At 37.2% G+C, this 57,671-nt stretch carries 49 protein-coding genes and 1 tRNA gene (2 of these 50 running past the window's edge); 21 read left to right on the top strand and 29 right to left on the bottom strand.

Annotation, left to right across the window (positions count from 1 at the left end):
* Positions 1–69, top strand: partial view of an SDR family oxidoreductase gene (locus GFO_RS16580; RefSeq protein ID WP_011711354.1) — the final stretch only. Its footprint begins 585 nt before the window's first position; the window shows 69 of its 654 coding nt (coding positions 586–654); the start codon falls outside the window, past its left edge; the stop codon is at positions 67–69.
* Positions 70–279: 210 nt separating this feature from the next.
* Here the strand turns inward: GFO_RS16580 and GFO_RS16575 are convergent, their stop codons facing one another.
* The 12 genes from GFO_RS16575 to GFO_RS16520 form a co-directional block, all read right to left on the bottom strand.
* The gene (locus tag GFO_RS16575) at positions 280–681 is read right to left on the bottom strand and encodes a VOC family protein (RefSeq protein ID WP_011711353.1); all 402 of its coding nucleotides are present in this window, start codon (positions 679–681) and stop codon (positions 280–282) included.
* Positions 678–1,712, bottom strand: coding sequence for a hypothetical protein (locus tag GFO_RS16570; protein WP_011711352.1), 1,035 nt, complete (start codon positions 1,710–1,712; stop codon positions 678–680). The genes GFO_RS16575 and GFO_RS16570 overlap by 4 nt, the downstream gene beginning before the upstream one ends.
* A gap of 42 nt (positions 1,713–1,754) precedes the next feature.
* Positions 1,755–2,735, bottom strand: coding sequence for a 2-hydroxyacid dehydrogenase (locus GFO_RS16565; RefSeq protein WP_011711351.1), 981 nt, complete (start codon positions 2,733–2,735; stop codon positions 1,755–1,757).
* Between the two features lie 122 nt (positions 2,736–2,857).
* Positions 2,858–4,207 carry a magnesium transporter gene (mgtE, locus tag GFO_RS16560; protein ID WP_011711350.1) on the bottom strand — a complete coding sequence of 450 codons (1,350 nt, stop codon included), beginning with the start codon at positions 4,205–4,207 and terminating at the stop codon, positions 2,858–2,860.
* Entirely contained in the window at positions 4,188–5,033 is an 846-nt protein-coding gene (gene rsmA / locus GFO_RS16555) for a 16S rRNA (adenine(1518)-N(6)/adenine(1519)-N(6))-dimethyltransferase RsmA (RefSeq protein WP_011711349.1), read from the bottom strand. Before rsmA ends, mgtE begins: the two co-directional genes overlap by 20 nt.
* Before the next feature lie 147 nt (positions 5,034–5,180).
* Entirely contained in the window at positions 5,181–5,489 is a 309-nt protein-coding gene (locus GFO_RS16550; RefSeq protein WP_011711347.1) for a DUF4286 family protein, read from the bottom strand.
* A 23-nt stretch (positions 5,490–5,512) separates the two neighbouring features.
* On the bottom strand, positions 5,513–7,297 hold the full coding sequence (locus GFO_RS16545; protein WP_011711346.1) for a tetratricopeptide repeat protein: 1,785 nt from the start codon (positions 7,295–7,297) through the stop codon (positions 5,513–5,515).
* A gap of 46 nt (positions 7,298–7,343) precedes the next feature.
* Positions 7,344–8,615 carry a serine--tRNA ligase gene (serS, locus tag GFO_RS16540; protein WP_011711345.1) on the bottom strand — a complete coding sequence of 424 codons (1,272 nt, stop codon included), beginning with the start codon at positions 8,613–8,615 and terminating at the stop codon, positions 7,344–7,346.
* A 281-nt stretch (positions 8,616–8,896) separates the two neighbouring features.
* The gene (locus GFO_RS16535) at positions 8,897–10,216 is read right to left on the bottom strand and encodes an HTTM domain-containing protein (protein ID WP_011711344.1); all 1,320 of its coding nucleotides are present in this window, start codon (positions 10,214–10,216) and stop codon (positions 8,897–8,899) included.
* Positions 10,209–11,144, bottom strand: coding sequence for a bifunctional riboflavin kinase/FAD synthetase (locus tag GFO_RS16530; protein ID WP_011711343.1), 936 nt, complete (start codon positions 11,142–11,144; stop codon positions 10,209–10,211). The genes GFO_RS16535 and GFO_RS16530 overlap by 8 nt, the downstream gene beginning before the upstream one ends.
* 6 nt (positions 11,145–11,150) lie before the next feature.
* The gene (gene pth, locus GFO_RS16525; RefSeq protein WP_011711342.1) at positions 11,151–11,777 is read right to left on the bottom strand and encodes an aminoacyl-tRNA hydrolase; all 627 of its coding nucleotides are present in this window, start codon (positions 11,775–11,777) and stop codon (positions 11,151–11,153) included.
* A 148-nt stretch (positions 11,778–11,925) separates the two neighbouring features.
* A complete protein-coding gene (locus GFO_RS16520; RefSeq protein ID WP_011711341.1) occupies positions 11,926–12,588 on the bottom strand; it encodes a 50S ribosomal protein L25/general stress protein Ctc in 663 nt (220 codons plus the stop codon).
* 609 nt (positions 12,589–13,197) lie between these two features.
* Between GFO_RS16520 and GFO_RS16515 the strand changes: the two genes are divergently transcribed.
* On the top strand, positions 13,198–14,805 hold the full coding sequence (locus tag GFO_RS16515) for a Ppx/GppA phosphatase family protein (protein ID WP_011711338.1): 1,608 nt from the start codon (positions 13,198–13,200) through the stop codon (positions 14,803–14,805).
* 30 nt (positions 14,806–14,835) lie between these two features.
* Here the strand turns inward: GFO_RS16515 and GFO_RS16510 are convergent, their stop codons facing one another.
* Positions 14,836–15,771: a ribose-phosphate pyrophosphokinase gene (locus GFO_RS16510; RefSeq protein ID WP_011711337.1), complete on the bottom strand. Its 936-nt coding sequence runs from the start codon at positions 15,769–15,771 to the stop codon at positions 14,836–14,838.
* A gap of 315 nt (positions 15,772–16,086) precedes the next feature.
* Between GFO_RS16510 and GFO_RS16505 the strand changes: the two genes are divergently transcribed.
* The 5 genes from GFO_RS16505 to GFO_RS16485 all read left to right on the top strand — a co-directional run bounded on the left by GFO_RS16505 (position 16,087) and on the right by GFO_RS16485 (position 19,326).
* On the top strand, positions 16,087–16,770 hold the full coding sequence (locus tag GFO_RS16505; protein WP_011711336.1) for a class I SAM-dependent methyltransferase: 684 nt from the start codon (positions 16,087–16,089) through the stop codon (positions 16,768–16,770).
* A 344-nt stretch (positions 16,771–17,114) separates the two neighbouring features.
* Positions 17,115–17,567 carry a hypothetical protein gene (locus GFO_RS16500; protein ID WP_011711334.1) on the top strand — a complete coding sequence of 151 codons (453 nt, stop codon included), beginning with the start codon at positions 17,115–17,117 and terminating at the stop codon, positions 17,565–17,567.
* A 150-nt stretch (positions 17,568–17,717) separates the two neighbouring features.
* Positions 17,718–18,149: a cytochrome c oxidase assembly factor Coa1 family protein gene (locus GFO_RS16495; RefSeq protein ID WP_011711333.1), complete on the top strand. Its 432-nt coding sequence runs from the start codon at positions 17,718–17,720 to the stop codon at positions 18,147–18,149.
* A gap of 276 nt (positions 18,150–18,425) precedes the next feature.
* A complete protein-coding gene (locus GFO_RS16490) occupies positions 18,426–18,830 on the top strand; it encodes a hypothetical protein (protein WP_011711331.1) in 405 nt (134 codons plus the stop codon).
* Between the two features lie 73 nt (positions 18,831–18,903).
* Positions 18,904–19,326: an SRPBCC family protein gene (locus GFO_RS16485; protein WP_011711330.1), complete on the top strand. Its 423-nt coding sequence runs from the start codon at positions 18,904–18,906 to the stop codon at positions 19,324–19,326.
* 57 nt (positions 19,327–19,383) lie between these two features.
* Here GFO_RS16485 and GFO_RS16480 read toward each other — a convergent pair whose 3' ends face one another.
* A complete protein-coding gene (locus GFO_RS16480) occupies positions 19,384–20,052 on the bottom strand; it encodes an FAD-binding oxidoreductase (RefSeq protein WP_011711329.1) in 669 nt (222 codons plus the stop codon).
* 110 nt (positions 20,053–20,162) lie between these two features.
* Positions 20,163–21,173, bottom strand: a complete 1,011-nt coding sequence (locus GFO_RS16475; RefSeq protein ID WP_011711328.1) for an LLM class flavin-dependent oxidoreductase — start codon at positions 21,171–21,173, stop codon at positions 20,163–20,165.
* Between the two features lie 594 nt (positions 21,174–21,767).
* On the opposite strand from GFO_RS16475, the gene GFO_RS16470 reads away from it, so the two are divergent.
* Complete coding sequence (locus tag GFO_RS16470; protein ID WP_011711327.1) at positions 21,768–22,730, top strand: lipid A deacylase LpxR family protein; 963 nt, start codon at positions 21,768–21,770, stop codon at positions 22,728–22,730.
* Between the two features lie 111 nt (positions 22,731–22,841).
* Here the strand turns inward: GFO_RS16470 and GFO_RS16465 are convergent.
* Positions 22,842–22,923, bottom strand: a tRNA-Leu gene (locus GFO_RS16465).
* A gap of 145 nt (positions 22,924–23,068) precedes the next feature.
* Positions 23,069–23,872 carry a response regulator transcription factor gene (locus tag GFO_RS16460; protein WP_011711326.1) on the bottom strand — a complete coding sequence of 268 codons (804 nt, stop codon included), beginning with the start codon at positions 23,870–23,872 and terminating at the stop codon, positions 23,069–23,071.
* Between the two features lie 418 nt (positions 23,873–24,290).
* On the opposite strand from GFO_RS16460, the gene GFO_RS16455 reads away from it, so the two are divergent.
* The 4 genes from GFO_RS16455 (at position 24,291) to GFO_RS16440 (ending at position 27,307) form a co-directional block, all read left to right on the top strand.
* A complete protein-coding gene (locus tag GFO_RS16455; protein ID WP_041250421.1) occupies positions 24,291–24,878 on the top strand; it encodes a HupE/UreJ family protein in 588 nt (195 codons plus the stop codon).
* A 90-nt stretch (positions 24,879–24,968) separates the two neighbouring features.
* Positions 24,969–25,400, top strand: coding sequence for a deoxycytidylate deaminase (locus GFO_RS16450; RefSeq protein ID WP_011711324.1), 432 nt, complete (start codon positions 24,969–24,971; stop codon positions 25,398–25,400).
* Complete coding sequence (locus GFO_RS16445) at positions 25,397–26,989, top strand: S41 family peptidase (RefSeq protein WP_011711323.1); 1,593 nt, start codon at positions 25,397–25,399, stop codon at positions 26,987–26,989. The genes GFO_RS16450 and GFO_RS16445 overlap by 4 nt, the downstream gene beginning before the upstream one ends.
* A 15-nt stretch (positions 26,990–27,004) precedes the next feature.
* Entirely contained in the window at positions 27,005–27,307 is a 303-nt protein-coding gene (locus GFO_RS16440) for a hypothetical protein (protein ID WP_011711322.1), read from the top strand.
* Here the strand turns inward: GFO_RS16440 and GFO_RS16435 are convergent.
* Genes GFO_RS16435 through GFO_RS16425 form a run of 3 tightly spaced genes read right to left on the bottom strand, consistent with a single transcriptional unit; the run spans position 27,299 to position 28,682 of the window.
* On the bottom strand, positions 27,299–27,907 hold the full coding sequence (locus tag GFO_RS16435) for an FAD-dependent oxidoreductase (RefSeq protein WP_011711321.1): 609 nt from the start codon (positions 27,905–27,907) through the stop codon (positions 27,299–27,301). The genes GFO_RS16440 and GFO_RS16435 overlap by 9 nt on opposite strands.
* Positions 27,908–27,909: 2 nt before the next feature.
* Positions 27,910–28,104, bottom strand: a complete 195-nt coding sequence (locus tag GFO_RS16430; RefSeq protein WP_011711320.1) for a hypothetical protein — start codon at positions 28,102–28,104, stop codon at positions 27,910–27,912.
* A complete protein-coding gene (locus tag GFO_RS16425; protein ID WP_011711319.1) occupies positions 28,101–28,682 on the bottom strand; it encodes a MarC family protein in 582 nt (193 codons plus the stop codon). The genes GFO_RS16430 and GFO_RS16425 overlap by 4 nt, the downstream gene beginning before the upstream one ends.
* Before the next feature lie 135 nt (positions 28,683–28,817).
* Between GFO_RS16425 and GFO_RS16420 the strand changes: the two genes are divergently transcribed.
* The 7 genes from GFO_RS16420 to dgt all read left to right on the top strand — a co-directional run bounded on the left by GFO_RS16420 (position 28,818) and on the right by dgt (position 36,782).
* Positions 28,818–29,390, top strand: a complete 573-nt coding sequence (locus GFO_RS16420) for a DUF3109 family protein (RefSeq protein ID WP_011711318.1) — start codon at positions 28,818–28,820, stop codon at positions 29,388–29,390.
* 174 nt (positions 29,391–29,564) lie between these two features.
* Entirely contained in the window at positions 29,565–30,371 is an 807-nt protein-coding gene (locus GFO_RS16415) for a DUF4412 domain-containing protein (RefSeq protein ID WP_011711317.1), read from the top strand.
* A 370-nt stretch (positions 30,372–30,741) separates the two neighbouring features.
* A complete protein-coding gene (locus GFO_RS16410) occupies positions 30,742–31,719 on the top strand; it encodes a ribonucleotide-diphosphate reductase subunit beta (protein ID WP_011711316.1) in 978 nt (325 codons plus the stop codon).
* A gap of 155 nt (positions 31,720–31,874) precedes the next feature.
* Complete coding sequence (locus GFO_RS16405; protein ID WP_011711315.1) at positions 31,875–34,334, top strand: ribonucleoside-diphosphate reductase subunit alpha; 2,460 nt, start codon at positions 31,875–31,877, stop codon at positions 34,332–34,334.
* A gap of 165 nt (positions 34,335–34,499) precedes the next feature.
* Positions 34,500–34,745, top strand: coding sequence for a DUF6364 family protein (locus GFO_RS16400; protein ID WP_011711314.1), 246 nt, complete (start codon positions 34,500–34,502; stop codon positions 34,743–34,745).
* Positions 34,742–35,155 carry a type II toxin-antitoxin system VapC family toxin gene (locus tag GFO_RS16395; protein ID WP_011711313.1) on the top strand — a complete coding sequence of 138 codons (414 nt, stop codon included), beginning with the start codon at positions 34,742–34,744 and terminating at the stop codon, positions 35,153–35,155. The genes GFO_RS16400 and GFO_RS16395 overlap by 4 nt, the downstream gene beginning before the upstream one ends.
* Before the next feature lie 280 nt (positions 35,156–35,435).
* Positions 35,436–36,782, top strand: a complete 1,347-nt coding sequence (dgt, locus tag GFO_RS16390) for a dGTP triphosphohydrolase (RefSeq protein ID WP_011711312.1) — start codon at positions 35,436–35,438, stop codon at positions 36,780–36,782.
* A gap of 2 nt (positions 36,783–36,784) precedes the next feature.
* On the opposite strand, the gene GFO_RS16385 is transcribed toward dgt, so the two are convergent.
* Together GFO_RS16385 and dxs are read right to left on the bottom strand one after the other, a co-directional pair.
* Entirely contained in the window at positions 36,785–37,777 is a 993-nt protein-coding gene (locus tag GFO_RS16385; protein ID WP_011711311.1) for a DUF3078 domain-containing protein, read from the bottom strand.
* A gap of 38 nt (positions 37,778–37,815) precedes the next feature.
* A complete protein-coding gene (gene dxs, locus GFO_RS16380) occupies positions 37,816–39,594 on the bottom strand; it encodes a 1-deoxy-D-xylulose-5-phosphate synthase (RefSeq protein ID WP_011711310.1) in 1,779 nt (592 codons plus the stop codon).
* Positions 39,595–39,687: 93 nt separating this feature from the next.
* On the opposite strand from dxs, the gene GFO_RS16375 reads away from it, so the two are divergent.
* A complete protein-coding gene (locus GFO_RS16375; protein ID WP_011711309.1) occupies positions 39,688–40,137 on the top strand; it encodes a nucleoside deaminase in 450 nt (149 codons plus the stop codon).
* A gap of 119 nt (positions 40,138–40,256) precedes the next feature.
* Here GFO_RS16375 and GFO_RS16370 read toward each other — a convergent pair whose 3' ends face one another.
* From GFO_RS16370 to GFO_RS16340, 7 genes are all read right to left on the bottom strand, one after another.
* Positions 40,257–41,045, bottom strand: coding sequence for a glycoside hydrolase family 16 protein (locus tag GFO_RS16370; protein WP_011711308.1), 789 nt, complete (start codon positions 41,043–41,045; stop codon positions 40,257–40,259).
* Positions 41,045–43,318 (bottom strand): beta-glucosidase BglX, encoded by a 2,274-nt coding sequence (gene bglX / locus GFO_RS16365; protein ID WP_011711307.1) that lies wholly within the window; start codon positions 43,316–43,318, stop codon positions 41,045–41,047. The genes GFO_RS16370 and bglX overlap by 1 nt, the downstream gene beginning before the upstream one ends.
* A 60-nt stretch (positions 43,319–43,378) precedes the next feature.
* The gene (locus tag GFO_RS16360; RefSeq protein WP_041250174.1) at positions 43,379–45,034 is read right to left on the bottom strand and encodes a family 16 glycosylhydrolase; all 1,656 of its coding nucleotides are present in this window, start codon (positions 45,032–45,034) and stop codon (positions 43,379–43,381) included.
* Between the two features lie 12 nt (positions 45,035–45,046).
* Positions 45,047–47,761 carry a COG1470 family protein gene (locus tag GFO_RS17395; RefSeq protein WP_011711305.1) on the bottom strand — a complete coding sequence of 905 codons (2,715 nt, stop codon included), beginning with the start codon at positions 47,759–47,761 and terminating at the stop codon, positions 45,047–45,049.
* An 18-nt stretch (positions 47,762–47,779) separates the two neighbouring features.
* On the bottom strand, positions 47,780–49,261 hold the full coding sequence (locus GFO_RS16350; protein ID WP_011711304.1) for a RagB/SusD family nutrient uptake outer membrane protein: 1,482 nt from the start codon (positions 49,259–49,261) through the stop codon (positions 47,780–47,782).
* Between the two features lie 10 nt (positions 49,262–49,271).
* Positions 49,272–52,304 (bottom strand): SusC/RagA family TonB-linked outer membrane protein, encoded by a 3,033-nt coding sequence (locus GFO_RS16345; RefSeq protein WP_011711303.1) that lies wholly within the window; start codon positions 52,302–52,304, stop codon positions 49,272–49,274.
* Between the two features lie 240 nt (positions 52,305–52,544).
* A complete protein-coding gene (locus GFO_RS16340) occupies positions 52,545–55,331 on the bottom strand; it encodes a helix-turn-helix and ligand-binding sensor domain-containing protein (RefSeq protein ID WP_229664746.1) in 2,787 nt (928 codons plus the stop codon).
* Positions 55,332–55,548: 217 nt separating this feature from the next.
* Between GFO_RS16340 and GFO_RS16335 the strand changes: the two genes are divergently transcribed.
* Positions 55,549–57,671 carry the 5' portion of a hypothetical protein gene (locus GFO_RS16335; protein WP_011711301.1) on the top strand. It continues 1,489 nt past the right edge of the window, so 2,123 of the gene's 3,612 nt are visible here — the first part of the coding sequence; it begins with the start codon at positions 55,549–55,551; the stop codon falls past the right edge of the window.

The following is a 57,671-nucleotide window of genomic DNA, read 5'->3' as shown; positions in this document are numbered from 1 at the left end:
ACTTTTGAGGCTATTGAAGGAGAAGAATCTATCAAATCTGCGCTTATTGAATTGAGCCAGTTAGGATAGATACAATAATCAGTTATATCTAAAAACCTTGCAGATTTAAATATTTGCAAGGTTTTTTTGATTCTATTAGCTATCTAACCCTATAGGTTCTGTACTGAGATTTCAACTATAAAGGGATTTCTCCCGTTGGTCGAAATGACAAAAAAGTTAACGTCATGCTGAACTTGATTCAACTTCTAATGAGACCCTAAAACAAGTTCAGGGTGACGTCTAACTTTTCTCCTGATCTAGAAATACCTGATCGTTAGGCTCCCAAAGTTCGATCTTATTACCTTCAGGATCCATGATCCAGCCAAACTTGCCATAATCGTAAGTTTCCATTTCTCCAACGACTTCAACACCTTCTTCTTTTAAAACCTTCAGCAATTCTTCCAGGTTTTCTACCCTGAAGTTCATCATAAATTGCTTTTCTGAAGGTTTGTAATAATCGGTATCCTCACTCATAGGACTCCACTGAGTTGAGCAGTCATTTCCTTCTTTATCTTTCCACCAAAAAGTACAGCCATATTGATCTGTATTTAAACCAAGATGCTCGTTATACCATTTCTTTACATTGTCAGGATCTTTAGACTTGAAGAAAAATCCACCTAAACCTGTTACCCTATTTTTCATAACCGACCATGTTTTAATGATAAATTTCTGGACTCAACTAAGTTCTTAAAATCTTCCTTCTTATCTAGAAAAACCAGCAAAGTTTTAAAATTCTTCTTTATACCATATAGCCCAATAATCTGATACTCACTCTTCATATGAATAACCACGTTATGACTTTCTAAATCTCCCAGAATTGAAAGCTTTTTAGCATTCTTATCTTCAAAAAATTCTTTAGAAGATAGTTCTATTGATTCTATATCGGAGATTTTAAGGGTAGCTTCGCTCATTATTCCGTATTTCAGGTAGATCATGGTATCGCTCACTAGTATTGGTCGCTTGGATAAAGATCTAAGAAAACCGAAGATTTGAAGACCTGAGTAGAAACTTAAAGTTGTAACAATCCAGGCCGCGATTTCACTCCAGCGAACTAGAAGAATATGAAGGACAATGGTTTCTACAAGAATAAGGAATATTAGAACAGCCATTAAAGCGATGGTACCGTTTCCTTTATGAAGAGTAAATTGGTTGGAATTTAATTTTACTTTTTTCCATTGAAAAAAGCCATAATAGAAAACAGCAATTTCTGTAGCAAAGGGAGTTACAAGCTTCTTGGGTAAAATTTCAGAACAGGTATTTTTTAGCGCTGAGAAAAAATCGATAGAGTCATCCCGATTTAATCGATAGGTCATCAAAGCGCCTTTTACTTTCCAAAGTACATAACCTACAATAGTAATCTCAACCAAAGGTAAAATCCACTTTTTAAACAGATCAACATATTGCTGATTTTCTGCTGGAAGGAAAACAGAGCAAAGGACTAATCCCAGAATCATGAACGGAACCACTGTGGTTTTTGGAATCGAAGTCTTACGAATCAATAGAAAATATATTCCAGGTACCAGAATTAATAAGTCAAAAGTGATTCCTATGGATAATGCTTCCTGATTCTGCTGGAATAAAGGTGAAACTCTTAATAAGAGTAGCAACGAAATAATAGAAAGTGGAACTCCAAACAGTACTAAATTTCTTTGAAGACTATTTAATTTATCCATATTTCAATTTTTCACGTCCTTTATCCAATTATTACTTTCTAGCTATTTTTCTCCACCCTCACCGAAATCTGCAATTATTTTATCAGCAATTACAGTAGCCAAACCTTTATGTGATTCTTTGGTCCAACCAGCCACGTGAGGACTCAATAAGGTATGTGGCATAAACATTAATTCCCTTAAAGCTTCCGGAATTGGATCTGCGGCACTCATTGAAACATTCTTTTTATTTCCGAAGAGACTTTCAAAAGAAGCTTTCTCGTACTCCAGAACATCCAGTCCCGCGCCCAATACTTTTTCTTCTTTAAGTGCTTCCACAAGATCTGCTGTTACCACACTTTTACCTCTTGCCGTATTGATAAACCAGAAAGGTTTTTTAAAGCTACTGATAAATTCTTTATTGAACATATGTTCAGTTTCTTCGGTCAGTGGAACATGTAAACTTACCACATCGGCTTTTTCAAAGAATTCTTCATATCCAACCTGACGGGCGTTATCATCGGCAATACCTTCTTTAAGGTCATAAAATATCACGTCTACCTCAAAACCTCGTAGTTTTTTAGCAAAGGCTTTTCCCATATTTCCGTAGCCGATAAGACCAACCGTTTTACCGTCCAGTTCAACACCTCGATTCTCTTCACGCTGCCAAAGACCTTCACGAACCTCTTTATCAGCTTTATTAAGCTTATTAAACAATGATAAAAGCATTCCCAGGGAATGTTCTCCAACCGCATTTCTATTGCCTTCTGGCGCTGAGAATAGTTGAATTCCTCTTTCTTTCGCATATTCCACATCTATACTTTCCAGGCCTGCGCCCACTCTGGCAATAAATTTGAGATTTGGAGCAGCGTCTATAAATTCGCGATCAATTTTATAGCGGCTTCTAATTACAATCCCATCATATAAATGTTGATTTTGAAGGGTATCTGCTCTTGACTGTTCATATCCTTCAATATTGTGATGCCCTGCCTCTTCAAGCTTTCTCATCAGAGCTGGATGATTTGTATCGGCATGCAGAATAATCATATTCTTTTCTTTTTCAAATTAGTAATAAAATAGTATTCTCCGCACTTTCAGCTATCTAGCGAAATCGGAACTTACAAATTTAAAGAATGATTATTAACCCTCGAAAAAATAGAGAAGTATTCCTAAAATCCAAGAATGGTCTTGGCCAGAAAGAAGAAGATAAAGATTCCGAAAATATCGTTACTGGTAGTGATAAAAGGCCCTGTAGCAATTGCCGGATCTATTCCCTGCTTATCCAATATAATAGGTACAAACGTGCCAATAAGTGCGGCAATTATGATTACTGTTTGTAAAGCTAGCGCAATCGTAAAACTCATGATAGGAGGCTGACCTGCAAAAAAGCCAAAGATTATAACCAAAATTCCTAAAGCAATACCGTTTATAAGGGTCAAACCTATTTCTTTTAAAAGTCTATTGAAAAGACTCCCTTTAAGATTATCATTCGCCAAACCCTGCACGATAATCGCACTGGATTGCACCCCCACATTACCGGCCATCGCAGCGATTAGCGGTGTAAAGAAAAATAGCTCTACATAATTCGCCAGCGCTTCTTCAAAACCTTTCATCACATAAACGGCTCCAAGTCCGCCAAAAAGCCCTAAAATTAGCCATGGTAAACGTGCCCGGGTTAATCTCCAGATACTGGCATCGGCTTCTACATCTTCAGAAATACCCGCTGCCATTTGATAATCTTTTTCAGCTTCTTCTTTAATAAAATCAAGAATATCATCCACGGTAATTCTACCAACCAGGCGGTTCATTTCATCAACAACCGGAATAGCTTCCAGATCATATTTCTGCATGATTCTGGCTACCTCTTCCCCTTCAGTATGTACGTTCACAAAATCTACCTGAGGGATATAAATATCACCAATATTGGCGTCGCTGGAAGCCGTAAGCAGATCTTTAAGGGAAAGTCTTCCCTTCAATTTATTTTTATCGTCTACCACATAGATAGAATGAACACGGGTCACATTTTCAGCTTGTTTGCGCATTTCAGCCATACAACCTGTAACACTCCAGTTTTCGTTTACCCTCACAAGCTCTTTCGCCATCAAACCACCGGCAGAATCTTCGTCATACCGCAACAACTCCACGATATCATCGGCATGCTGCTCGTCGGCTATTTCAGAAATTACATCCTGTTGTAATTCAAGGGATAATTCAGAAATGATATCAGCCGCATCATCGGTATCCATCTCACTAAGCTCTGACGCGATCTCCCGGGCCGAAAGATTCTCTAGGATTCGTTCCCGAACCCCTTCTTCCAGCTCCATAAGGGCCTCTGCGGTCTTTTCACTGTCAAGAAGCTTTACCAGGTAAGTAGCTTCTTCAAGATTTAATTCGGTAAGAATTTCAGCAATATCGGCGTGGTGCACGTCTTCGAGGTGCAGCAGCAATTCCTCATTGTTTTGTTCTTCAATGAGGTACTGTATCTTATCTATTAATTCTTCAGTTACTTGAAATTGCATACGGCTCAATTTTTTGTGTCAGCTCAATAAACTGCTGGAAACCGAGTTGTTCCGGCCGAAGGCCAAAGATAGCATCTTCCCTTAAATTATCAGGAAGATTAAGACTTTTTAAACTATTCCGAAGGGTCTTTCTACGCTGGTTAAATGAAGTTTTAACTATCCTGAAAAATAATTTTTCATTACAATCAAGGCTAAAATTTTCTTTTCTGCGCAGTCTTAAAACACCGCTGTCCACTTTTGGCGGCGGATTAAATACTGAAGGCGGAACTGTAAAGAGATATTCAGCTTCATAAAAAGCCTGTGTAAGTACGCTTAAAATTCCGTAGGTTTTATTTCCCTCTTTTTCACAGATACGCTTGGCAACTTCTTTTTGAAACATTCCTGAAAATTCAGGAATCTGATCTCTCATTTGGAGTACTTTAAAGACGATCTGAGTAGAAATATTATAGGGAAAGTTACCTATTATCGCAAATTGCTCCTGCCCAAAAATCTGCCCGAGATCATGCTTTAAAAAATCTTTTTCATGAATTCTCCCTCGCAGATGCAAATAGTGACTCTCGAGATATTCCACACTTTCAGTATCTATTTCTATCACATGAACTTCAGCATCTTTCTCTAACAAATGTTTGGTAAGAACTCCGGTTCCCGGACCTATTTCCAACACCTTCTCATAGCCATTGTAACTCAAGGTATCTGCAATCTTAGCCGCAATATTCTCGTCGGTAAGAAAATGCTGTCCCAGATGTTTTTTTGCCCTTACTCCCTGATCCTCATTATTACGATGATTAGAGGAGGGCTTGTTAAAGGAAGGTTTATATTTTTTCATGATGTACTTTTAAATGAATGTGCAGAATACTTCAGAAGCAATTGGTTCTTATAGTGCTACCGAAAATGAATTTATTTTACTGATAAACGCCTTCGACTGCGCTCAGGCTGACCAGAAGCCATAAAAAACAGGCCGCTTTTTGAAGGTTTACTGTTCAGTAATCACTTCCAGTTCTGTTCTAAAAGCTACAAACTTACCATCGAAAGCTTTTGATTTTGAACGTAGTTCTTCAGCATTCTCTTCATAGTATTTTTCAAGCATCGCTTTACTTTCCGTAGTATATTGAACAGAATAAGTAATTCCCCCCATAGGTTCCTGCACCAAAACTTTTGTCATTAAAGCTTTCGTAAATTTCTTGGTAGCTAACATATCAGGAATATGTTCTTCTTGCATCCATTTCAGCCATTTATCATGTATGGTTTCCTGGACGTTAATGGTAACGTTGTATATAATCATTTCTGAAAATTTAAATTTTGGAATTACTCTATAGTATCCCCGCGAAGCATTCGGTATTTCTTACGGGCTTCTACAAAGTAAATACTATCGGCAAAGTTAAAGATAATTTGCTCGTAAAGCGATTTTGCCCTTTCAGGATCTTGAAGTTGATTTGCATACAATTCTGCAAGGAAATAATGTGCGTTATCTGCGAGGATATCATCATTAAAATTATGAATGATTATCTGATAATTTTTTTCCGCACTTTTAAAATCCTCCTCTTTTTCATACAATTTCGCCTGACTTAACAAGGCCTCGTCTTCAATCTTCTCTCCTTTGTGATTAATAAGAATAGAATCCAGCGCTTTAATAGCTTCACCATTCTTCTTCTGAAATGCCAGTAGATCTGCCTGTGCGAACTTTTTTAAAGCAGTTTGTGTAGAGTCTTCCAAAGAATTATCACTTATAAGCAAACTCAATTCCATCGCATCATTGGCTATCAATTGAGAGGTGGACGATTTAAGAATATCCAATTGTGTCTTTGCCCATTTAAAATCTCCTTTGTAATAACTGGTTTTTGCCACTTTAAATCTGGCATCCTGTGAGATCACATCATTTTTTACAAGATTCTGTATTTGTGAATAATAAATAAGTGCTTCATTAAATTTCTCCTGAACCACTAAAATATCTGCCATGGCCATTTTCACTTTTGCCAGGTCAAATTTACCGGGTGTGATTTCAGCCGAGCTTTTTAAAAGTGTTATCGCCTCTTCCTTTTTATCCAGGCTAAAAGCCATAAAATTAGCGTAATCTATCTGAATATCTAATGTTTCAGTATTATATCCATATTCATCTAAAAGTGATTTAAAATCACTTTCTACCTTAGTATAATCACCAGATTTAGTAGTTTCTAATTGAATCTTTAAAAGAAAGTGTCTTGCCTGCAGATGAAAGGTTCTGGAAGGTGATTCTTCAATAGCATAGCTAATAATTTCTTCAGCAGTTTCATATTCTTCAGCATCTTTGGATAGTATAGCAAGATTTAGAATCCCCTGTAAAGATTTTTCTCCTCTTTTAAAAATAGCACGCTCCTGGGCAAAGGCTTTATCAAAATCTTTCTGCTGAACAAATAACCAGCTCAACATTTCATTATAAAGCAATTGAGGATCTTCCTGAAGTCTTTTAAGCAGAAGTTTCCTGAAAATAATATTAGCTTCAGATTGGGGATCTTCAGAAATATAACGGTTAAATTCCCTGTTCGCGATCCCGTAAAACTTCATGTCATCCTCTATAAGATCCAGGTAATTACTGAACATCTCTTCAATTTTACCCTGCTCTCCATAGATACGTGCCAGCTGAAGATTGTAATTTCTATCAGTAGTCTTTTCCATCGCCCATTCGTAAGCTTTTGCAGCGTAATCTAAGAGATTATACTGTTCAAAACCCCTGGCAATAGAATAGGCGTAATTTGGCCTGGATTCTATAGCTTGTAATGCTTCATCATAAAATCGTGTAGCTTTTTCCTCTTCATTCTGAAGCTCATAATTGTGACCGAGTTCTATAAGAATGGAAGGGTTATTCGCAGAACGATTAAGACGTTCCAACAACATTTTTTCAGCTTCCTCAAAATTTTCCATTTGCTGGTTGGCCAAAACTACTCCATTAAAATAAACCGGATTGGCGGGATTTCCTTCGTAAAGTTTTTGGTAAACCTTCAGAGCCTTTTCGTATTCACCCTGATCAAAAAAGTTCTTTGCCAGCTGTTCACTTTGAGCATAAAGTCCACAACCGGCCAACAACCATATAGCCATAAAAACAAAACAGCGCATATGTAAATATAAACATTTGCGCTGTTTTAAAATGGTGATAAACAGATTAATCTATCATATCAAACCCACAGTAAGGCACCAATACTTCAGGTACTTTGATTCCATCTTGGGTTTGATAGTTCTCCAGGATCCCTGCCAGAACTCTTGGTAGTGCAAGCGCACTCCCGTTAAGTGTATGAACCAGTTCTTTTTGATTCTCTTTATTTTTATATCTTAATTTTAACCTGTTTGCCTGGAAATTCTCCACGTTTGAAACTGAACTTATCTCCAACCAGCGATCCTGTGCGGTAGAGAATACTTCAAAATCCATGGTCAACGCTGCAGTAAAACCAAGATCACCACCACAAAGCCTTAAAATTCTATAAGGCAATTTAAGTTCTTTAAGTAATCCTTTGATATGGTCTACCATACTATCTAACGCAGCATACGAATTCTCTGGGGTTTCCAGTCGTACGATCTCCACTTTATCAAACTGATGCAAACGATTCAATCCACGAACATGAGCACCGTAAGAACCCGCTTCTCTCCTGAAACAAGGCGTATAGCCGGTACATAGAATTGGAAAATCCTTTTCATTCATCAGCCTGTCCCGGAACATATTGGTCATAGGAACTTCAGAAGTTGGGATCAAATAGAGATCATCTTCAGTAACATGATACATCTGGCCTTCTTTATCTGGCAACTGTCCGGTTCCAAGACCGGAAGCTTCGTTTACCATTAGTGGCAACTGAAATTCAGTGTAACCAGCTTCTGTAGCTTTATCAAGAAACCATGTGATTAGAGCACGTTGGAGTCTTGCTCCTTTTCCTTTATAAACAGGAAATCCCGCTCCGGTGACTTTATTTCCCAGTTCAAAATCTATAATATCATACTTTTTCGCGAGCTCCCAGTGCGGAAGCGAACCTTCAACCAGCACAGGAATATCTCCTTCTTTATAGATCTCTTCGTTGTCATCTTCGGTCTTTCCAGCAGGAACAGAATCGTGTGGAATATTCGGGATCGTATAAAGTAAATTTTGAAGATCGTCTACCGTTGAAGTAAGCTTTTCTGAAAGTTCTTTCGATTCTTCCTTCAACTTTCCGGTTTTTTCCTTCAGTACATTCGCTTTTTGATGCTCTCCATTCTTAAACATCAATCCAATCTCCTTAGATATTTTATTAGAGGTAGCTAGTGTATCGTCAAGTTTTGCCTGAGTAGTTCTTCTGGTCTCGTCCAGCGTTAAAACCTGTTCAAAAATATCTTCAGCATCAAAATTCCTTTTTTTAAGGGCTTTGATATATTCTTCTTTATGTTCTGCAATATTTGAAACCTGTAACATGAGGCCGGGTTTTTTGGTACCGTTTATAATTTTTTCTAAGCAGCAAATGTAATAAAAGCAGACACTAGCATCCGAAAGTTTTTTTCAAATCTTGTAAAAATGATTTAAAAGTACCATTAGGAAGAACTAGGTATTTGCTTCTCCAGATAAAATCATTTTTGGATTAATGTCTGCACATATTTTTTCTCCCTATTTTGCCCTTCATTTCTATTGCTCGTCCAAAAGAAACGAAGCAAAGAAAAAGACGTCTTTTTCAAATTAGCGAAAAACGAATTAAAAAATTACTCCGAATCTGAAGGTAAAATCCAGTCGTGATGTCTAAAATGCTGCCACTTTTCTGCCGCTAGATCTACCTTTGGATCAATGAGTGGTTTATAGGGACCGCCATTTACACTTATTTTCCCTTCAGCATAAATTTCTACCTCTTTGCCTTTTTCAACATATTCTTCTTCTATGCGTTGCACGAATTGCCAGATCATGTCTGGTTTGGTAGAAATAGCCCGCAACTGCTTCCTGGAGAGGTAGTCTTTTTTATTTACAAATACCGTATCTATAGCTCCTTTCTCAACAACTTTAAAGGTAATCCTTCCGCTTTTACCCCGTAACATCATACGCCAGCTTAATCGATGACCTTCTTCTGTCCATAGCACATCATCTTTAAAGAACCAATGCCTTAGCGGCAAACATACCTGGATAATAAACCAGATGCTCATGGCTGCTATTAAAAGATTGCGGTAAGGCGGGATGATAATTTCTCCTTTATCATAATATTTCTTTCTGTTTCTAAGGAACCATTTGTTGATCTTTTCCGTAGGAAAGAAAAAGATGGAAAAAGCCAGGGACATATATGGGAAAATCCCAATATGGAAAATAAAACTATTAAATAAATGAAAGAATATAGCGGCAATAAATGCCGGCAGCCTCGTTCTTTTCCAGAATAATAGAGGAATTATCAAAAGGTCAAATAACAACCCGAAATAGGTGATTGCATACCGTACCCATCCTTGCTGAAGGATTTCTCCCACCAGCCAGTAATCGGCCTTCGACCTCATCAAAAGCGCGGGAAAACTACCGTCTAACCAGTCGGGATATAATTTCGCCACTGAAGCATAGGTGAAAACGATCCAAAGCTGTAATACGATCACGACCCAAACCCAGCGGGGCATTGAAATTTTGCTTATTTCAGGCTTTATCTTAGCATCCAGTGAAAACCAACGATTCGCCGGTAAAAAACTCATGATAATACATAACAACATTAGCAGGTAATAATGATTGTTATAGGAAGATTTTTGCATCAGGTAAACTGCGGCCCACATAATTCCATAACAAACAATACTTAGGCGATATTTGAAACCCAGCATCACAAAAATGCCGAAAACGCCCATTATTCCATAATACCAAAGCATGCCGTTGCCGGGAAGGGGTTGCAGGAATTCAAAACCTATAAAATTGAAAGTGAAATCTGGCTCGATAAGCGTTCTTCTTATCCAGCCGGTGAAGATGGCTCCAAATGCCTCTATAGCGATCAACAAACCAAAAAGCGCACGGAATACTACCAGTGCAGAATTATCGACTTGTTTAAAAAGCCACCGGTTAAGCATGGTTATCTTTTAAATATTGTTTTGAAAATGCCTGATCCTGTTTCATCGCGACTTTAAGATCGTTTACGGAAGTAAATTTCTTCTCATCACGTATTCTAACCAGTAGTTCGATTTCTAACTGTTTACCGTAAAGGTCTTTATCTAAATCAAAAAAGTAAGATTCTATGGTCTTTTCTTTTCCACCCACCGTAGGATTGGTACCGATATTCATCATCCCATTTACAGCCTTTCCGTCTATAATGGTGCTTACCACATACACGCCATTTTTGGGGATGAGTTTATAATCTTCAGCAACTTCCAAATTAGCTGTGGGAAAACCAAGATCTTTTCCTATACCGCGGCCTCTAACAATAGTCCCTTTCAGTGTAAAAGGATGTTGCAGGTACATATTAGCCCTTTCAACACGACCATCCAAAAGTGCATTTCTAATCTTTGTAGAACTTACCGCTACCTGCTCTACGTCCTGTTGCGAAATCTCTTCCACTTCAAAGCCGAAATCTTTTCCAAACTGCTTCAGATCATTAATATCTGCAGTACGATTACGTCCAAAACGATGATCATAGCCAATAATGATCTTTTTTGCTTTCAGTTTATTTACAAGAATGTCCCGAACAAATTCAAGCGCAGTAAGCCTGGAGAATTGATGGGTAAAAGGATGAATAACCAAATGATCTATTCCGGTTTCACGCAATAAATTCTTGCGCTCCTCAATGGTATTGATAAGCTGAATGCCACTTTCTTTTTGCAATACCATTCTTGGATGCGGAAAAAAAGTAAGCACCACCGAATCCAGATTGTTCGCATTTGCAGAATTTACAAGGCGTTCTATAATCTTTCTATGTCCTGCATGAACTCCATCAAAAGTACCAATGGTAACTACCGTCTGGCGCTCGCTTATGAATGAGTTTGCTCCTTTATGCTCTTTCAAATTCTGTTATTTTCCATTAAATGTATTCATAGTATTGGAAACTCCTGCGGTTCCGAAAGATTGTATCAACTCTGCCGATGTTTTTAATCGCTCGGACATTTTACTTTCTTCATCATCACCCCATTCCCCCAACACATAATCTACCTGGCTCCCTTTGGAGAATTCATCACTTATTCCAAACCTAAAACGATTGTATTTGGTGGTATTTAATTGTGACTGTATATCTTTCAATCCGTTATGCCCGCCATCACTTCCCTTAGTCTTTAACCTTAAAGTTCCAAAGTTAAGATTCAAATCATCGGTTACTACCAAAAGATTTTCCAGGTTGATCTTTTCTTTCTGCATCCAGTAATTCACGGCTTTTCCGCTTAAATTCATATAGGTACTGGGCTTTAGCAGAACAAAGGTTCTTCCCTTAAATTTAAAGGTTGCGACATCGCCAAGCTTCTGAGTTTCAAAAGTGACCTCTTTTTCCCGGGCAAGTTCATCCAGGATCTTAAAGCCTATATTATGTCTGGTATTTTCGTATTTAGGACCAATATTTCCGAGGCCAACGATCAAAAATTTCTTCATAGGATCTATTTTCTCCCCGGTCTCTTTCTTTCCTAAAATTCTTCCGAAGAATGAAAGCATCCAATTAGTGTTTTGGTAAAGATAAAATTAATCAGATACTTTTAAATCAGAAAAGACTAAACCGAAGTTTTAAAATATTTTAAATAAAAAAGCATTCCGAAATCGGGTTAAACCGAAAGGAATGCTTTTTAAATTTATTCAAAGAAGTTTACTCTTTACCTTCTCCTTCTTTTACAGCTGCCTGATCATCAACTTCAGTTGCTGGTACTTCATCTGCTGCTACTTCGTCTTCGTCTTCATCTTCGTCCTCAAGTTCTACAAGGTTACGAGATGTTCTTACCTGACAAATTACAGTATTATCCGGATGCTGGATCACAAAGTCTTTGCTATCTACTCCAGTAACATAAAGCTTCTGACCAATTTTAAGCTTAGAAACGTTTGCTACGATGTAATCTGGAAGATCTGCTGGTAATCCTCTTACTTTAAGACGACGAAGGTTATATCTTAATACACCACCGTTCTTAACCCCTCTTGCAACACCTTCGGTGTGAATTGGAATTTCCATAGTAATTGGTTTCTCACCAAAGATCTGGTAGAAATCAATATGAAGAATCGCATCTGTTAAAGGATGAAATTGGATATCCTGAAGGATAGCATCATAAGATTCTCCACTTTTTAATTTGATTTTTACAGTGTGTACATCTGGAGTGTACACTAAATTCTTGAATGATATTTCCTCTGCTGCAAAGTGTAGTGGATCACCTTCTACCCCGTACAATACGCAAGGAACCTGTCCAGCATTACGTAGTGCTTTCGTTGCCTTCTTGCCTACGCTTTCTCTTTTAGATCCGTTGATCGTAATTGATTTCATTTGTATATTTTAAATTACTATTAACAGATGTCGTCTGGTCACTTACTGGACTGCCTTCATCTGCGTAAAAATTTCAGGATGCAAAAGTAAGTTTTTTTATTTATCTATAAAACCCTGTGCGTTAAAAAGTTCTGCGGAATTAAGATTATCATTCTTTTCTTAATTAAAAATACTGAACGCAATAAACCAAACCCACACTTCGACAGGCTCAGTGGGGCAATTCTTGAAACTGCTCTGCTGCACTCGAAGTGACAACTCCCCGGAAACACCCTCGCGAAGTAAGTGATGTGATCTTTTTCTATTTCCTCCCAACCCGTTTTGAAACGTCATCCTGAACTTGTTTTAGGATCTCATTTTCAACTTCACATTTCGACAGGCTTAGTGGAGCAATATGAGACTGCTTCGTTTCACTCGCAGTGACAGTTACTTATTACGTAATCGTGAACGCAATGAAGCGATCTCTTCATACGGAAGAAATCTCTTTTTTATCCTTCTGCTGATTGTTTATTGAAAATTGATCATTGTTTTCATAAAGGCTTATAATTCCTTCCGGCAATTTTGTTTAAATTGAAGTTTACATGAACACAAACTGAAACTAGTATCTGAAAAATGGAAAATAAGTCTGAAAACTCAACCTCAACAAAACGTATTGCAGCGATAGACCTTGGAACTAATTCGTTTCATGCTGTTTTGGTAGATATTTATCCCGATGGTAGTTTCCGGACTATTGATAAACTAAAGGAAATGGTGATCCTTGCTGAAAAAGGTATGGATAATCATCTGAGTGAGGAGGCCATAGAGAGAGGTCTGGATGCGTTAAAACGCATCAAATTTCTTTGTGACAGCCAGGAAGTGGAAGAAATTCTGGCTTTTGCCACCAGTGCGATTCGAGAGGCCAAGAACGGTGGGGATTTTATACAACGCATGATAGACGAAGTTGGCATTAAAGCACGGGCCATCCCAGGAAAAATGGAAGCTGAACTTATTGGTCTTGCCGTTAGGCATAGTATTGCTTTAGATGAAGAAATGGTATTGATGGTGGATATTGGTGGTGGAAGTGTAGAATTCATCATTGGAAACAACCAAAAATTTGTTTATCACAACAGTTTAAAACTGGGTGTTGCCAGAATGGCCGCAAAATTCGTTTCCGAGGATCCCATTACCAAAGATGAAATCAAAAATCTTAAAAAATATTATAAAAAGGCTCTTAAAGAGATAAAGGGCGTCATGAAGAATTATGGGGTAAAGACCATTATCGGCTCTTCCGGGACCATGGAAAATATAGGCGCTATGGTAGCTACCAGGAATTCTCTCACCGCTAATATGACGCTAAATGAACTAGTCTTTAATTCTTCCGATTTTAAATCATTGTACAAGGATTTTATCAAACTGGACAGAAAAGAAAGGTCCAAGATCAAAGAGCTGGATGAAAAGCGTATCGATATTATTAATCCCGGGATGGTACTGGTTAAATACCTGGTGAAAAAATTCAATATTGAACAGATAAAAATTTCTGAAGCGGCATTAAGAGACGGAATGATTCTGAACTTTATCAATAAAGAACGGCCAAAACTGGATCTCGTCGCCAATTTTCCAGATCCGCGAAAGCGAAGTATTTTCGAGTTGCTTCGAAAATGCAACTGGCTGGAAACTCATTCTACTCATGTTGCCTCCATGGCTCTACAATTATTTGATGAATTTAAAGAAGAGCTGAAACTCGAAGAAAGCGACCGGGAATTACTGGAATATGCCAGCCTACTCCACGATATTGGCTACTATATTTCTTATAGAAAGCATCATAAACATGCACTCTACCTCATTCGTCATTCAGATTTAAGGGGATTTACTGAAGATGAGATTGACATCCTGGCTAATGTTGCACGATATCATCGACGATCCACTCCTAAAAAAAGACATTTTTTATACAAGAAACTTGAAAAAACACTTCGGAAGAAGGTTAAGAGACTTTCCGCATTGTTGAGGGTTGCTGATGGGTTGGATCGAAGCCATTATCAAAATGTTGAAAAACTGGAAATTGATAATAGCGATGAAAATGTAAATTTTTATATCACAACCATGGGTGATCCTGAATTAGAAATATGGGGAGCCGAGAGAAAATCAGGATTATTTGAAAAAGTGACCGGCAAAAAACTGGAAATCTACGCTGTGAACAAAAATGAACGGGAGCGCATCCAGAATTCTACCGGCAATACTTAAGTTGAGACTGTTTCGCTTTGCTCGCAGGGATTACATAATGAACTTAGAACTTATGGACTCATTATCCTGAACACGCTTCATCACATCAGCAAAAAGTTCAGCACAGCTCACAACTTTTATTTTTCTACTTTCCTGGCGCAACGGGATAGAATCTGTTACAATTAATTCCTCAAGCTTAGATTTTTCAATACGATCGTAAGCCTCTCCTGAAAGTACGGGATGCGTACAGATCGCGCGAACACTTTTTGCTCCACGTTCCATCATAAGATCTGCAGCTTTAGTAAGCGTCCCGGCAGTATCTACCATATCGTCTACCAAAACAACATTCTTTCCTGTCACGTCTCCAATAAGTTCCATATGTGAAATCACATTGGCTTTGGCCCTTTGTTTATAACAAATTACCACGTCGCTTTCCAATGCTTTAGAATAGGCATAAGCTCTTTTGGAACCACCCATATCCGGGGATGCAATGGTTAAATTATCAAGACCAAGTTTTCTTAGATATGGGAGAAAAACGGTACTTGCATAAAGATGGTCTACAGGCTTTTCAAAAAATCCCTGAATCTGATCTGCATGAAGATCCATCGTAATAATTCTTGTAGCTCCCGCCGTCTCCAGGATGCTTGCGATCATTTTCGCAGCGATGGGCACACGAGGCTTGTCTTTTCTATCTTGTCTTGCCCATCCAAAATATGGCATCACAGCTGTAATATGTCTGGCAGAAGCTCTTTTTGCAGCATCCAGCATCAATAGCATTTCCATTAAATGATCGCTACCGGGATGGGTAGAACCAATAATGAATACTCGTGAACCTCTTACCGATTCTTCAAAAGAAGGTTGAAATTCACCGTCACTATAAGTAGAGGTTATTACGTTCCCCAGTTTTGTACCATAATGACCAGCGATCTTTTCAGCAAGTTCACGACTCTGGGTACAATTAAAGATCTTAGCTTCTGTTGCAGGCATTTTGTGTTGTTTTTGTTGTGTGTTTTGTTATTGTTGCATGCAAATTTAAAAATTTATCCTTGCGATTACAGAATAAAACCAACTGCTTCAAAAGAAAGTTGCATCAATTAAGGGAAAGCCCCTAGAATTAGATTCTATTAGTTTATTTTAAAAGCACCTAGCTTATTTATGAATCCTGCTTAAATAAAAAAAGAAACACGCTAGAATCGCTTTTTCTACATGTCTAAATAGCTTGTTTATCCTGAGAATATCGGCCTTTATTAAATACGCCTTTGAACAAATACCCTATCTTTATAGAAATCAAACAAGTACTGAATGAAAAAAGAAACGGACATAGCCTTGGAATTCAACGAATTTTCGAAGAATTACACCAATGATATGATTCGCTGTGTACCTTGTTACCTGGAACTGGTCTCAAGTTTTGGAAAACACTTTCCTGAAGATTTTAATCCTAATTCAATTCTTGACCTTGGTAGTGGGAACGGTAATATTACCGCTCAACTTATTCCTTATTTTCCAGATGCTACTTTTACCCTTGTAGACGCTTCTACTGAAATGATCGATCTATGCCGTAAACAGTTCAAAAATTATAACGTTAATTATGCTAATACGTATTTTAATGATTTTTCATTCAAAAAAGATCATTACGACCTGATTGTTGCAGGCTTCAGTTTACATCATTGCAACAAAAAAGAGAAACGAGCTATTTTCGAAAATATATATTCTTCTTTAAAAATTGGCGGAATATTTTCTTACTGCGATTTAATGATAAGTAAAACAAACCCAGATCATCCACAGCTTCTTGAGCAATGGGGTCAATTTGTGAACTCCAACTTCCCTGACGGTGAAAAATGGGCCTGGGTCATGGAACATTACAAAAACTATGATAAGCCAACAGATTATCTTCTTCAAAAGGAATGGCTCGAGAATGCCGGATTTACAAATATTCGAATTCCATACAGAGATGGATATTGGATGTACCTCCAGACCAGAAAATAATATTAGGTTATTGACATTAAAACAGCTTCTTATAACCGGTGAATAAATTATTCAGGAAATTAATCTCTTTCACAACTATCCGGAATTTGTAATTTTTTTGAATCCTTTTTCGCAGAATATGTGGTAGAACTCCCGAAATTCAGGGTGGACGATTCTTCTATCATCATTAATCTTTCAAAAAGTCTTTTAACGATATTTTTATCTATTTATTACTTTTCAGAATATCCTATGGGGTTTCTATAGTTTTTTTTAAATTCGCTTCCCACTGACCCAAAAATGGGCAAAACTGCATCCCTACTTCAGCAAGTTTTGTTCATTATGTATGGATATAAAGTAATATCGTCTTGAAGAAAATATTAAATTATAAATCGGAAATCACCGAAAAGAATCCTGAAAATCTGGAAAATGATGATTTTGAAGAAAATGAAATCACCGAAATTCTTCCAGAACTTTATTCTAAAAGAGTCATCACTGCATTTTCACTTATTTTTTCTACTATTTTTGGAGCGGTAATTTTAATGAGTAACCTAAAGAAAAAAGGAGAGAAAAGAGGGCGAATACAGGTGCTTATATTTTCAATTATTTATACTACAGGGATGATTATTACCATACATTCCCTGGCTACAACGAATTTAACGATCCCTTTAAATATATTAGGTGCGATCATTTTAAACGAATATTTCTGGAATAGGTATCTTGGAAAAGATATTGAATTCGAGAAAAAGAGCTGGTTGAAGCCAGCCATTATATCTGTAACAGTTATTATTCCGTTTATAGTGGCTTTATTTTATGCTTAGAAAACAAACTGGGTATTTTAAGGCAGATTCAGGAACTAAATTAAACCTGGTTGGCATCACGTCTTAAAAGCATTTTTTATATTTTAATGCTTTAATAGATTTTGTAAATAGAGATTTTCCAGATTGTTTTACTTATAACTTTAAAAGATAATGAAAGAAAACTGGCTCAATAGAAATTATAAATGGTCTGTCCCTTTAGTAAGCCTCATCATTGTAATTATTTATCTTTTTGCCTCTTCCGGTTTCGGGAAAATATCATCAGATCTTGCTCAGGCTTATGCTGATAAGGAGCTCTATCAAACTGCAATTGATAAGGCAAATAAAGATTTAAGGGTCATAGAAACTATAGGGAAAATACAACCCATAGATAAAATGACAATTTTGAATGGCGAGGTCAATTATTCAAAAGATAACAAAAGCGTCACTTCAACCATTAAAGTTCTGGGAGATAAGGGAAAAGCTAAATTGGATCTTATCGCTCATCGAAATGCTAAAAAATGGAAATATGAACAATTAAATATTCGGGTAATCAATCCGACAAAAAGTACACAAACGATTGAAGTTATAAAGTCTGAAAAGTAATTAAACTATGAGCACACATCTTACCAAAAAAGACTATTTAAAAATTTTCATTCTTATAATTTTTGCAATTATTGCCCTTGAGATCTTGGCTGACTGGGAGCATTTTAAACAAGGTTTATTTGGGTTTTATTAAATAAATAATTTAGATTCAGATTTCAACACAAATTATTCCACAAGTATTTAGTTTCTGTTAACCTCAGGTAATTTCCTTTCTTTTACAGAATAGGAGGATACGATATCACATTTCTATGAGGATAGCTCAAAACCAACCCAACCATGAAGAAATTATTACCCTCCTATTTTAAATTAATTGGAGTTGCCCTCATTATCATCTCCATTGTAATTCTCATCATCAATTACAGCTTTAAGGATCTATTTACCATGGATCAAAACATTTTCAAATGGATATTTAAAGATCTCATTTTGCTGGGAGCGATCTTCATTAGTTTTTCTTATCAAAAGAATGAAACGAGCCAGATTACTGAAATGCGATTCGGAAAATTTGCCAATGCCCTTTTATTTGGAACCATGCTCTTTTTCCTGGACACAATTATGGAATTGATTTTTAATTCAGGTGAATTTGAACTGAAAAGCGCCTATGAAATCCTTCTTACTATTCTCATATACTTCATCATTGTATTTCATCACGATCTCTATAAAATGAAAGAGACGAATCAATGACTATACTACTTTTCAATATAGAATAAGTCCCGAAAATTTGATAATTTAGGATTAACTTATTTAAAACTTCCAAATGGCCTCAAAAGAAACGATAAATGTTGAAACCAGCATTGATAAAAGTGTTGAAAAAGTATGGGAATTCTGGACAAAACCGGAACATATCACCAAATGGAATCATGCTTCAGAAGACTGGTTATGTCCTTCAGCAGAAAATGATCTTAAAGAAGACGGTAAATTTGTATACCGAATGGAAGCAAAAGATGGAAGCTTCGGTTTTGACTTCTCCGGTGTTTACAAGGAGGTAAAACCAAAAAAGAAACTGGTTTACGAAATTGAAGATGGACGAATGGTTACGGTTATTTTTTCAGAAGAAGATAATTCTACCACTATAAAACAAACTTTTGAACCCGAAGATGAAAACTCAAAAGAAATGCAGCAAGAAGGCTGGCAGTCAATTCTCAATACATTCAAAAAATATGCTGAAGATCAGAATTAATTTTTCCCGCTAAAAAAACCGGATTTGCATCCGGTTTATCACGAACTCATCTTGAAATTATTGATCATCTAATTGAACCGCATCTGGATTAGCTCCTAATTTCTCAAGGATATTGCTAATCTCCTTTGTCATTTTAGGTGGACCGCAAACATAAAATTGCTTGCTATAGTCTTTAATATTTTTCTTCAGGAATTCTTCGTCCAGATAAGCATTTGTGAACTTAGTATCTTTTTGATCGGTAATTACATAGGTAGCATCATTACCTAGCATATTATCCAATTCGTCTTTTAAAATAATATCCTTATCGGTTTTATTGGAAAAAATAAGTTGCAAGCCTTCTGTCTTTTCTTTTTTATTTAGATCACGCAACATCGCGATATAAGGAGTAATTCCAGCTCCGCCGGCAATAATATAACCTGGCCCTTTATATTCAATCGCTCCCCAGGTATCCCGAACAATCAGTTCATCACCCTGTTTTAGTTTTCCTAGCTGCTCGGTAACACCATCGTGATCAGGATAAATTTTGATAGTGAATTCCAGATCATCAGATTCATTTAGACTGGTGAACGTAAAAGGCCTTTTTTCATCCTTCCATCCTTCTTTATTAATTGAAACTTCCGTTGCATGACCAGGAGTAAAGTTATAGCCTTTAGGTTTTTCAACTACAAATTGCTTTACATCATGTGTGACCTGACCAATTGATTTTATTTTAACTATCTCTTCCATACTTTTTCTTTTCAAGTTAAATGATTTCGAACAAAAATGCAGCTCAAAAAAGGCTGAACACTAAAGTTTTAACCATACTTAAAGAGAAATAAGCGGGATTTTAAGGAAGTTTAGGAATTGATCTCTTTCATAATGTCAGAAAAAATACTGAATGATTTTAACCGGTCTTCCTGATGATAAATATGGGAAGCGACGATAATCTCATCTACCCCTGTTTTCTTAATAAAGTCTTGGGTATTTTGTTTAATAGTTTCGCGATCCCCCACAAAGGCATATTGAAGCATTCTTTTTAAAGACGGATTCTCCCGAACAGCTTGTAATTCTGCAGTCATCTCCTGGGGTTTTTGAAGATAATCTAAATTCCCCGTCATTACTCCTACCATCATTTTCAGGGAACTGGTAGAGATCTTTTCTGCTTCCTCATTAGTATCTGCTGCGATTACATTAATTCCCGCAATACTATAAGGCTTATCAAAATATTCTGAAGGCTGGAATTCTCTGTAATAAATTTCCATCGCCTGGAATAACTGTGCCGGCGCAAAATGACTGGCAAAAACATAAGGCAGTCCTTTTTCAGCGGCTACATGTGCGCTATCTGTACTAGAACCCAAAATGTACATAGGAACATCTACACCTTCAGCAACCGTAGCTCTAACCTTGGTGGTGGTTCTTTCATTTTTAAAGTACTTCTGAATTTCATCTATTTCATGTGGAAATTTATAGACAGAATTCATTCTATCACTTCTTATAGCATGCGCCGTTACCTGATCTGTTCCCGGTGCTCTCCCCAACCCCATATCTATTCTACCTGAATATAATGACCCCAGAGTTCCGAATTGTTCGGCTACGATCAAAGGTGAGTGGTTTGGCAACATAATCCCACCCGAACCAATACGAATATTTTTTGTTTTAGCTGCAACGTGGCTCATCAGTACTGTGGTAGCAGAACTGGCAATACTCACCATATTATGATGTTCTGCCAACCAGAATCGAGTATAGCCCAATTCCTCAGCTTTCTGTGCGAGTTCAACAGTATTCTTAAAAACTTTAGTATGTGGAATATCCTGTCCTACTACAGCAAGGTCCAGCACAGAATATGATATTTTTTTATTTTGAAGCATTATATAAATTTTAAAAAGCCAGCAAAAACGCAGGCCTGGCTTTGGTCTTAATTTAAAATATTTCTTACTAAAAGCTACTATTTTTAATCTTTTTCAAAATTGGAGATGATTTTTAGTTGCTAAGATTTCTAGTAATTTTACCCGTAGGGTGACAACAGATCAGGAATTTCATTTTTTCCATTTATTCCAGATGTTCATCATCCCATTTTAGAATATTATTTCAGAAAATTTACCCTATTTATGAATTAGTTTTTCTCATATAAATTTAGGTTTCAGGAGTGATGAAAAAATTTATAGCAAAAAAAAGTCAGTAAGGGATATTATATAATTTTCACTGCTATTCCATCAATAAACTGTGATATTTCAGAAATCACTTCTTAGCTAAAATTAATATTCTTTTATTATCGATCCAGAAGCATGTAAACAAGCTCAGTAACATCTGTTAACTTTAGCCCTATCTCATATTTTAGAAATCTATATTTATCTCCTATAATCTAAAATTCTTCAAAACAGGTTCAAATTAAATTTCGATTTATTAAGTTGAACTAATTTATTCATTAAAACCAGTTTCTTCCACTTTGCGTAAATGATAGTATGAAGTACAATCCTTTTCCCGCCATTTTATTTCTATTGATTCCGTGCCTTATATCGGCTCAAAAAATAGATAATCTGGTATCATTTCGGAATATTAAAAGTGATTCCTACTTTAGATTTAATTACGATAATGATTATTTTTCTGGTACCGATGAAAACTACACTCAAGGGTATAGCTTAGAATTGGTTGCTCCCTTTCTAGAAAAGAATCCTGCTAATTATCTTTTTCTATCACTTAAAAATTCTGAGGTCAAATATGGATTGGCAATAGAGCATATAGGTTTTACAGCCCCTGATATTGGAAGTCCGGAAATCCAAATAGGAGATCGCCCGTTTGCCGCTGCAATTATGCTAAAGAGTTTCGCCATTACCACAGATACATTGGCAAAGTCGAGATTAACATCTTCCTTTAATTTGGGGCTTATAGGTCCCGGTGCCTTTGGAAAAGAAATGCAAGTAGGTATTCATAAAATCACGGGAAACACAATTCCTCGTGGCTGGAAAAATCAGATAAAGAATGATGTAGTTCTAAATTACAAGATAGCTTATGAAAAACAGCTATTTAGAGCGGGAGATTATTTATCGCTGCAATCTAATTCTACTGCACAACTTGGTACTTTATTCACTAATGCATCAATTGGTCTTAACACTAATATTGGACTTATAAATTCAGCATTTTCAGTTAATAACAGGGAAAGTAAATTTCAGCTTTATGGATATTCCCAGGTTCTGGGAAATATTATTGGATATGATACTACGTTACAAGGCGGGGTTTTTAATAAAGATAGTCCGTACACGATTCCTTCTGAAGAAATAACCAGGCTAACAGGCCAATTTAATTACGGTTTTATACTGAAGACCAGAACATTGTATTTTGAATATTCCCGCACGGTACTTACCCGGGAATTTGAGACTGGAACGCCAACAAAATGGGGAGGTATCAGAATCGGTTTTACGTTTTAGCCATTTTGATAGAAATATACTGAAATCTCCCACCAAGAATATGTAATTTGTAGATATGCCCTATTTAGGTAAGTAAAAAACCCTGACAATTAAAAATTATCAGGGTTTAAGTACTCGAGGCGGGAATCGAACCCGCACTCCCGAAAGAACTGGATTTTGAATCCAGCGCGTCTACCAATTCCGCCACTCGAGCTTGTGGACGGCAAAAATATAAAATTTTTAGTTCTAAGGATTCAATTCAATAAAAATTATTACCAGAGAATAAAAAATCTTCTTTGCTATCTTTTTAAATTCTATTGAAGAAAATTAAAATCTATAATTTGCTTTTTTATTGATATCTAAATGGGAGAAATTATGCCGCTAGTAAGACACTTTGCCACTAATTCCGTAGTATTGGTGCAACCGCTCTTCTGCAATACGTTTCTTCGATGAGTTTTGACGGTATGTGGGGAAAGGTTCAGATCGGTCGCGATCTGTTCTGCATTTAAACCTCTGGAAAATCGAATTACAATTTCCTTTTCCCGGTCTGAAATAATTTCCCGAAGATTTTTGTCTCCTTCACAGGCGTTGGGATCAAATTTCCCCTGAGAGATATCTACATTAAAATATGATTTCCCGCCGTTCATATGAACAAACGATACAGAATTGGTACTAGTCACCTTAAGATGACAAACATCTGTTTGGATACACAGCACATGTTCTGGCATTCCATTTTCCAGAATACTCAATGGGATGGCCTGGTAAAGCATCGTTCTAACCTGTCCGTTTTTATCCTTCATTCGGTATGAGAACATATTTTTATAAGCAAGGGCTTCATCACGATCCAGAAAAGAGGTGTAAAAATTACTGATGACCTTACCTTTCAAATCGATACTGCCAATTTCTTCGGGAAGCACTGTTTTTAAAAGATCATGAATATTAAGATCTTTTACCTTTTTACTTACAAACATTTCTACAGATTCTGAAACATATTCCAGTTCGAGATCATGAAGATTTACAATATATAAATAAGACTGCCCCAAAGCGAACAAAGAAGCAAATATTTTAAAATCATCAGAAATTTTAAAAGAGCGGTAATCTCTTATCTTACTTGAATACGTATTTTTCCAGAAATCTGAGATCTTCTTTAGATCTTCTTGCATAGGGCTATCTTGAAAAATAAATATAAGAATTATAAAACTTTAAGGATTGCTTCTTAGTTTTTCAGTATCATCTTCTGATGATTGGAAAGATTAAATAAAAGCCTTCTGGAAATTTCCTGAAGGCTTTAAGTCCAAAATATGAATGCTTAATTATTAGAAATTAACTCACTTATATTGATCTACCCCAACACAACATTTCAGAAATTTGACCCTACTCAAATCTCTGCATGAATTAAAAACCAGTATTAATTATCATTTATTTGGTATAGCCAAGATAAATAGGGAATTACATTTAAAAAATACCACTTTAAAGGTATTTTTCATTTATAACATTTCTAATAATATCCTTGCTAAGACCTATATCTTGGCAATTATTCTAATAAATTGTACTTTCGAAACTTCGCTAATAAACTCAACTATGTCGCAATTTTGGCTATACTTTGAGCTCGGACTGGATCACGTCCTGGACTGGCAGGCATATGACCACGTGCTATTTCTTATCGTACTCGTAGCTTCTTATGGCTTTAGCACCTGGAAAAGAGTATTATGGCTGGTCACGCTGTTTACCCTGGGACATACCCTGGCTCTTTTTCTATCGGTATATCAGATCGTAAAAGTTGATGCAGATTATGTGGAGTTTTTAATTCCTGTAACCATTTTAGCAACGGCGATTTTCGATATTGTAACTGCAGGAAAAAAAGTTAGAAATACAAATTTCAATCTTTTATATTTCACAACCGCTTTCTTCGGAATTATTCACGGATTGGGTTTTTCCTCCTATTTCAAGATGATCGCTGCGGGATCTGAAAGTAAATTTTGGCCCCTGGTAGAATTTGCCTTAGGAATTGAAACTGCTCAGGTTATTGTAGTACTCGCAGTTATGATCATAGGCTTTCTGCTTCAAAATGTCCTAAGTGTCTCAAAAAGGGATTGGATACTGGTTACGGCCTCTATAGTAATTGGGATCATCCTCCCTATTCTTGTAGAAAGTTACCTGGCACTGTAGATTAAAAACCTGTTTAGACATATTTTCATCAATAATCTCTTAATTTGCACCCTATTATTAATTTCTGTAACCTAGATATTTACAGTTGTCATGAATAAAAAAAAACAGCTAAAATTCGATAAGGCTTATTTGAGAATTGCACGGGAATGGAGTAAATTATCCCATTGTAATAGAAAGCAGGTTGGCGCGTTAATTGTAAAAGATAGAATGATTATTTCTGATGGATACAATGGTACCCCCACCGGTTTTGAGAATTTTTGTGAGGATGAAGAGGGCTATACCAAGTGGTATGTTTTGCATGCTGAAGCAAATGCGATATTAAAAGTGGCCGGCTCTACTCAGTCCTGTAAAGATGCTACTTTATATATAACCATGTCTCCCTGTAAGGAATGCAGTAAATTAATACACCAATCTGGTATAAGCAGGCTGGTTTTTCAAATTGATTACAAGGATAATTCGGGCCTTGAATTTTTGAAAAAAGCAGGTGTTGAACTTGAGCAAATAACAGAACTTGAAGATTGAAGGGAAAAAATAAAATATATACACCGCTATTATTAAGCATTGCCTGCGCCATTGGATTAATTCTTGGCGCAAGAATGGACTTTGACCCTACAGATGAACTCTTTTCAGCAAACCCTAAAAAACAAAAGCTAAACCGGCTAATCGATTATATCGATTATGAATATGTAGACGATGTGAATACCGATAGTATCGTGGATGTGACCGTCAATAAGATATTAGAGAATCTGGATCCACATTCGGTATATATTCCAAAGGATGAATACAGGAGGGTTACCGAAAACATGAAAGGTGACTTTGTAGGAATCGGGGTGAGTTTTTATAAGATCCAGGATACTATAGTTGTCATTAAAGCACTGGAAGGCGGGCCTAGTGAAAAAATTGGGATTCGTGGCGGCGATAGAATTTTATATGCCAATGGCGAAAAGCTATTTGATAGAGAAATTAGTGATGATTCAATAACTACTCAGTTAAAAGGGAAAGCGAATACCAAAGTTACCCTGAAAATTCTGAGAAAGGGAATTGAAGACCTGCTAACTTTTAAATTGAAACGTGGTAAAGTTCCGCTTAAAAGTGTGAACGCGACCTATATGTTAACCCAAGATCTGGGTTATATTAAAATAGACCGGTTTTCAGAAACCACTTACGAAGAATTTAGCCAGTCAATCAAAGATTTAAAAAAGGAAGGTGCAAAACAGATAGCACTGGATCTTCGGGGCAATCCCGGCGGATATCTTTCAGAAGCGATCAATATTGCCGATGAATTTATTAAAGATGACAAGCTTATACTTTTTACCAAAAACAAAAGCGGAGCTATTGAGGAGACCTATGCCCAGAGAAAAGGAGCTTTTGAGAACGGAAAAGTATTTGTGCTTATAAATGAAAATTCTGCCTCGGCAAGTGAGGTGGTTGCAGGTGCCCTGCAGGATAACGATGTTGGTACTATTGTAGGAAGGAGATCTTACGGAAAAGGTTTGGTACAAAGGGAAATGGAATTAGGGGATGGAAGTGCCGTACGGCTGACGATCGCCAGGTATTATACCCCTACCGGAAGGTCTATTCAAAAACCATATGATAATGGAAATGAATCTTACTTCAACGACTATATGCGCCGTTATAAAAATGGCGAGCTTAACAGCGAAGATAGCATAGAGGTAAATGACAGCCTGAAATACGAAACGCCCGGTGGTAAAATTGTTTACGGTGGCGGCGGAATTATCCCTGATATCTTTGTACCCAAAGATACTGATTCAGAAAAAGAAAAACTTACCTTTTTCCTGCGTGGTGGCTATATGAGCCGGTTTGTATTCGACATTCTTGAACAGAATAGAGCGTATTATAATTCAATTTCCAAAAAAGTTTTCAGGGATGAAATTGTAATTACCGAGGAAATGATTCAGGATTTTGATCGTTATCTAAAGAATATGAATCTTGGCATCGAAAAAACCAGTGAAGCGCGTAAACCTCTTTTGAAGAAATATTTAAAAGCTGAAATTGCCCAGCAACTTTTTGGAACTAATGTATTTGAACGGTATTTAAATGAAGATGATCGAATAATCATGAAAGTAATACAGTTGTCGAAAGAAAAATAATACTTTAGGTTTTCGATGGAAAACTTCTTAGAATATCTATCGGCTATATGGCCACTAACACCTTTGTTTTTATTTATTATCGCAGTTTCTTTTAGATTACTGGATAATAGTACTTACCTATTCTTACAAAAAGATATTCTGGTGAATAATTCTAATGTTTCAAGAAATCTGCTTAAAAAACAAATTAGATCCAACGAAGATTCTAATTTCACTAAACAACTGAAACGTGCATTGTTATATAGAAATCTTCAGCAAAGTTTTATGATCGCTGCCGCCATAAGCCTTCCTTTTAGCTTTATCTGCTATTTTCTAAGTTAGTTTATCGTGCACTTTTGTATGCTCTTCATTATTCCAGACCGTTAAGATATCTGTAGCAACAGCGGCTCCGCTTCCACTCGCGATTGCGTATTGACTCCGCCAGCCGGCGAGGGTACCCGCCACATATAAACCTGATTTCACCAAATGATCTTCATTCTTTAGCTGAATCCTGTTTTTGGATATTTTCGCTTTTTTATGCGGAATCAGGTATTCCTCCAGCCCGTTAATTCTAAATGGGCTGGTATATCCAACTGCGACCACAACTCTTTCGGCTGAATATTCATTCCTATTTGTTATTACGCGGTATCTGCCGTTAATTCCAGCAACCTCTATTACTTTTTCTCTCGAAATTTGCCGGACTTCAGGGTATAAATCTGTAAGATGTGCAACACCCTGATTCAATACATCCACCCCCTTTGTTTCAGGAGGAATTCCAAATACATTATTAAGCAATGCAGATTGTAAATGAGAAGATTTTTGATGCAGGATTATTCCTGCTTTTCTATTTTCAGCAAATGGCTTAGACATCCCAGAACCAATGACCAAAGCACAGGAAAGACCCGCAGCGCCACCGCCAATGATTATAACATCAAAATCCATAATTATTTATTCTTTTTCGCAATCGTTCTGGAAATAAGCAAAATAGACATTAGAACTATTACACAAAGGCTGGCAGCAATAACGATTAACGCATTCCCGCTGTCCCCTTCCAGTAGATTATTATGATCCAGTGAGCGTACACTAATCCCAATAAAAACAATCGCTAAAAATACAATGGTATAAATAAGATACTTCATGAAAATAAACTCTGAATATTCGCAGCGAAAAGTTTTACAGCAATTGCCAGAAGAATTACTCCAAAAACTTTCCTGATTACATTAATACCCTGGCTTCCCAGAATCCTCTCTATCTTTCCTGAAGACTTTAGAACCAGGTATACAAATATAATATTGATAACGATAGCAACAATAATATTTAGCGTTTCATATTCGGCCTGCAATGAGACTAAAGAGGTCATCGTACCAGCACCGGCAATTAATGGAAAAGCCAATGGAACTACCGAAGCTGTTTCTGGGGCATCATCTTTATAAAGACTAATACCCAGGATCATTTCCAAAGCCAAAAAGAACAGAATAAATGAACCTGCAACTGCAAAAGAATTTACGTCTATCCCAATTAGGTTTAAAATCTCCTTCCCGAGAAAGAGAAAAACAATCATAATTATCCCCGCTACAATAGAGGCCTTTTCACTCTGAATATGACCTACTTTCTTACGTAGATCAATAATAATTGGTATGTTCCCAATTATATCTATTACCGCGAAAAGAATCATCCCTGCAGTAAATATTTGCCTAAAATCCAACACTTTAAACATAACCAGCTTTATTTCAAAATTGCGGGCAAAAGTACTCTATCTTATCTGATTGGCAATTAAGGAATCGTGTTAAATTTATATGAATTTTCTTGCTGAATTTCTTCGTCTTAAATCTTATAAAATTATCTTTGTCCCATGTTTCAATTAGGTAAAACTTTAGTTTCTGAAGAGATCATTAAAAATGATTTTTTGTGCAACCTTTCGGCCTGTAAAGGCGCTTGCTGTATAGACGGTGAAGCCGGCGCTCCCGTAGAGCCGGAAGAAAGAGCGATTATGGAAGAGATATATCCCAAAGTTAAACCCTATTTACGCAAAGAAGGCATTGAAGCTATTGAGAAACAAGGTGTTTATATTACCCGCGAGAATGGTGAAATTGAAACTCCTTTGATAGACAATGCAGATTGCGCGTACGTGACTTTTGATGAAAAAGGTACTGCCTTATGCGGAATTGAGGAAGCATACAACCAGGGCGATATCTCCTGGAAGAAACCTGTCTCCTGCCATCTATATCCCGTACGAATCCAGGAATATTCTTCTTTTTCTGCTGTAAATTATCACCGCTGGGAAATATGTGATGATGCCTGTAGTCTTGGTGCCGAGTTACAGGTTCCTATCTATAAATTTGTAAAAGAAGCCCTTATTAGAAAATACGGTGAAGATTGGTACAAGGAATTAGAAGTAGTCGCAAAAGGAATCACCCAGAAATAACACTTATTTTTCTGTTTTTCAGCTATTTAACATTCTATACTATTTAGTTTTCTTATCTTTAATATTATTCAAATTTTTCTTCCCCCCGACTTTATATAAGTACCCACATTGATAATCTATAGTATCATGCTTACTTATGCGCCCCATTTAGCTTTTGTATTTAAAAATTAAATTATGAAATATCTAAGCACAATGGTTTTGGCTTTCCTGTTATTGGGGAGTCCTGCAAATGCTCAGTTCCTTAAAAAACTGAAAAAGAAAGTTGAACAAAAGGTAGAGAATACGGTTACCGAAAACATTTCCAATAAAGCTGCGGAAGAAACAGATAAAAGCCTTAATAATATTTGGGAGAATAATATGGACCTGGGACTAAGCCAGGTTGATTATTCTGAAATACCCGATACTTATCAATTTTCCTGGAAGTACGATATGACGATAGAAACGAAAGACGGCGCTACAGATCTAGTTTATCTATTTGAAGAAGATGCCAGTTACCTCGGAACCATAATCAATCAGGAAGACAATAAAATGATCATGGTTTTTGATCCATTAGCTAACCTAAACACTATGTATATGAATAATGATGGTTCAAAGATGGTTATGGGGACAAAAATGAAAATAAATGCTAAGGACGTGGAAGAAATGTCTGATTATGAAAATATGCAGATCACGGAAATTGGCAAAAAGAAGATATTAGGATATGATTGTAACGGTTACCGGATGGAGAATGATGAATATATAGTTACCTCTTATTTAACCGAAGAAACAAATCTCAATTTCGCCAGTATGTTTCAAAGCAAAGGGAATCCAAAAATTCCTAAAGCCGTAGATGCTGAATGGTTCAAAAAACATTCAGACGGATTGATGTTAGAAATGGAGGTCATAGATAAGAATAAAGGGAAAGACAATATGAAGATGTACTGTACTTCGCTCTCCAAAGAGAATTTCCAAATAAACAAATCAGACTACAATAGTATGTAAACAATTTTATAGGTGGACCAACCAAAAAGTTGATTCTGTTTTCTAGAAAACCGGTAAAAATTTTACCGGTTTTCGCATTTAATCTTGCCATTTTACGCCCGTTTGAAGCCAAATCTTAGGTTGCAAAACCTCACCTATTTTGACCGGAACTAATTCTGTTCATAAAATTATTAACAATTAATAAGCCTTTATTTTACAGGTATTTACATAGTACATTTAACATAAGCCTATGAAAACTCAGGTGTTTGGTCTGTTGAAAACTTTGTTGAAAAGGTTTACCCTAAATTCTTTCATTATACGTCACATTTTTAAATATTTGTTAAACACTTTTCAATAAAATTCAGATTATACCGAAAAACCCTAAATAATTATGGCCCAAATAGAACCGATACTACAGGAGAATAAAGATCGTTTTGTGATCTTCCCTATTAAACACCATGATATTTGGGACTGGTATAAAAAAATGGAAGCCTGCTTCTGGACTGCCGAGGAGATTGATCTTCATGAAGATCTTTCTGACTGGAATAACAAATTGAGCGCTGATGAACGTTATTTTTTAAAACATATCTTAGCGTTTTTTGCAGCTTCAGATGGGATTGTAAACGAGAACCTGGCCGAAAATTTTGTAAATGAAGTACAGTATTCTGAAGCTAAATTTTTCTATGGTTTCCAAATCATGATGGAAAACATACATTCTGAAACTTATTCACTTCTTATAGATACATATGTAAAAAATGAGAAGGAAAAAGATCAGTTATTTAAGGCTATTGAAGTGTTCCCAGCTATAAAGAAAAAAGCAGACTGGGCTTTAAAATGGATTGAATCAGATTCTTTTGCTGAAAGATTAATCGCTTTTGCAGCGGTAGAAGGAATTTTCTTCTCAGGAGCATTCTGTTCTATTTTCTGGCTAAAGAAACGTGGTTTGATGCCTGGCCTGACTTTCTCTAACGAGTTAATCTCCAGAGATGAAGGGATGCATTGTGACTTTGCGGTTCACCTTCATAACCAGCATCTTGTAAATCAGGTGCCAAAAGAAAAAATAAGAGAGATCTTAATTGATGCTCTAAACATAGAACGTGAATTCGTTACAGAATCACTCCCGGTTAGCCTTATAGGAATGAATGCCAAGCTAATGACTCAATATCTTGAGTTTGTAACAGACAGGCTTCTGGTAGAACTTGATTGTGAGAAAGAATACAATGTTTCAAATCCATTCGACTTTATGGATATGATCAACCTGCAGGGTAAAACAAATTTCTTCGAAAAACGTGTAAGCGAATACCAGAAGGCAGGAGTAATGAATAAAGACAAAGAATCAGACGAAATTAGCTTTGATGCTGATTTCTAAGGAGCAACTGCGCTGCGTCCCCCAACGTGGCGCTAGTTGAACTTTGATATTTTCACCCGAAATTTTAAATTATTAATCCGGATTCAATTCCCGGCCAGGATCGCTAATGACTTTTCCTAAAGATGCCTTAGCACCACTAACTAAAATTGTTGCTTATGTATGTAGTAAAAAGAGATGGTAGAAAAGAACCCGTCATGTTCGACAAAATTACGGCCAGGGTTAAAAAACTTTGCTACGGACTTAATGAACTGGTAGACCCTGTGAAAGTAGCCATGAGGGTAATTGAAGGCCTTTACGATAATGTTACTACCAGTGAACTTGATAATCTTGCTGCCGAAATCGCGGCAACCATGACTACTTCTCATCCAGATTATGCTAAACTGGCTGCGAGAATCTCAGTCTCAAACTTGCATAAAAATACCAAAAAGACCTTCTCTGAGGTAATGACAGATTTATATGAATATGTAAATCCGCGTACCGGGGAAAAGGCGCCTTTACTTTCTGACGAAGTATATAAGGTGATTATTGAGAACAAAGAAAAACTTGACTCTACCATTATTTATAACCGTGACTTTAGCTATGATTATTTCGGATTCAAAACTTTAGAAAGATCTTATTTGCTGAAATTAAACGGCAAGATCGCTGAACGCCCTCAGCATATGTTGATGCGGGTTTCTATAGGTATTCATATTGACGATCTGGACGCTGCCATAGAAACTTATGAGCTAATGTCTAAAAAGTATTTTACACACGCTACTCCCACACTTTTTAATTCAGGTACTCCAAAACCTCAGATGTCCTCGTGCTTTCTTCTTACCATGAAAGATGATAGTATTGATGGGATTTATGATACGTTGAAGCAAACAGCTAAGATCTCACAGTCTGCCGGAGGGATTGGTTTATCTATACACAATGTTCGAGCTACCGGATCTTATATTTCCGGTACTAATGGTACTTCCAATGGAATCGTTCCCATGTTGCGTGTTTTTAACGACACCGCACGTTATGTAGATCAGGGTGGCGGAAAAAGAAAAGGTTCTTTCGCAATGTATGTAGAACCGTGGCATGCCGATATTTTTGATTTTCTGGATCTTAAAAAGAACCACGGAAAAGAGGAAATGCGGGCTCGTGACTTATTCTACGCGATGTGGATGCCAGATCTTTTTATGAAAAGGGTGGAGCAAAACGAAAAATGGACATTAATGTGTCCCCAGGAATGCCCGGGACTTTTTGATACATATGGAGAAGAATTTGAGAAACTTTATGAAAAATATGAAGCTGAAAATAAAGGCCGAAAAACAATCAAAGCCCGTGAACTTTGGGAAAAAATAACGGAATCCCAGATAGAGACGGGAACACCGTATATGCTTTATAAAGATGCGGCAAATAGAAAATCTAATCAAAAGAATCTAGGAACGATTCGCTCTTCAAATCTCTGCACGGAAATTCTGGAGTACACCAGCCCCGATGAAGTTGCCGTTTGTAATCTTGCATCAATCGCGCTGCCAATGTTCATAAAAGGCAACGAATTTGATCATAAAGAACTATTTAAAATAACGAAACGAGTTACAAAGAATCTTAATAAAGTAATTGATAGAAATTACTATCCGGTAAAGGAAGCTGAAAATTCCAATATGCGCCATCGCCCGGTAGGTCTTGGTGTGCAGGGTCTTGCTGATACTTTCATCAAACTTAGAATGCCGTTTACTTCAGATAAAGCTAAAAAGCTAAATCAGGAGATTTTCGAAACACTTTACTTCGCCGCTGTAACAGCCTCTATGGAACTGGCAAAAGAAGAAGGTCCTTATTCAACCTTTAAAGGTTCACCAATTAGTGAAGGTGAATTTCAGTATAATCTTTGGGGAATTAAAGATGAAGACCTTAGCGGAAGATGGGATTGGGGAAAACTGCGTAAACAGGTGATGAAGGAAGGGGTGAGAAACTCACTGCTACTTGCTCCCATGCCTACAGCCTCAACCTCTCAGATCTTAGGAAACAACGAAGCTTTCGAGCCTTACACTTCAAACATATACACCAGAAGGGTACTTTCGGGTGAATTTATAGTGGTAAATAAGCACTTGCTGGAAGATCTGGTTTCAAGAAATCTTTGGGACGATGAGGTGAAGAATGCTATTATGCGTAATAATGGATCTGTTCAGGATATTGATATTATTCCAGATGATCTTAAGGAACTCTATAAAACCGTTTGGGAATTAAGCATGAAAGATATCATAGATATGTCCAGACATAGAGGATATTTTATAGATCAGTCACAATCTCTTAACCTGTTCATGGAAAATGCCAATTACAGCAAATTAACTTCTATGCATTTTTATGCCTGGAAAAGCGGACTAAAAACAGGAATGTATTATCTTCGAACCAAATCTGCGGTGGATGCTATTAAATTCACCTTGGAGAAAGAAAAGAAAAAAGAACCCATAGTTGCAGTATCTGAAGCTCCTGCGAAAGCGGCAGAAAAACTTCAGGCAGCTCCAAAGCCGGTTATTTCTCAGGAATCTGAAGCGGAAGGAGCCTTATCGCCGGAAGAATTAAGAGCAATTATTGCTCAATCTAAAGAAGGCGAAGGTGATGATTGCCTAATGTGTGGATCTTAAAAATTTTGGCTAATTCAAATTTGAATTAAGAAGGGGAGGTGGTTTTTTACTTCCCTTTTTTTATACAGTGAGGATCTGCAAATACCTGATTTACAAGCAAAAAATAAATATTTTTGATTAAATTTTACGTAGAGATTATTTATATTTACACGTAAATTAATCGAGATGGACAAAAAACTCACCTTAAGTCTGAATGGAAATATTATAGAGACTGCAAAAAATTACGCAAAATCTAATAATATAAGTTTATCAAAACTAATAGAATCATATTTAGGTTCTCTCACTCAAGAAGAAAAACAAGAAGTTGAAATTTCACCTCTCGTAAAAAGCTTAAGTGGGGTTATTTCAATTGATAAGAATTACAATATAAAAGATGATTACACTCAATATTTGATAGAAAAATATAAATGATAAGAATATTGATTGACACTAATATCGTTATAGATTTACTTTCGAAAAGAGATGAATTTTATACTGAAGCTGCAGAATTATTCACCCAAGCAGATAAAAAGAAAATAGAACTGACAATTTCATCACTTACATTTGCCAACACAAACTATATTCTTTCAAAACTAAAATCTGCTAAAGAAGCTAAAGAAATTCTAAGAAAATTTAAAGTTCTTGTTGAGGTCTTAAGTTTAGATGATAAAATAACGGAATTAGCATTAAGCGATGAAAGCTTTCCCGACTTTGAAGATGGTTTGCAATACTATTCTGCCATTGAAAATGATATTGATATCATTATAACCAGAAACAAAAAAGATTTCAAAAATTCGAAATTACCTGTTTTATCCGCGAAGGAATATTTAGCAACAAAATAATTTTTGAAAATTTTTGATCTACCTTCTTGAAAACTTTCAATATCGTTAATTGATAGTAGCTACTAAAAGGAATCATGGTGAATTTTAATTTGGCTTTTACTCCATCGGAAATTTTCAGAATAAACGCTTTGTGAGAATTCACATAAGATTCTATAGATATAATGACAAAAATCTTCGAATATTAGCGAGATCTGTTTAATAAAAGATAATTGTATTTAAATTATTTTTAAATTCGAACCCACAACTACATAATGCAAACTACTTCACGTAACACAAAAAAATGACCTGGGAACAACTCTTATCTTTAAAACGCTTTGGAGACACTCATAAAAGACTTAGAAAGGAACAGAATGAAACCCGTTTAGGTTTTGAGGTAGATTATGACCGAATCATCTTCTCTTCAGCATTTAGAAGTCTTCAGGACAAGACACAGGTAATCCCGCTTTCAAAGACCGATTTTGTACACACCAGGCTCACGCATAGCCTGGAGGTTTCAGTTGTTGGTCGCTCCCTGGGAAGGCTCACCGGACAAAAGCTACTTGAAAAACACCCGCATTTACGTGATACCTTCGGATATCAAATGAATGATTTTGGTGCTATTGTAGCAGGAGCTGCTTTGGCGCATGATATTGGAAATCCTCCCTTTGGACATTCAGGTGAAAAAGCAATTGGAGAGTATTTTAGTCATGGTAATGGAAAACGTTTTAAAGATCAACTTTCAGAAAAAGAATATCAGGATCTTACCAAATTTGAAGGTAACGCCAATGGCTTCAGAATTCTTACCGAAAACCGACCCGGGATAAACGGAGGTTTAAGACTATCCTATGCTACACTGGGAGCTTTTACAAAATATCCAAAAGAGTCCCTTCCGTATAAGCCTTCAAAAAAAATCGGAGACAAGAAATTCGGATTTTTCCAGAGTGAACGAGAAACCTTTAAAGAAGTTGCCGAAGAATTAGGATTACAAAAAACCAGAGAGGGGAATGAAATTGGTTATTCCAGGCATCCCTTAGCTTTTCTGGTAGAAGCTGCAGACGATATTTGCTATACTATCATCGATTTTGAAGATGGTATTAACCTGGGGCTTATAGACGAAGATTATGCTTTGGAATACCTAATTAAACTGGTAAAGAACAACATTAATACTGGCAAATATAATCAGTTAAAAAGTACCGCAGACAGGCTCGCTTATTTAAGAGCGCTTGCAATTAATACTCTAATTACTGAAGCGGCCGATATTTTCCTTAAAAATGAAGATGCCATCCTGAAGGGAGAATTCCATGAATCCTTATTTGACAAAAGCAGTTATGAAGCCCAGATAAAGGATATCATCAAAATAAGTGTTGACAAGATCTATCAAAGTGAAGAAGTAATAAGTAAGGAAATTGCGGGTTACCGAATGTTATCCTATTTACTGGATATTTATACAAAGGCTTTACTTCCGGAAGGAAATGAAGAGGATTCTAATTTTACCAAACTGGTTTTAAAATCGGTTCCGCAGATTAAACATCTTCAGGAAAGTGATTCTATTTACGAAAAACTAATTGGTATCTGCTCTTATACCGCTTCGCTTACTGATGGAATGACCGTAGCTTCCTTTAAAAAGTATAAAGGCCAGAGCCTCTAAAATTAAAATTCATAAACCACGCCCACGCCAAGCATTTGTTTTAGCTGAACACGTGGACCTGAAGTTTCCAACTTGCCATCGCCGTTGGTATCTTCCTTGAACTTTACATCATCGTCATACCGAATATGGGAACCTACATTGGCCTTTACAAAATCGTTCACTTTCATATTGACGTTAAGTTGCCAGTCCACATCAATATTTCCGAATTTATTTAAATAATCTGAATACAAACTCAACTGATTATTCAAAGCGACATTATCAAATACTTCTTTACTGAAATCGCTGGTGACCAAAAAACCGAATTCTGTCCTTAGATTTTCACCTTCTTTAATAATGTTTCCAAGTTCATCAGTGACCGCCGGCTCTACCCCAAACATCCCTTCATTGGCCAGTTTTTGATCCAACACAAAAGTAGATTTAAAAGTTATAGGCGAAAGATATACTGTAAGTTCTTCTTCGGGATGTGAAAATTCTGTTCCCGCACCCAGAAAAGTATAACCCGGCGCCATAAACTGTGAAATTGGCACCTCGGTATCCGGATATTTATATCCATTTGAAAACTGGGTATTAAAGCTGAATTTTCCTGAATAATACCAGTTTGAAGTACTATCTTTTCTAAAACCAAACGAAGAACTCAAACGTAATTCATCTTCTGTTTTTCTTATCTCGCGGCCCTCTTGTGCATTGATCCCATATCTCATAGTTGCTGAATTCTTCCAGATAGTCAGGTCTTTTTCAAAATCTCTCTGAAAATTCGCATAGAAAAGTGCCGAAACTGAATTATTTCCTCCAGAATTCCAGTTTACAAACGCAACCTCACTAAGATTCATTCCGAAAGTATTCTTCTCTGTCCAGTAGATAAGCATGGAATCGGTATTTGTAGTGTCTTTAGATGCAGTTGCCGTAGTATCTCTGGACACAAGGTACTTATATTCAGAAGCTAGAGATTTGAGTGATGTAATACAGAAGAGAATTAGTAGAATTTGGAACTTCATTTATAAACTAAGGTTTTCGGAATTGCAAAAATAAAAAATCAAATCATAGATTCCAGCTTTTGCTGTATTCCTTGAACGTTAATTTTTGCCATTTCTTGTAATTGATCTACACTTCCTTGCTCAATAAATTTATCGGGGATTCCTAAAAGCTCTAAATCCCTTTTAAAACCTGTACTTGCCGCATACTCCAAAATAGCCGACCCAAATCCGCCTTGTATAACTCCATCTTCAACAGTAATTATTTTTGAAAATTTCCCGAAAATTTTATTCAGAATTTTCTTATCCAGGGGTTTAACGAACTTCATATCGTAATGAGCTATCTTATCCCGATCTTCTTTGTTCAATTTTTCAATAGCCATCTCCACATTCCCGGCCATATTTCCAAGACTTAAAATAGCAATTTCTGAACCTTCCTTTAAACATTCAGCTTTTCCAATTTCAGCTTTTTCATAAGGTAATTTCCATTCTTTCAGAACGCCTCTTCCTCTTGGATACCGAATGATCATCGGAGCGTCCAATCCCAACTGGGCAGTATAAAGTAAGTTACGGAGTTCTACTTCATTTCTAGGCGCAGCGATCATAAGATTAGGGATTGGCCTAGCGTACGCAATATCAAAAACGCCGTGATGCGTAGCACCGTCCTCCCCAACAAGACCCGCACGATCCAGACAAAACACCACCGGTAAATTCTGGATAGCAACATCATGTATTAATTGATCGTAAGCCCTCTGTAAAAAAGTAGAATAAATCGCACAGAAAACTGTAAAGCCCTGCGTTGCCATTCCTGCGGAAAGCGTAACCGCATGCTGTTCGGCAATCCCAACATCGAATGCTCTTTCAGGAAAAGCTTTCATCATATATTTTAGAGAACTTCCGGTAGGCATCGCAGGAGTAATCCCGATGATTTTTTCATTCTTTTCAGCCAGTTCTACCAGTGTTAAACCAAAAACATCCTGATATTTTAAAGGCAGACCGTCTGTATCATATTTCAGTAATTCTCCGGTATTCGGCTCAAATTTGCCGGGAGCGTGATACTTTACCTGATCCTCTTCCGCCTTTTTAAGACCTTTCCCTTTCTTTGTAATTACATGAAGAAACTTGGGCCCTTTGATCTGCTTCATCTCTTTCAGCGTCTTTAAAAGACCTTCCAGATCATGCCCATCTACCGGACCAAAATATTTGAAATTAAGAGCCTCAATTATATTATCGCTGGCAGGTTTATAACCAACTCTCGCTTTGGTGAGATATTCCTTTAGAGCCCCAACACTTGGATCAATACCTATGGCATTATCATTAAGAATTACGAGTAAGTTTGCATTTGTAACCCCTGCATGATTTAAACCTTCAAATGCCATCCCGCTGGCGATAGAAGCATCCCCGATTACTGCAATATGCTGTTTTTCAGTCTCTCCTTTTAGATTGGAAGCGATGGCCATTCCCAAAGCGGCTGAAATTGAAGTGGAAGAATGTCCTACCCCGAAAGTATCAAATTCACTTTCATCCCTCTTCGGAAAACCGCTTAGTCCATTTAATTGGCGATTGGTCTCAAAAATATCTCTTCTTCCCGTCAGAATTTTATGACCGTAAGCCTGGTGCCCCACATCCCAAACCAAAAGATCTTCAGGAGTATTAAAGATATAATGCAGGGCAATGGTAAGTTCTATCACCCCAAGACTCGCGCCGAGGTGCCCTTCTTTTGTAGCCACAATATCAATAATGAACTTACGCAACTCTATAGACAACAGATCAAGCTCCTTCTTATTAAGCTTCCGCAGATCTTCAGGACTATCGATATGATTGAGAATATTCTTCGCCATACTCAACAAAGTTACATTAAGGAAACTGAATTAAGAACAACTGAGTGGAAAGGAAAAGTCAAATTTTATATCTTTCAGAAAAAATTCAAGAAAATGCTTTCTCCGTTCAACGATGAATACTTTATGAAAAAGGCTTTAGAAGAGGCCGAATCTGCTTATGAAAAAGGAGAAATTCCGGTTGGAGTTGTAGTGGTGATCAATGACAAAATTATTGCCAGAGGTCACAATCTTACAGAAACCTTGAATGATGTTACCGCTCATGCCGAAATGCAGGCGATCACTGCGGCAGCCAATTTTCTTGGTGGCAAATATCTGCAGAATTGTACGATGTATATCACTTTGGAGCCCTGCCAGATGTGTGCCGGCGCATTGTATTGGAGTCAGATTTCAAAAATTGTGTTCGGGGCAGAAGATTCTCAAAGAGGTTATAGAAAATTTGGAGTGCAGCTTCATCCTAAAACCGAAGTAAAATCTGGTATTATGGCTGAAGAAGCTTCCTCTATTCTGAAACGTTTTTTTATTGAAAAACGAAATCTGAATTAGAATAATTTTTCACTCATGGCAAAAATTAGGTAAGCAGAGAGTTTTCCTGCTTCAAAGAGATTTCTCCCTATGGTCGAAATGACAACTCCTGAGAATGATGTGAGCCCCCTAGAGCATAATTATTTCAAGTCTTTAGGTAGCTCGGTCACTTTTATATAATCCACATAAAATTTCGCAGGTAATTCGGAATCATGAATTTCTGCACCACCCAGATTACCGCCAATAGCCATATTTACCAGAAAATAGAAGTCTTTTCTAAAAGGATAATTTTCAGCATCATATTTTTTAGGCTTGAACCGGTAAACCTGCTTGCCATCTACAAAATATTCAATATAATCTTTCGTCCAGATAGTTTTGAAAATATGATAGCCTTCTTCAATACCTTCTATTTCTGTTTGTTTACTATTACCATTATCACCGTGGTTCGCAGGGGTATGAAGCGTGCTATAGATAATATTAGGTTTTCGACCAATATATTCCATCAAATCTATTTCTCCGCTTGCAGGCCAGCTCACCTCATCAATATCGGAACCGAGCATCCATATTGCAGGCCAAAGGCCTTTAGTAGTTGCCAGTTTTACGCGCATTTCAATCACTCCATACGTAAATTCCACATTCTCCTTAGAATTGATCTTCCCGGAATAGTACTGATCAGCTTCCTTTAATGCGGTGATCACCATGTTACCATCTTTAACCTCCACATACCGGCGATCGTATATCTGCTCTTCATTATTTCCCCAGCCGCATAGATTAGGACATCCGTCACCTTCTTCATAGTTCCACACGCTCATATCCAGACTGTCTCCATTAAAATCTTCCTGAAAAATGACTTTCTCCTGGGCACAGGACGAAAACATAGTTCCACACACGAAACTTGCAATGATTATTAGTTTAGAAAAAATTTCCATTAGTTGCTGAAATTGAATTTTACAGATTGTACGTCTTCAGAATTTCCACCAACCATAAGTTGAAACTCACCTTCTTCGGCTTCCCATTTTTCTGAAGCATTATAGAATTTAAGCATTTCTTCGTTAATAATAAATTCCACGGTCTTAGTTTCTCCCGGCTCCAACTCGATCATTTCAAATCCTTTTAATTCCTTGACAGGTCTTGCAGTAGTTGCCACGAGATCTCTTAGATATAACTGAACTACTTCTTTTCCTTTTCTATCTCCTGAATTCGTAACCGCAACGCTTAACGTTGCTTTTTCACGCGATTTGATTGATTCAACTGAAAGTTCAGGCCTGGCATAATCAAATTGGGTATAACTAAGTCCATATCCAAATGGATAGAGTGGTCCATTCTCAATATCGGTATAATGAGCATAGGTAACATGTTCAGCACTAAAGGGTCTTCCTGTATTTTTATGATTATAATACAAAGGCTCCTGTCCCACAGCTCTTGGGAAAGAAACCGGTAGTTTTCCTGAGGGGTTATATTTTCCCAGAAGTACATCTGCTATAGCATTTCCACTTTCAGATCCAAGTTGCCACGCTTCCACGATCGTAGGAATATTTTCTGAAGACCAGCTTAATTCCAAAGGCCTTCCATTAATTAACACAAGAACGATATTCTTATTCACCTTATGAACTGCTTTCAGCAATTCCATTTGCAGACCGGCAAGTCCAATCTTAGCCTGACTACGTCCTTCCCCAGACTGAAAAGCATCTTCACCCAGTACCATCACTACCAGTTCGGCATTTTTGGCATTTCTTACTGCTTCGCCCATTCCCGTAGTATCGGTTTTATTGATCTTAAGTGGCATTAGAAAGCTTCTTTCACCCATGCCAAGTTTTATTCCCTGTGCATATGTGATCTGAGCATCTAAATTGGCATTTTTCAATCCTTCCAATACTGAAACAGCCGAATTTTCTTCTCCCTGCGCTCTCCAGTTTCCAATTGGCGTGTCTTTGTCATCTGCCAACGGACCAATAACTGCAATTTTCTTAACTGAAGTTTTAATTGGTAAAAGATCATTTTCATTCTTTAAAAGCACGATGGATTTTTTGGCAATATCCCTCGCAGTAGACATATGTTCCTTGTAAGGCACATTTTTCTTAGTTTCAGAATTAATATATCTGTAAGGATCATCAAAAAGTCCCATTTTAAACTTTACCCGAAGAATCCTTTTTACCGCATCATCAATTAAAGCTTCTTCTACTTTTCCTGCAGCAACAAGTTTTTCGAGCCCGGCTTCATAAGCACCACCTTCCATATCCATATCGCTACCAGCTTTTACGGCAATTTCAGCAGCATGGATTTTGTCTTTAGCGAATCCGTGAGGGATCATTTCAGCAATAGAGCCCCAATCTGAAACCATAAATCCGGTCCAGTCCCAGTCTCCTTTCAGAATTTCTCTTTGTAGGCTTTCACTTCCGGTAGCAGGAATTCCATCAATGGTATTGAAAGAGTTCATAAAAGTTGCCACACCAGCGTCTGCTGCCGCTTTAAACGGTGGTAAAATCACATTATGCAATTCGTTTTCACCAATATTAACCGTGTTATAATCTTTTCCTCCTTCAGCAAAACCATAACCGGCAAAATGCTTTGCGGTTGCGGCTATTGTTTTAGGATTGGAAAGATCTTCCCCTTGATAACCTTTTACTTTTGCCACGGCCACTTTAGAAGTTAAATACGGATCTTCACCCGATCCCTCCATGATACGTCCCCAGCGTGCGTCGCGGGAAATATCTATCATGGGTGAAAATGTCCAGTTCACCCCTTCTGCAACCGATTCTAAAGCAGCAATTCGCGCTGATTCTTCGGCAGCTTCCATATCCCAACTGGCAGTTTCTGCAAGTGGTACAGGAAAAATCGTTTTATAACCATGGATCACGTCATAACCAAACATTAAAGGGATCTTCATCCTGGAGTTTTCCATGTTAAGTTTCTGGGCTTTTTCAGTCGCTTCTACAGAAAGAACATTGAGCATAGACCCAACAAGACCTTTCTTCAGTCTGTCCTCTTTCTGCTTATTTCCAGTTTCAGAAGCAGGTCCCGTAAGATCCCAACTTCCATTATATTGGATCATTTGCCCAACTTTTTCTTCCAGGGTCATCAGGTTTAATACTGAATCTACCTTAGCTTCCACATTTTTAACAGAACTCGGAATCGTTGAATTTTGGGAATATAATCCCATGGTCCCTAAAGAAAGGGACATGAATATTAAAAGTTTTTTCATGATAATTTAAATAAATCCCGGAGATCCAGCCCCGGGAATTTATGGCTTAAACAAACGTAATTATTGATACACTTTGATGTAGTCAATTTCCATAGATGATTCCTGAAAATCAGCATCAATTGCTCCACCAAGTCCGCCGCCCATGGCAACGTTAAGTATTAGAAAGAAGTCTTTATTAAATGGTTTTGAAGCATCATTATCGAACGTGAAATATACTTCCCCGTCTAAAAGGAAGGTAATGCTATCCTCGGTCCACTCTGCCGTATAAATATGAAATTCAGAAGTAGCATTGTTGATTATAGCGTCTCCCACTACAGCATTTCCTCCTGAGTTTCCAGGCAAATGAAGTGCAGATGAAGTCCTATTTGGCTCATTTCCTACCCATTCCATAATATCGATCTCACCGGTTTCAGGCCAACCCACTTCGTCAAAATTAGCGCCTAACATCCAGATAGCAGGCCAGGTTCCTCCTCCGGCAGGCATTTTAGCTCTGGCTTCTATTCTACCGTAAGTGAATTCATAGTTATCCTGAGTAGTAATTCTGGCAGAGGTAAAATCAAATCCACTCTCTGCTTCACGCCTTGCTGTGATCACAAGGTTACCATCCTGTACACTTACATTATCTTCTGTGTAATACTGAACTTCTCCATTACCCCAACCATCGGTTCCATTTCCAATCTCATAATTCCAGGTTTCAGTATCTAAAGCATCTCCATTAAACTCATCAGACCAGGCAAGGTCTTCAAATTGAGTCTCAAATTCTTCTTCTCCACCTCCCGTAGCTCCCTGCTGATCATAAGGTGTGGTAGTGAATTTAAGATACCAGGCTAGCGCAGGATTACTTGCTGGAATTGCCCGTACATACATTGTATTTTCAGTAATTTCAAGAATTTCATAAGTAGAAGTACCAATAAAATAACTCATAAATCCACCGTTCGCATAATTAATTGCTGTTCCTGTAGAACTTTCAATTCCTGAAGTCGCCGGAGCCAGGGATGCGTTTTTATCACCACCGGTATCTAAGTCACGACATTGGTCTTCTCCTGCTCCATCTGTAAAATCTACATTGTAAAACGTCGCACCATTATTATCCTGGTTATAAATAATATCTCCATTGGCATTTAAGCTATAGGTGAGTACATCGGTATAAAAGCAGGCACTTACGTCTTCACCGGCTTTTTCATTTGGAGCCGCAGCATAATAAATAGGACTATCAAAACCATCTCCAGAGGAAGGACCTACCCCTAAATGCCCTGGCTGTGCCGCAGCTACATACCAGGTTTTAGAATCTCCACCGGTTAATAATTCTTTAGTTTCAGGATCATCAAAACTACTAAATACGCTCACTTCTGTAGACATACTGGACATTGCGCCCCCAGTCCCTGAAGCTACCACACTTACCGTATAATCGTTAACTCCATTTCCACTAAACGAATAGGTCACCACTCCGGTACTTGAAATCTTTTCAAAACCATCCCCAAATATAAATTTGTAGGTCATGGCATTATCTGCCTTAGCGGTGAAAATCACTTCCCCACTACCATCTCCATCAGGCATATCAGCACTTGCACCAACAATTTCAAAATCAAGGCTAAGATTGGAGGGAGTACTAACTGTTCCAATATCATAATCATCGTCTACACAGCTAAAGACTGCTAAGGCTAGGATCGCTAACAAGGAAAATTTAATTCCGTTAATAAATTTTATATTTTTCATCTTCATCATTTTCTAATTCTGTTCTATATCATCAATGTAGAAATCACCTGCAGTAAAACCAGCAAAATCCAAGAAAATAGATATTTCATCATATTGACCCGTTGGCACAAATGGCTGTCCGTTATTGGCGTCGTCGCCCTGAACAAAACTGTTTCTGGCATTGTTGAAATTAAAGGATAATTCTTCCCAACCGTTACCGCTATGACTTACTTCCACTTCATTCGCTCGTTCACCATTCATTCCAGTTTCTAATTTAAAGAGTACCTGATAAGCAACTTCAGAATAAACTTTCATAGTGATTGTTTTATTCGAACCTGAAAAATCGATAGCCTCATCCAGTAAAAATGTTAGTGCTTCGTATTGACCTCCCTGATTGGTGACTTTTCCAACCTTAGTATCGGTGGCATTAATCCCTGATTGCTCTGGATTGGTTACCACCTCAAAAGGAACGCTATTAGCACCAGTAGTATACTCGATATCTGCACCAAAATTTATTGGCAGCGCAAAATCTTCCGAAGTTTCACCTCCGCCATTACCGCCAGTACTTCCGGCAGCATTTAAAGTAATATTATCAAAAAAGACAACATTATCCTGCATTCTCTCTTGAAAATCCGGGAATATTACAAGTCCCGTAATATTTGAATTTTCAGGCCTTCCAATCACTCCTGAAAAGTCAAAAGTTAGCTCTTCCCATTCATTAGTTTTTGTATTGGCAACCTTTATCTCTCCGGTAGATCCACCTTCAGGATTCTCAAATTTAATTCCAACATCACTAACCACTGATTTCCAAACCATGATCTTAACAATACTGTTAGATTCATCTAAGGTGAGAGAATTTTGTAGTTGAGTGATGGTTCCGGCAAATGACTGACCTCCCTGTCTAGCTATAAACTTAGCTACAGTAGCAGAAGTATTAACTCCACTTGCATCAGGATTCGAAATAATCTCTAGAGCGGGATTATCTGCATTTTCAAATATAGACCAGTTTGCAGCTGCTCCACCATTCATGGCAGACTCAAAATCTACCGGGAAACTTGTGGTAGTAATTCCTGTGGCACCTCCACCATTTGAGCCATCCCCACCTGTAGCTTGAAAAACATCATCAATATAAAATGTCCCTGCAGTTGCTCCTGCAAAATCTAAAAATATTGAAAATTGATCATATTGTCCAGTTGGCACAAAAGGTTGTCCATTATTGGCATCGTCACCCTGCACAAAACTATTTCTGGCATTATTGGCAAAATCGAACGTTAATTCTTCCCAACCTGTTCCGCCGTGATTTACTTCCACCTCATTGGCTCTTTCTCCATTTACACCGGTCTCGAATTTGAAAAGGACGGGATAGGCAACTTCAGAATATACCTTCATGGTAATCGTTTTATTATCTCCAGAAAAATCTACCGCCTCATCTAAAGTGAAAGTGATAGCTTCAAAATTGGCACCTGCATTAGTTACCGCACCAACTTTTGTATCTGTGGAGTTAATTCCTGATTGATTCGGATTTGTTACGATTTCAAATGAAACTCCAGAATTCGTATAAGCAACGGTTTCAGAGTCAAAAGTTACCGGTAATTTAAATGCTTCTCCAGGTTCGCCCCCGGCTTGCATAACGTCATCTAAATAAAACGTTCCTGCAGTAGTTCCAGGCCCATCAACAAAAAGAGTCATGGTCGCATATTGCCCTTCCGGCACAAAAGCTTCTCCTCCAGGATCTGAATCGCTGATATAACTTGTTTTAGCATTCGTTGCGAAATCAAAACTTATTTCTTCCCAACCTGAACCGGTGTGATTAGCATTCACTTCGTTTTGTCTTTCGTCGTTGACTCCTCCTTCAAACTTAAGCAATAGCGGTACCGCTACTTCAGAATAAAATTTTAAGGTAATTGTCTTATTATCTCCACTAAAATCTACTGGCTCTCCTAACTGGAAAGTAACACCTTCAAAAGCATTACCTGAATTAGTAATGGCACCTACCATAGATTCTTCTGAATTGATACCTGACAATTGAGGATTATCCAGAATTTCAAAATTCGCCCCATTAAAGGTCTCAAAAGCGTAATTTACCGTGGCATCATCAAAAGTAATTGGCAACTTCGATGCGCCCGAAGCAGCAGAAACGCTAACTTCTTCAGAATATTCAACTGTTGCAGCACCTCCTCCACGAGCAACCACTCTAACAGTATAATCTCCTTCTTCGGCATATATATGATTTGCAGATTCCCCATCCATAATAGTGGTCGGTTCTTCGTCTTCTATATCTCCAAAATAAATATCATACACCGTGGCTCCTACCGCCGTTGGGGTTACTATGATCTCTAATGGATTTGTAGTAGATTTTTCTATATCTACCTCAAGTTCTGACGGTGCACCAAAGGATATAGTTACTACTCTAACCAGTTCACTGGTTAAACCGGTAAGACCTACGGCAACTATTCTTAAATTATATTCTCCTTCAGCATAGGTATGGTTCACTGTCTCTCCAGGAGCTACTATAAGGGGATCTTCGCCTTCTGTATCGCCAAAATACACTTGAAATTCAGTCGCCCCTTCAGCAGTTGGAGTAACACTAACTGTCCCCTCCTCGTCATTTGATATATCAAATGCTGCGCTAATACCTGTTGGTGCAGAAACATCCTGCAGTATATATGATGTTTCTTCCTCTTTTTCACAGGAAGTAAATACATTGAAAGCCAGGAATAATACCAGTAATTGTTTTATATGCTTCATTTCTAATTTGTTTTTTTATTAATATCCAGGATTTTGTTCCCAGTTACCCTGAGAGAATTCAATTTCTTCAAGTGGAATAGGAAAAAGTTCGTTTTTATTTGATGAAAAACCATCTATGGCATTTGCTGCTCTTCCGGTTCTCACAAGATCAAAGAATCTATGACCTTCTCCTACAAGCTCCAGGCGTCTATCCATATAGATAGCATCTGTTAACGTAGATCCAGTTGCGGTTACATCATCAAGACCGGCCCTATCACGTACCATATTTAAATAATTTTGTGCTAGCTGATCGTTGATACCTCCACGGTTTAAAGCTTCAGCAGCCATCAACAAAACATCGGCATATCTAATGGCACGGTAATTATTAGGTTGCGTTAAATTTGCATCCCCAACATTATTATTTTGTCTTGGAAGATACTTACGGTTAAAATATCCGGTATGCTTATAACCTTCTACATACGTGGCACCTGTTTCAGCAGCCCAGGCTTCGATATCAAGAATAGAATAATCGCGTCGTATATCATTTTCAGCAAAAAGGTCATATACTTCCTGTACTGGCACATTAAAGCTAAAACCAGACTCAAAAATAGGCCCTGAGTAATTTCTGATTCCCTGGAACCCTACTGCAACATTTCCTTCACTACATTGCAAACAGTCAAATCCTGCTCCTTCTTCTCCGGTATATTGAATTTCAAAAACAGCTTCAGCGCTATTTTCACCTACCTGTTCAAAGAGATTGGTATAATCTTCGTCTGCCTGTGTTCCGTATAAATGATATTGTCCGCTTTCAATTACGTCCTGTAAAACGTCTGCTGATTGCTGAAATTTGTCCTGATATAAATAAACCTTTCCCAGTAATGCCTGTGCAGAGCCTTTGGTTGCACGCCCAACCTGCGGAGCGGTATAATCCATATTATCAATAGCAAATAGAAGATCTGATTCTATTTGTGCATACACTTCACTTACAGGAGAACGAGGTACGGAGGTTTCATCACCAAGCTGAAAACGCTGATCACCGCTTAAAGGAATAGGGCCAAACCATTTAACCAGTTCAAAATTGAAATAAGCCCTTAAGAACCTGGTTTCAGCAATGATCCTGTCTTTACCTTCAAAATCTGTTTTATCCTTAAATTCCAGGATATAATTCGCACGCTGTACACCGGCAAAATTCCAGTCCCAAACATCATCTATATTATCGTTTACAGGAGTATGAGTCATTTCATCTACCTGCTGAAAACCTATCACATCTGTAGCGCTTTCACCTCCACTGAGCGTGTTATCTGAAGCGATCTCTCCAAGTATCACATTTACATACGTCGCTTGAAGCGGATCATAGGCACCTATTAGGGCATCAACGTAGTCCTGTTCAGAATTAAAATAATTTTCTGAATCTATGGTATATTCTTCTGTTTCCTCAAGATATTCATCACTACAGCCCACAAAAGCTATCATAGCGAGTAGGAGAACAACTATATTGAAATTTGATATTTTTAATTTCATAATTTCCTATTTATAAATTAAGGTTTACACCAACTGAGAATATTCTTGGAACAGGATAAAACCCGTAATCAATTCCCCCACCAATAGGCTCACCGGTAGTAGCTGAAGGATCAAAACCTTTATATCTAGTAAAAGTGTATAAGTTATTTACAGAGGCATATATCCTCAACCTATCTATCTTAATTCGTTCCATAAGATCATCTGGAAGAGAATATCCTATTTGAACATTTTGAATCCTGGCATAGGAAGCATCTTCTACAAAAAATTCAGATAGCACATTATTAGATGTCGCTCCTGTAGTTAAACGTGGCACTTCATTGCTGGTTCCAACTCCTCTCCATCTTTCAAGATAGTAAGCAGGCCTGTTTACATTAGGCTGATTTCTTTCATAGTTTCTCACCATATCGTTACCCAAAGAAGCATAGGTATATGCTGAAAAATCAAAATTCTTATAATTCATACTTAAATTGAAGCCCATTGTCACATCAGCAATAGGATCGCCAATATCGGTTCTGTCATCTGTATTTATAACCCCATCATTATTGATATCTACATACTTAATGTCGCCTGCCTGAGCCTGGGCACCAAGAGCCATCTGACTTGGGGCTGCATCAGCTTCCGCCTGAGTTTGAAATAATCCATCAGTTTTATATCCATAAAAATAACCGATAGCATGACCCTCTTCAAAACGGGAAGGTTGAGGCTGCCCAACTCCAAAGGCTCCTCCTGCAATGAATTCAGCTCCATTTACCTGGGTCACTTCATTGTCTATATAGGTTACGTTATAGCCTACATTAAAATTAAAATTATCTCCTATATTATCTGAATACTTTATAGAAAATTCAGCTCCCTGGTTTACAGTAGTTCCTGCATTTACAGTTGGAGAAGCTCCGCCAGGTGCTCCAGTTCCAAAAATTCCGGATACCGGTATAAATGGAATTAGCAGATCTTTTCTTTCTTCTCTAAAAATATCCGTGGTGATGTCAATTCTATTATTTAACATTCTTAAATCCAACCCAAGGTTTATTTTTTCAGCCTCTTCCCATTTAGCCGACGGGTTTGGCAATCCTCCCAAAGCTCGTCCATTTACAAGTTGCCCATCTAAAACATAGGTTGCTTCGCCGTTTAACAAGGCTCTATAGAACTGGTTTTGCCCAACTTCATCATTACCTAAAATTCCGGCACTAGCCCTTAATTTTAAAAATGAAATAACCTCAGAATCTTCCATAAAATTTTCTTCGGAAATGATCCATCCTGCAGTTACCGATGGAAAATAATCGGTTCGATTATCCGGACTGAATCTTGTGGAAGAATCCCGTCTCAACATTCCAGAAACAAGATATTTTCCCTGAAAATCATATTGAAGCCTTCCGAAAAATGACAGTTTTCTAATGTCATAAACATAGGAATCATTACTTTTTTCATCACTGGTTCCGGTAGTTAAGCTTATATCTGCAAACTCCCAGGAATTATTTGGCACATCATAACCGGTAGCAAATAAACCATCTCCCCAATTCCTAATCACCGTCATCCCACCGGTTAAGGTAACGTGGTGAGCATCATTAAAGGTATTTTCATATTTTCCATAAAGGTCAAACGTATAATTATTATCGTTTATCCTGTTTTGGCTCACTGTGCTACGAGTTACATTAAAAACTTTTCCAGGACCAAAATCTACAATAGGAGAAAAACTTTTCGCATCACTCTTCCCGAAATTATATCCAATTCTGGAAGTAAACACCAATTCATCTATGGGTGTAAAATTCAATCCAAAAGTACCATTGAATTTATCCAGGTTATATTCGTTAAATGTATTCTCAATTTGCGATAGGGGATTAATAATCTCATTTCCTAAGAACCCGTTACGATCTTCCTGATCTATATCGAACGTGGGAGCAATGTTCAAAGCATTGAAGAGAACTGAACCCAATCCGTTTTCATTGATACTGTTTCTATCGATATTGGTATATATCGTATTAAAATCGATATCGAAAGCATCGCTTATCTCTACTCCTAAGCTAATTTTTGCTGTACTTCTTTTATACTGCGTTTTCTCCGGAGCAATGATTCCTTCCTGTCTTAAATGAGAACCTCCTACAGCGTAGGTTACTTTTTCGGTTCCGCCAGACAATCCCAGGTTATGACTTATAATTGGAGAAGTTTCAAAAACAGCCTGCTGGAAATCTGTCCCTTCTCCCAAACCACTAACAACTGGAAATGGCAAATCCTGACCTCCATTAGCGTAGCTTTCATTTAAAAGCAACGCATATTCTGTGGCATTTAAAAGCGGAACCTGTCTGGAAGTTTCCTGTACACCATAGTAAGTGTCATAGCTTACCGTGGGAGCCATATTTAGTTCACCGGTCTTGGTAGTTACCAAAATAACCCCGTTGGCCCCGGCAACACCATAAATAGCAGCCTGCGCATCCTTAAGTATCGTCATCGAATCTACATCTGAAGGATTCAGGTTACTAAGTGACTGCACATCTGTTTGGTACCCATCGATAATTACAAGAGGGCCATTTTCAGTATTGGAAGCAATACCCCTAATATTAATATTTAGAGATGCTCCAGGTGCCCCGGAGGTTTGCGTTACCACAACCCCGGAAGAAGTTCCTTGCAATGCCTGAGTTGTTTGTATAGGCTGCAACCCTCTAATTGCTTCATCTGAAACTACCGAGACAGAACCGGTAATATCTTTTCTTTGTTGTGTACCATAACCAATTACAACCACCTCTTCAAGTGATTCTGAATCTGTTTTTAAGGTTACATTAATAGTTTGCTGATCATTAATCGTGATCTCCTGGGTTTCAAAACCAACATAACTAAACTGCAGTATATCTCCCGAAGAGATATCTTCTACTGTATAGTTTCCATCAAAGTCTGTGGTGGTTCCACGTGCTTCTCCTTTTACTATTACATTCACTCCTAGTAAAGGCATGTTGTTTTCATCAGATACTAATCCGCTAACCGGAAAGGATTGCGCATAAGCCCCAAAAAACCCGCTTAGAAAAACAATCAAAAGACAGGTAAATTTCCTCATGTGATTTAATATTAAATTTGCTTTATCAATATATTAACAGATCCTTGTGAGAACAGGAAAATTACCTGTATAAAAAATCTACATCTAAGTATATTATAATAAATACAGACTCTATTTGCTGATATTGCAATCTATACACGCTTTTAGAAAGGAAATATTAATAAAAATGTAAAACGTTAAAAACTAGTAGTGTAAGTCTTTGTAGAGGTAATGTAGAGTTATTTTGAGCAGATGTAAAGTTTAGAGTTCAAGAATATAATCTGTTAAATTGGTTTCCCGGTCTAATTCCATCTTTTTACGCAAACGATATCGTTTGATTTCGACGCTTTTTACAGATATATTTAATAACGGGGCTATCTCTTTTGAAGATAAATTCAGCCTCAAATAAGCACACAATTTAAGATCATTAGAAGTTAGTACCGGATGTTTCCCCTTAATCTTCTTGAAAAAATCTTTATCGGCATTACTAAATGCCTTTTTAAAGAATTTCCAGTTATCTTCTTCACTAATATCTTTATCTATGGTTTTAATAACAGAGTCTACCCTGTGAGAACCATCAGACTCTTTCAACTTATCCTTTATACTGGTAAGAAATTCATTCTTTTTGATAAGGCTCATCGTAGACACGGCAAGTTCCCTATTTTTATTAGCCATAGCCTGCTCCAGTTTATCATTTTTAAGTTTGATAATTTCCTGTTCTGCCTCAAGATTCTTCATTTTTAGGGCGCGTTCATTTTCAGCTACAACTTTACGGTGATGTTTTTTATTGATGATATGTATCAAAAATAATAATAAAAGGAAAATCAGGGAATATCCTATTAAAGCTATAGCACTCAGATAAAATGGTCTATTAATACTAAAATTATAGCTGGCAATTTTGGTTTGACTATTTCCAATTTTAGCTTTTACCTCAAAAGTATAATCTCCGAATCCAAGATTCTTAAAATTTGCTTCCGGAGCATCATTCCATGCACTCCAATTAGAGCTTAAACCTAAAAGTCTATAACTATATAATGTCTCGTAATATTTTTCGTGGACAGGTGCACTAAAATGAAAATTGATATTATTATGTCTAGAATCAAACTCCCCAGATTGCTCAATTCTTACCTTCTCTGCAGTTGCGTCAAGGGCGCTCACTTCTACACGGTTTAGCTTAATGGATATTTCCCGAAACCCGGCTGTTAGATCTTTGAATCTTAAATAGCCATTTGCAATACCAAGTAAATATTGAGAATCTTCAAAAGCTGAAATATTCTCATAACCTACCGCTATATTTCTAAAATCCTGATTTATGAATATAGAATTGATATTATAATCTGTACTCAATTGTGCAGGCTCTATATAAAAGATAGCCTCATTTGAAAAGCCCCATAGTTTATCCCGATTGACTTCACTGATCATTTTACCGGATATGCGATCTATGTCTGATGTTATCGCGTTAAGGCGGTTGTTTTTAGAAAAACTATCTAAATCTTTAGAATATTGGTAGATCTTTTCTTTGGAACTATAATAAAGAGTGTCATCATATCGAAACATACTAGAGGTTATACCCGATTCTTCCGAAAAAGTATAATTTTCAATATCAACGATATCTGATAAAGAATCATTGATCGTCATTTTAAAAACGCCCTTATGCTCGTTGCTCACCCAAACATTTTGAAATTCATCTATTTCTATAAACTTTGACGAGTGAGGAAAATCCCGCAGCATTGGTGATGCCTCAAAACTTCCAGATTTTTTTCTTAAAAAACTTATGCCATTATAATGTCCTTGAACAAAAACTCCATCTTTATATTCTTTTACGATCCATGTACCAAGACGATCACAGACTTTGGTCGCATTTTCACCATCAATTATAAAAGTACCACTATCGTGTCCACATAATAGGCTATTCTGAACTTTATCGATAAACCATACCTGTCCCTCGGTTCCTTTAATAAGCTGAAAATTACTTTCCTTTTTCTTTTTAAAATATAAACCCTGGTTTGTACCAAGATATAGAGTGCCATTTTCTTTGTGGGATGCATATACCGACCCTATTTCGCCCCTATTATCCTGAAATGAGAGAAATGTTGATTTAAGATCTATACTGCTTATACCATAATCCAACCCAGCCCAAATAATCCCGGAATCGTCCATATAAAGATCAAGGACCGTATTGTTCATAAGGATATTCTCCTGGTTAAAGATATTTACTATCCCTCCATTAGCGTCAAGCTGAACCACACCTTTACCAACGGTACCCAGAACCACGCCACCATTTTCCAAATCTATGGCATCCAAAATATTAGGGTTCCCCAATTCAGTATTAAATTCCTGATTCTCTTTAATTAGATGATTTCCATTCCAAATAAAGAATTCAGATTTACCGGTAATAATCGCAAAATTTTGTTCTTTTTTATAGAGGTGCATGACGGCCTTTTCCCCTACGTCCTCTATTGGAATAAACAATTCAGGATTTCCATTTCTGACTTTAAAAAGACCTGCGCCAACTAATTGAAAATAGAGCTCATTTTCTAATTTAAAAATTCCCGAGACAGGTTTCCCTAAAGGATTGTCCATTTTCGTAATCAAATCCTGTTTAGGATCGTAGAAGTAAATTCCACCAAAACTTCTAAAAATAATTAGATCATCTAAGAACTCAATATCCCAGAATTGCTCCCCATCACTAATCGTACTGGAAAACTTAGGAACAAGGCTGGTATATTGCAATCTCCCATATTCGTCCTTTTCCCAATATCCTGCCTCCATATAAGCACCGATATAAATTCGGTTCCCAACTACTTTTAAAGACCTAACGACTGTATTATTAGGAACCGGGTATAAATTCCAGCTTTCACCATTATATTCCAACAACCCGGTACTATTTGCGAAATAGAGATTCTGATTTTCAGCCTGGGCAATCATCCAGTTCTGATTTCCTGCGGAATATTGATTGGGCCCGAAATTAACCACCGGAGGCAGTTCCTGCGCCAGACCTCTAAAACAGCAAAAAAGAACCAGTATTAGAAAGATTTTTTTACTCAAGGAATTTTTCAAATTATGTTTTTCGAAAGAAAGCGCCCCATTAAACACAAAACAATAAAATTTTCATTTAATTTGAGTGATACTTTTTTAGTAAAACTTTTAGGCTTGGATGTTAAAGTATTGTAAAGAGCTATGACATCCTAAAATTTTTAGATTTTTTTGGAAGTTTTATATAGAAAACTACTAAGACAATTTCAATCAAACACCCAAAGCTTTTATGAGCATAATTCAAAAACTACACGAAAATAAATTTTCGAGAAATTTTACTTTTTTTAGTTTATCCCTACTTTTAACAGCTTTTTCGGCAACAGCACAGCAAAATTCTGCTGAGAAGAAAGAAATAGTACACTCCATATATGTTACTTCTAACACCGGACTTAGAACGAACGATTCCAACAAGAAGATCCTAACTGAAATTGTTGAAGCTTCTAAGAAAGAAGATTCGGCAAGCCTGGTTATTGTTGGAAATATAGTTCCTTCAGAAGGTTTTCCAGATAAGGATAATGGCCGGGATAAAGTAAAAAAAGATTTACAGGCAAATTTGCTGGACTTATTTAAAGATTTTAAGGGTAATATAGTTTTTACCCCGGGATATAACGAATGGCAGGATGATGCGCCAGATAATATAGATGATCTGGAATCATTCTTACAGGATAACTCCAGGGCCAAATTCTGGCCTAATGATGGGTGTCCCATTGAAAGTAAAAGCCTTAGTGATGATGTTCAGTTAATCATGATAGATTCGCAATGGTACATTGAAAACTGGGATGATCATCCATACATCAATAATAAATGTGAGATTAAAACCCGAACTCAGTTTCGCGAAGAATTTAATGACGAATTGGAGGATAGCCAGCGAAAAACAGTTATCGTAGCGGTTCATCACCCCATTATGACCCAAACCAAGATTGGCTTTTTTGAGAAGATTATTGGTGCAAGTAGCCAGACCAGAAGAAATCCACAGTTGAAACAATTAATGGGTACTCTGGAAGCACTGGCAAGACAATATAACGACGTCATCTTTGTTTCTGGAAACGATCAAAACCTGCAATATGTTCAGGATGATAGAGTGGAGCAGATTATAGCAGGAGTAACTGAAAATCCTGTAAAGGCAAAACCGGAAAAAGATCATGGAGATTTTGCAGCTTATGATCTTGGTTATGCAAAAATAAATATCAATAAAAATGGAAGTTCCAACGTTGAGTTCTATAAAATTTCTGAAACTGGTTCAGAGAAAATTTTTAATAAACAGATTTCTCGTGAACGTCCCAGTATCGATGAAGTAGAATGGCCAAAAACACGCCTCGGAGAAAACACGATGGCTTCAGTATATACCGAAGAAGAGACCGATAAGGATGGTGTTTTTAAAGCGATTTGGGGTGAGCATTACCGATCTCTCTACAGCAAGAAATTTGAATTTCCTGTTTTATACCTTGATACTATCCCCGGAAATCTGGAAGTGTTAGGAGCTGGTGGAGGTCACCAATCCAGATCTTTAGGTTTTATTGATGAAGATGACCATGAATATACCATGAGAGCTCTTAAAAAAAGTGCCCTTCAATTCCTGCAAACTACCGTAGTTACAACACACTATGTAGAAGATTATCTTGAAAATACCGTTGCCGAAAGATATGTACAGGATTTCTATACCACTGCTTTTCCCTACGGAACATTTCCTGCAGGACGATTTATGGATGAATTAGAAATCTATCATCCTAATTCAAGCTTATATTATGTACCTAAACAAGAGGCATTAGGAGTGTATAATGAAGAATATGGTGATGAATTATACATGTTTGAAGCTCATATTGGTGATGAGAATAAAGATATGTTCGGAAATGCAGATGACGTATTAAATACCTTAGATCTATACCAGGAGATGAGAGAATCTAAAGATGCTTACGTAGACGAAGATATGTTTATTAGAGCAAGATTACTGGATATGCTACTTGGTGACTGGGATAGACATGAAGGCCAATACGAATGGGCTGAGTTTGAAGATGAAAATGGCAAGAAAAAATATCTTCCAATAGCAAAAGATCGTGATCAGGTGTTTCCTAAAACTGATGGTCTTGCACTTTCTCTTATAAGAATGGGTTTCCCCGAATTTAGAGCTATGGAACAATATAGCCCTATGGTAAAAAGACCAAAATGGTTCAATATTGCCGGTTATCCTTTGGATAAGGCCTTCATTAGAAATGCTCAGTGGGAAGATTGGAAAAAACAGGCAGATTATATTCAGAATAATATCACCGATGAAGTAATTCAGGAAGCTTTTGGGGTTTTACCAGAAGGTCTTACTGAAGACTCTTATGTTGCCGATATCAAAAAAACAATGAA

Origin of the sequence: Christiangramia forsetii KT0803 (assembly GCF_000060345.1) — a bacterium.
In the GTDB taxonomy this organism is placed as follows: domain Bacteria; phylum Bacteroidota; class Bacteroidia; order Flavobacteriales; family Flavobacteriaceae; genus Christiangramia; species Christiangramia forsetii.
This window is presented reverse-complemented; position numbering and strand designations above follow the sequence as displayed.

Excerpts from the sequence above, each read along its gene's own strand:
- GFO_RS16575 (WP_011711353.1), bottom strand. The coding sequence starts at position 681 with ATGAAAAATAGGGTAACAGGTTTAGGTGGATTTTTCTTCAAGTCTAAA.
- GFO_RS16570 (WP_011711352.1), bottom strand. The coding sequence starts at position 1,712 with ATGGATAAATTAAATAGTCTTCAAAGAAATTTAGTACTGTTTGGAGTT.
- GFO_RS16565 (WP_011711351.1), bottom strand. The coding sequence starts at position 2,735 with ATGATTATTCTGCATGCCGATACAAATCATCCAGCTCTGATGAGAAAG.
- mgtE (WP_011711350.1), bottom strand. The coding sequence starts at position 4,207 with ATGCAATTTCAAGTAACTGAAGAATTAATAGATAAGATACAGTACCTC.
- rsmA (WP_011711349.1), bottom strand. The coding sequence starts at position 5,033 with ATGAAAAAATATAAACCTTCCTTTAACAAGCCCTCCTCTAATCATCGT.
- GFO_RS16550 (WP_011711347.1), bottom strand. The coding sequence starts at position 5,489 with ATGATTATATACAACGTTACCATTAACGTCCAGGAAACCATACATGAT.
- GFO_RS16545 (WP_011711346.1), bottom strand. The coding sequence starts at position 7,297 with ATGCGCTGTTTTGTTTTTATGGCTATATGGTTGTTGGCCGGTTGTGGA.
- serS (WP_011711345.1), bottom strand. The coding sequence starts at position 8,615 with ATGTTACAGGTTTCAAATATTGCAGAACATAAAGAAGAATATATCAAA.
- GFO_RS16535 (WP_011711344.1), bottom strand. The coding sequence starts at position 10,216 with ATGCTTAACCGGTGGCTTTTTAAACAAGTCGATAATTCTGCACTGGTA.
- pth (WP_011711342.1), bottom strand. The coding sequence starts at position 11,777 with ATGCTTTCATTCTTCGGAAGAATTTTAGGAAAGAAAGAGACCGGGGAG.
- GFO_RS16520 (WP_011711341.1), bottom strand. The coding sequence starts at position 12,588 with ATGAAATCAATTACGATCAACGGATCTAAAAGAGAAAGCGTAGGCAAG.
- GFO_RS16515 (WP_011711338.1), top strand. The coding sequence starts at position 13,198 with ATGGAAAATAAGTCTGAAAACTCAACCTCAACAAAACGTATTGCAGCG.
- GFO_RS16510 (WP_011711337.1), bottom strand. The coding sequence starts at position 15,771 with ATGCCTGCAACAGAAGCTAAGATCTTTAATTGTACCCAGAGTCGTGAA.
- GFO_RS16505 (WP_011711336.1), top strand. The coding sequence starts at position 16,087 with ATGAAAAAAGAAACGGACATAGCCTTGGAATTCAACGAATTTTCGAAG.
- GFO_RS16495 (WP_011711333.1), top strand. The coding sequence starts at position 17,718 with ATGAAAGAAAACTGGCTCAATAGAAATTATAAATGGTCTGTCCCTTTA.
- GFO_RS16490 (WP_011711331.1), top strand. The coding sequence starts at position 18,426 with ATGAAGAAATTATTACCCTCCTATTTTAAATTAATTGGAGTTGCCCTC.
- GFO_RS16485 (WP_011711330.1), top strand. The coding sequence starts at position 18,904 with ATGGCCTCAAAAGAAACGATAAATGTTGAAACCAGCATTGATAAAAGT.
- GFO_RS16480 (WP_011711329.1), bottom strand. The coding sequence starts at position 20,052 with ATGGAAGAGATAGTTAAAATAAAATCAATTGGTCAGGTCACACATGAT.
- GFO_RS16475 (WP_011711328.1), bottom strand. The coding sequence starts at position 21,173 with ATGCTTCAAAATAAAAAAATATCATATTCTGTGCTGGACCTTGCTGTA.
- GFO_RS16470 (WP_011711327.1), top strand. The coding sequence starts at position 21,768 with ATGAAGTACAATCCTTTTCCCGCCATTTTATTTCTATTGATTCCGTGC.
- GFO_RS16460 (WP_011711326.1), bottom strand. The coding sequence starts at position 23,872 with ATGCAAGAAGATCTAAAGAAGATCTCAGATTTCTGGAAAAATACGTAT.
- GFO_RS16455 (WP_041250421.1), top strand. The coding sequence starts at position 24,291 with ATGTCGCAATTTTGGCTATACTTTGAGCTCGGACTGGATCACGTCCTG.
- GFO_RS16450 (WP_011711324.1), top strand. The coding sequence starts at position 24,969 with ATGAATAAAAAAAAACAGCTAAAATTCGATAAGGCTTATTTGAGAATT.
- GFO_RS16440 (WP_011711322.1), top strand. The coding sequence starts at position 27,005 with ATGGAAAACTTCTTAGAATATCTATCGGCTATATGGCCACTAACACCT.
- GFO_RS16435 (WP_011711321.1), bottom strand. The coding sequence starts at position 27,907 with ATGGATTTTGATGTTATAATCATTGGCGGTGGCGCTGCGGGTCTTTCC.
- GFO_RS16430 (WP_011711320.1), bottom strand. The coding sequence starts at position 28,104 with ATGAAGTATCTTATTTATACCATTGTATTTTTAGCGATTGTTTTTATT.
- GFO_RS16425 (WP_011711319.1), bottom strand. The coding sequence starts at position 28,682 with ATGTTTAAAGTGTTGGATTTTAGGCAAATATTTACTGCAGGGATGATT.
- GFO_RS16420 (WP_011711318.1), top strand. The coding sequence starts at position 28,818 with ATGTTTCAATTAGGTAAAACTTTAGTTTCTGAAGAGATCATTAAAAAT.
- GFO_RS16415 (WP_011711317.1), top strand. The coding sequence starts at position 29,565 with ATGAAATATCTAAGCACAATGGTTTTGGCTTTCCTGTTATTGGGGAGT.
- GFO_RS16410 (WP_011711316.1), top strand. The coding sequence starts at position 30,742 with ATGGCCCAAATAGAACCGATACTACAGGAGAATAAAGATCGTTTTGTG.
- GFO_RS16405 (WP_011711315.1), top strand. The coding sequence starts at position 31,875 with ATGTATGTAGTAAAAAGAGATGGTAGAAAAGAACCCGTCATGTTCGAC.
- GFO_RS16400 (WP_011711314.1), top strand. The coding sequence starts at position 34,500 with ATGGACAAAAAACTCACCTTAAGTCTGAATGGAAATATTATAGAGACT.
- GFO_RS16395 (WP_011711313.1), top strand. The coding sequence starts at position 34,742 with ATGATAAGAATATTGATTGACACTAATATCGTTATAGATTTACTTTCG.
- dgt (WP_011711312.1), top strand. The coding sequence starts at position 35,436 with ATGACCTGGGAACAACTCTTATCTTTAAAACGCTTTGGAGACACTCAT.
- GFO_RS16385 (WP_011711311.1), bottom strand. The coding sequence starts at position 37,777 with ATGAAGTTCCAAATTCTACTAATTCTCTTCTGTATTACATCACTCAAA.
- dxs (WP_011711310.1), bottom strand. The coding sequence starts at position 39,594 with ATGGCGAAGAATATTCTCAATCATATCGATAGTCCTGAAGATCTGCGG.
- GFO_RS16375 (WP_011711309.1), top strand. The coding sequence starts at position 39,688 with ATGCTTTCTCCGTTCAACGATGAATACTTTATGAAAAAGGCTTTAGAA.
- GFO_RS16370 (WP_011711308.1), bottom strand. The coding sequence starts at position 41,045 with ATGGAAATTTTTTCTAAACTAATAATCATTGCAAGTTTCGTGTGTGGA.
- bglX (WP_011711307.1), bottom strand. The coding sequence starts at position 43,318 with ATGAAAAAACTTTTAATATTCATGTCCCTTTCTTTAGGGACCATGGGA.
- GFO_RS16360 (WP_041250174.1), bottom strand. The coding sequence starts at position 45,034 with ATGAAAAATATAAAATTTATTAACGGAATTAAATTTTCCTTGTTAGCG.
- GFO_RS17395 (WP_011711305.1), bottom strand. The coding sequence starts at position 47,761 with ATGAAGCATATAAAACAATTACTGGTATTATTCCTGGCTTTCAATGTA.
- GFO_RS16350 (WP_011711304.1), bottom strand. The coding sequence starts at position 49,261 with ATGAAATTAAAAATATCAAATTTCAATATAGTTGTTCTCCTACTCGCT.
- GFO_RS16345 (WP_011711303.1), bottom strand. The coding sequence starts at position 52,304 with ATGAGGAAATTTACCTGTCTTTTGATTGTTTTTCTAAGCGGGTTTTTT.